The 47,441-nt window shown below is 74.1% G+C and carries 46 protein-coding genes; 39 read left to right on the forward strand and 7 right to left on the reverse strand.

Annotated features, from left to right (window positions below; genetic code table 11):
- On the forward strand, positions 1-1,398 hold a 1,398-nt coding region (locus ABZ809_RS30535), incomplete at its 5' end, for a transcription antitermination factor NusB (protein ID WP_357566094.1).
- A gap of 124 nt (positions 1,399-1,522) precedes the next feature.
- On the forward strand, positions 1,523-3,280 hold the full coding sequence (locus tag ABZ809_RS30540; protein WP_357566095.1) for a M28 family peptidase: 1,758 nt from the start codon (positions 1,523-1,525) through the stop codon (positions 3,278-3,280).
- Between the two features lie 81 nt (positions 3,281-3,361).
- Here the strand turns inward: ABZ809_RS30540 and ABZ809_RS30545 are convergent, their stop codons facing one another.
- Positions 3,362-4,249 (reverse strand): septum formation family protein, encoded by an 888-nt coding sequence (locus ABZ809_RS30545; protein WP_357566096.1) that lies wholly within the window; start codon positions 4,247-4,249, stop codon positions 3,362-3,364.
- Between the two features lie 243 nt (positions 4,250-4,492).
- Here ABZ809_RS30545 and rpe point away from each other — a divergent pair, with 243 nt between their 5' ends.
- The 28 genes from rpe (at position 4,493) to argH (ending at position 32,439) form a co-directional block, all read left to right on the forward strand.
- Positions 4,493-5,173, forward strand: coding sequence for a ribulose-phosphate 3-epimerase (gene rpe, locus ABZ809_RS30550; protein ID WP_357566097.1), 681 nt, complete (start codon positions 4,493-4,495; stop codon positions 5,171-5,173).
- A 1-nt stretch (position 5,174) separates the two neighbouring features.
- On the forward strand, positions 5,175-6,131 hold the full coding sequence (locus tag ABZ809_RS30555; protein WP_357566098.1) for a response regulator: 957 nt from the start codon (positions 5,175-5,177) through the stop codon (positions 6,129-6,131).
- Positions 6,132-6,546: 415 nt separating this feature from the next.
- Entirely contained in the window at positions 6,547-7,608 is a 1,062-nt protein-coding gene (gene ribD / locus ABZ809_RS30560) for a bifunctional diaminohydroxyphosphoribosylaminopyrimidine deaminase/5-amino-6-(5-phosphoribosylamino)uracil reductase RibD (RefSeq protein WP_357566099.1), read from the forward strand.
- A 1-nt stretch (position 7,609) separates the two neighbouring features.
- A complete protein-coding gene (locus ABZ809_RS30565) occupies positions 7,610-8,296 on the forward strand; it encodes a riboflavin synthase (protein WP_357566100.1) in 687 nt (228 codons plus the stop codon).
- Positions 8,296-8,994, forward strand: coding sequence for a nicotinamide riboside transporter PnuC (gene pnuC, locus ABZ809_RS30570; protein ID WP_357566101.1), 699 nt, complete (start codon positions 8,296-8,298; stop codon positions 8,992-8,994). The genes ABZ809_RS30565 and pnuC overlap by 1 nt, the downstream gene beginning before the upstream one ends.
- Positions 8,995-9,025: 31 nt before the next feature.
- Positions 9,026-10,291 (forward strand): bifunctional 3,4-dihydroxy-2-butanone-4-phosphate synthase/GTP cyclohydrolase II, encoded by a 1,266-nt coding sequence (locus tag ABZ809_RS30575; RefSeq protein ID WP_357566102.1) that lies wholly within the window; start codon positions 9,026-9,028, stop codon positions 10,289-10,291.
- A gap of 2 nt (positions 10,292-10,293) precedes the next feature.
- Positions 10,294-10,791 (forward strand): 6,7-dimethyl-8-ribityllumazine synthase, encoded by a 498-nt coding sequence (gene ribH, locus ABZ809_RS30580; RefSeq protein WP_357566103.1) that lies wholly within the window; start codon positions 10,294-10,296, stop codon positions 10,789-10,791.
- Between the two features lie 116 nt (positions 10,792-10,907).
- Positions 10,908-11,171 (forward strand): phosphoribosyl-ATP diphosphatase, encoded by a 264-nt coding sequence (locus ABZ809_RS30585; RefSeq protein ID WP_088947482.1) that lies wholly within the window; start codon positions 10,908-10,910, stop codon positions 11,169-11,171.
- Between the two features lie 45 nt (positions 11,172-11,216).
- Entirely contained in the window at positions 11,217-12,062 is an 846-nt protein-coding gene (gene hisG / locus ABZ809_RS30590; RefSeq protein ID WP_357566104.1) for an ATP phosphoribosyltransferase, read from the forward strand.
- Positions 12,059-13,159 carry a DMT family transporter gene (locus tag ABZ809_RS30595; RefSeq protein ID WP_357566105.1) on the forward strand — a complete coding sequence of 367 codons (1,101 nt, stop codon included), beginning with the start codon at positions 12,059-12,061 and terminating at the stop codon, positions 13,157-13,159. Before hisG ends, ABZ809_RS30595 begins: the two co-directional genes overlap by 4 nt.
- A complete protein-coding gene (locus tag ABZ809_RS30600; RefSeq protein ID WP_357566106.1) occupies positions 13,156-13,629 on the forward strand; it encodes a PH domain-containing protein in 474 nt (157 codons plus the stop codon). The genes ABZ809_RS30595 and ABZ809_RS30600 overlap by 4 nt, the downstream gene beginning before the upstream one ends.
- A gap of 333 nt (positions 13,630-13,962) precedes the next feature.
- Entirely contained in the window at positions 13,963-14,589 is a 627-nt protein-coding gene (gene infC / locus ABZ809_RS30605; RefSeq protein WP_357566107.1) for a translation initiation factor IF-3, read from the forward strand.
- A gap of 20 nt (positions 14,590-14,609) precedes the next feature.
- Complete coding sequence (gene rpmI, locus ABZ809_RS30610; RefSeq protein ID WP_007458415.1) at positions 14,610-14,804, forward strand: 50S ribosomal protein L35; 195 nt, start codon at positions 14,610-14,612, stop codon at positions 14,802-14,804.
- Between the two features lie 31 nt (positions 14,805-14,835).
- Entirely contained in the window at positions 14,836-15,228 is a 393-nt protein-coding gene (rplT, locus tag ABZ809_RS30615) for a 50S ribosomal protein L20 (RefSeq protein WP_130400362.1), read from the forward strand.
- Between the two features lie 32 nt (positions 15,229-15,260).
- Complete coding sequence (locus ABZ809_RS30620) at positions 15,261-16,106, forward strand: RNA methyltransferase (protein WP_357566108.1); 846 nt, start codon at positions 15,261-15,263, stop codon at positions 16,104-16,106.
- Between the two features lie 212 nt (positions 16,107-16,318).
- Positions 16,319-17,395: a phenylalanine--tRNA ligase subunit alpha gene (gene pheS / locus ABZ809_RS30625; protein WP_357566109.1), complete on the forward strand. Its 1,077-nt coding sequence runs from the start codon at positions 16,319-16,321 to the stop codon at positions 17,393-17,395.
- A 39-nt stretch (positions 17,396-17,434) separates the two neighbouring features.
- On the forward strand, positions 17,435-20,014 hold the full coding sequence (gene pheT / locus ABZ809_RS30630) for a phenylalanine--tRNA ligase subunit beta (RefSeq protein ID WP_357566110.1): 2,580 nt from the start codon (positions 17,435-17,437) through the stop codon (positions 20,012-20,014).
- 221 nt (positions 20,015-20,235) lie between these two features.
- Positions 20,236-21,441, forward strand: a complete 1,206-nt coding sequence (locus ABZ809_RS30635; protein ID WP_357566111.1) for a nucleotide sugar dehydrogenase — start codon at positions 20,236-20,238, stop codon at positions 21,439-21,441.
- On the forward strand, positions 21,438-22,232 hold the full coding sequence (locus tag ABZ809_RS30640; protein ID WP_357566112.1) for a glycosyltransferase family 2 protein: 795 nt from the start codon (positions 21,438-21,440) through the stop codon (positions 22,230-22,232). The genes ABZ809_RS30635 and ABZ809_RS30640 overlap by 4 nt, the downstream gene beginning before the upstream one ends.
- 8 nt (positions 22,233-22,240) lie before the next feature.
- Positions 22,241-23,266: an NAD(P)-dependent oxidoreductase gene (locus ABZ809_RS30645; protein ID WP_357566113.1), complete on the forward strand. Its 1,026-nt coding sequence runs from the start codon at positions 22,241-22,243 to the stop codon at positions 23,264-23,266.
- A gap of 342 nt (positions 23,267-23,608) precedes the next feature.
- Positions 23,609-24,610 carry an N-acetyl-gamma-glutamyl-phosphate reductase gene (gene argC / locus ABZ809_RS30650; protein ID WP_357566114.1) on the forward strand — a complete coding sequence of 334 codons (1,002 nt, stop codon included), beginning with the start codon at positions 23,609-23,611 and terminating at the stop codon, positions 24,608-24,610.
- Positions 24,611-24,774: 164 nt separating this feature from the next.
- Positions 24,775-25,947, forward strand: a complete 1,173-nt coding sequence (gene argJ / locus ABZ809_RS30655; protein ID WP_357566115.1) for a bifunctional glutamate N-acetyltransferase/amino-acid acetyltransferase ArgJ — start codon at positions 24,775-24,777, stop codon at positions 25,945-25,947.
- Positions 25,944-26,888 carry an acetylglutamate kinase gene (gene argB, locus ABZ809_RS30660; RefSeq protein ID WP_357566116.1) on the forward strand — a complete coding sequence of 315 codons (945 nt, stop codon included), beginning with the start codon at positions 25,944-25,946 and terminating at the stop codon, positions 26,886-26,888. Before argJ ends, argB begins: the two co-directional genes overlap by 4 nt.
- Positions 26,885-28,243, forward strand: coding sequence for an acetylornithine transaminase (locus ABZ809_RS30665; RefSeq protein WP_357566117.1), 1,359 nt, complete (start codon positions 26,885-26,887; stop codon positions 28,241-28,243). The genes argB and ABZ809_RS30665 overlap by 4 nt, the downstream gene beginning before the upstream one ends.
- Complete coding sequence (gene argF, locus ABZ809_RS30670; protein WP_357566118.1) at positions 28,240-29,247, forward strand: ornithine carbamoyltransferase; 1,008 nt, start codon at positions 28,240-28,242, stop codon at positions 29,245-29,247. The genes ABZ809_RS30665 and argF overlap by 4 nt, the downstream gene beginning before the upstream one ends.
- On the forward strand, positions 29,244-29,759 hold the full coding sequence (locus tag ABZ809_RS30675; protein ID WP_357566119.1) for an arginine repressor: 516 nt from the start codon (positions 29,244-29,246) through the stop codon (positions 29,757-29,759). Before argF ends, ABZ809_RS30675 begins: the two co-directional genes overlap by 4 nt.
- Positions 29,756-30,961, forward strand: coding sequence for an argininosuccinate synthase (locus tag ABZ809_RS30680; RefSeq protein WP_357566120.1), 1,206 nt, complete (start codon positions 29,756-29,758; stop codon positions 30,959-30,961). Before ABZ809_RS30675 ends, ABZ809_RS30680 begins: the two co-directional genes overlap by 4 nt.
- A 14-nt stretch (positions 30,962-30,975) precedes the next feature.
- Positions 30,976-32,439 (forward strand): argininosuccinate lyase, encoded by a 1,464-nt coding sequence (gene argH / locus ABZ809_RS30685; RefSeq protein WP_357566133.1) that lies wholly within the window; start codon positions 30,976-30,978, stop codon positions 32,437-32,439.
- A gap of 42 nt (positions 32,440-32,481) precedes the next feature.
- On the opposite strand, the gene ABZ809_RS30690 is transcribed toward argH, so the two are convergent.
- Both ABZ809_RS30690 and ABZ809_RS30695 read right to left on the reverse strand, forming a co-directional pair.
- Complete coding sequence (locus ABZ809_RS30690; RefSeq protein ID WP_357566121.1) at positions 32,482-32,838, reverse strand: MmcQ/YjbR family DNA-binding protein; 357 nt, start codon at positions 32,836-32,838, stop codon at positions 32,482-32,484.
- A gap of 47 nt (positions 32,839-32,885) precedes the next feature.
- Positions 32,886-33,302: a DNA-binding protein gene (locus ABZ809_RS30695; RefSeq protein WP_357566122.1), complete on the reverse strand. Its 417-nt coding sequence runs from the start codon at positions 33,300-33,302 to the stop codon at positions 32,886-32,888.
- A gap of 176 nt (positions 33,303-33,478) precedes the next feature.
- On the opposite strand from ABZ809_RS30695, the gene ABZ809_RS30700 reads away from it, so the two are divergent.
- The 4 genes from ABZ809_RS30700 (at position 33,479) to ABZ809_RS30715 (ending at position 37,092) form a co-directional block, all read left to right on the forward strand.
- The gene (locus tag ABZ809_RS30700; protein WP_357566123.1) at positions 33,479-34,459 is read left to right on the forward strand and encodes a phosphotransferase; all 981 of its coding nucleotides are present in this window, start codon (positions 33,479-33,481) and stop codon (positions 34,457-34,459) included.
- A 109-nt stretch (positions 34,460-34,568) separates the two neighbouring features.
- Complete coding sequence (locus tag ABZ809_RS30705; RefSeq protein WP_357566134.1) at positions 34,569-35,183, forward strand: DNA-3-methyladenine glycosylase; 615 nt, start codon at positions 34,569-34,571, stop codon at positions 35,181-35,183.
- A gap of 167 nt (positions 35,184-35,350) precedes the next feature.
- Complete coding sequence (locus tag ABZ809_RS30710; protein WP_357566124.1) at positions 35,351-36,472, forward strand: LLM class flavin-dependent oxidoreductase; 1,122 nt, start codon at positions 35,351-35,353, stop codon at positions 36,470-36,472.
- A complete protein-coding gene (locus ABZ809_RS30715) occupies positions 36,469-37,092 on the forward strand; it encodes an FMN reductase (protein ID WP_357566125.1) in 624 nt (207 codons plus the stop codon). The genes ABZ809_RS30710 and ABZ809_RS30715 overlap by 4 nt, the downstream gene beginning before the upstream one ends.
- A gap of 50 nt (positions 37,093-37,142) precedes the next feature.
- Here the strand turns inward: ABZ809_RS30715 and ABZ809_RS30720 are convergent, their stop codons facing one another.
- From ABZ809_RS30720 to ABZ809_RS30730, 3 genes are all read right to left on the reverse strand, one after another.
- A complete protein-coding gene (locus tag ABZ809_RS30720) occupies positions 37,143-38,024 on the reverse strand; it encodes a universal stress protein (protein ID WP_357566126.1) in 882 nt (293 codons plus the stop codon).
- Positions 38,025-38,174: 150 nt separating this feature from the next.
- Positions 38,175-39,065 carry a universal stress protein gene (locus ABZ809_RS30725; RefSeq protein WP_357566127.1) on the reverse strand — a complete coding sequence of 297 codons (891 nt, stop codon included), beginning with the start codon at positions 39,063-39,065 and terminating at the stop codon, positions 38,175-38,177.
- A 44-nt stretch (positions 39,066-39,109) separates the two neighbouring features.
- The gene (locus ABZ809_RS30730) at positions 39,110-41,734 is read right to left on the reverse strand and encodes a cation-transporting P-type ATPase (protein ID WP_357566128.1); all 2,625 of its coding nucleotides are present in this window, start codon (positions 41,732-41,734) and stop codon (positions 39,110-39,112) included.
- 250 nt (positions 41,735-41,984) lie between these two features.
- Here ABZ809_RS30730 and ABZ809_RS30735 point away from each other — a divergent pair, with 250 nt between their 5' ends.
- From ABZ809_RS30735 to ABZ809_RS30750, 4 genes are all read left to right on the forward strand, one after another.
- On the forward strand, positions 41,985-42,461 hold the full coding sequence (locus ABZ809_RS30735; protein ID WP_357566129.1) for a cyclic nucleotide-binding domain-containing protein: 477 nt from the start codon (positions 41,985-41,987) through the stop codon (positions 42,459-42,461).
- Positions 42,462-42,597: 136 nt separating this feature from the next.
- Complete coding sequence (locus ABZ809_RS30740; protein ID WP_357566130.1) at positions 42,598-43,101, forward strand: GNAT family N-acetyltransferase; 504 nt, start codon at positions 42,598-42,600, stop codon at positions 43,099-43,101.
- Between the two features lie 27 nt (positions 43,102-43,128).
- Positions 43,129-43,773: a hypothetical protein gene (locus ABZ809_RS30745; protein WP_357566131.1), complete on the forward strand. Its 645-nt coding sequence runs from the start codon at positions 43,129-43,131 to the stop codon at positions 43,771-43,773.
- 130 nt (positions 43,774-43,903) lie between these two features.
- Positions 43,904-45,223, forward strand: a complete 1,320-nt coding sequence (locus ABZ809_RS30750) for a hemolysin family protein (protein WP_357566132.1) — start codon at positions 43,904-43,906, stop codon at positions 45,221-45,223.
- An 11-nt stretch (positions 45,224-45,234) separates the two neighbouring features.
- On the opposite strand, the gene ABZ809_RS30755 is transcribed toward ABZ809_RS30750, so the two are convergent.
- Positions 45,235-45,639: a PaaI family thioesterase gene (locus ABZ809_RS30755; RefSeq protein ID WP_357566135.1), complete on the reverse strand. Its 405-nt coding sequence runs from the start codon at positions 45,637-45,639 to the stop codon at positions 45,235-45,237.
- An 83-nt stretch (positions 45,640-45,722) separates the two neighbouring features.
- Between ABZ809_RS30755 and tyrS the strand changes: the two genes are divergently transcribed.
- Positions 45,723-47,009 (forward strand): tyrosine--tRNA ligase, encoded by a 1,287-nt coding sequence (gene tyrS, locus ABZ809_RS30760; RefSeq protein WP_357566136.1) that lies wholly within the window; start codon positions 45,723-45,725, stop codon positions 47,007-47,009.
- The last annotated feature ends 432 nt before the right edge of the window (positions 47,010-47,441 follow it).

A 47,441-nucleotide genomic window follows, 5' to 3' on the forward strand; every position in this document is an offset into this window, starting at 1 on the left:
GGCGGCGATCGCCGCGACGGCGGCCGGCGGCCGGCCCGGCCCGCGGTCGACCTGCCCCGCCAGGCGGCGTACGAGGCGGTCGCGGCGGTGCACCGGGACGACGCGTACGCCAACCTGGTGCTCCCGTCGATCCTGCGCGACACCGGGCTGACCGGCCGGGACGCCGCCTTCGCCACCGAGCTGACCTACGGCACGCTGCGCCACCTCGGCACCCTCGACGCGATCCTCACCGACGCCGCCGGGCGGGACGTGCAGCGCATCGACCCGCCGGTGCGCGACGCGCTGCGGCTCGGGGCGTACCAGATCCTGCACACCCGGGTGCCGGCGCACGCCGCGGTCTCCTCGACCGTCGACCTGGTCCGCGCGGTCGGTCCCGGTGCCACGGGCTTCGCCAACGCGGTGCTGCGGGAGGTCGCCGGTCGGGACTCCGACGCCTGGGTGACCAAGCTCGCCCCGTCGATGGAGAGCGACCCGATCGGGCACCTCGCCCTGGCGTACAGCCACCCGCAGTGGATCGTGCGGGCCTTCGCCGAGGCGCTCGGCGGCGACCTCGGCGAGACCACCCGGCTGCTCATCGAGGACAACGAGCGTCCGCCGGTGCACCTGTGCGCCCGGCCGGGGCTGGCCGACCCGGGGGAGCTGGCCGACGAGGTCGGCGGCGCGCCGGGGGCCTTCTCCCCGTACGCCGTCTATCTCCCCGGCGGGGCGCCCGGCGACCTGCCGGCCCTCGCGCAGGGGCGCGCCCACGTGCAGGACGAGGGCTCCCAGCTGGTGGCCGACGCCCTGGCGGCGGCCCCGCTCGACGGCCCGGACGGGCGCTGGCTGGACCTGTGCGCCGGGCCGGGCGGCAAGTCCGGCCTGCTCGGCGCCCTCGCCGCCCAGCGCGGCGCGCGGCTGACCGCCGTCGAGGTCGCCGAGCACCGGGCCCGGCTGGTCGAGCAGGCCACCCGGGGCCTGCCGGTGAACGTGCTGAACATTGACGGCCGGACCGTCGGCGCGGACCCGAAGCTGCCGGAGGCGCACTTCGACCGGGTGCTGGTCGACGCGCCCTGCACCGGGCTGGGCTCGCTGCGCCGCCGGCCGGAGTCCCGCTGGCGGCGGCAGCCCTCGGACCTGCCGCCGCTGACCCGGCTCCAGCGCGAACTGCTCGCCGCGGCGCTGCGCGCGGCCCGCCCGGGCGGCCTGGTCGCCTACGTGACGTGCTCGCCGCACACCGTGGAGACGCACGTGACGGTGACCGAGGCGGCCCGCCGCTCCGGCGTGCCTGTCGACTTCGTCGACGCCCGGCCGCTGCTGCCGGCGGGGATGCCCGGCCTCGGCGACGGGCCGACGGTGCAGCTCTGGCCGCACCGGCACGGCACGGACGCGATGTTCCTCGCGGTGCTCCGCCGGACCTGACCGGCGCCACGCCCGCCGCGCCCGGCTGACCAGGGGCGCGGTGGGCGTGCCACTGCCCGAAAGTGCCTCACCATTTTGCGCTCCACAGTGGGATCATCAGGCGTCCCACTATCGAGGAGTGTCCATGTATCGAAGAGTCCTGACCGCTGGTGTCGCGCTCGCCGCCGTCGTCGGCGCGGCGGTGGCGTCGACCGTCGCACCGGCGTCGGCGGCCCCGGCGCCGCCCACGGCCGCACGGGTCTCGGCCGCGCCAGCGGCCCAGGCCCTGGCCGCGCCGAACGTCCCGGTGGCCGACGTGCAGGCCCACCTCACCCAGTTCCAGACCATCGCCACCCAGAACGGCGGCAACCGGCGGGCCGGCAGCGCCGGCTACACCGCCTCGGTGGCCTACGTGAAGGCGAAGCTCCAGGCCGTCGGTTACACGGTGACCGAGCAGGTCTGCACCGACTGCACGTACCGGTCGAACAACCTGATCGCCGAGTGGCCCGGCGGCCCCGCCGACCAGGTCGTCATGTTCGGCGCGCACCTCGACGGCGTCTCGGCCGGCCCCGGCATCAACGACAACGCCTCCGGCTCGTCGGCCCTGCTGGAGAACGCGCTGATCCTGGCCCGGCAGAACCCGACGATGACCAAGCGGGTCCGGTTCGGCTGGTGGACCGACGAGGAGCAGGGCCTCAACGGCTCGGACTTCTACGTCCGCTCGCTGACCGCCGCCCAGCGGGGCTACATCAAGGGCTACTACAACTTCGACATGGTGGGGTCGGTCAACGGCGGCTACTTCATCAACCGGATCACCTCCACGACCGCCGCGCCGCTCAAGGCGTACTGGGACTCGCTGAACATCCAGCCGGAGGAGAACGTCGAGGGCCAGGGCCGCTCCGACGACTACTCGTTCCAGCAGGCCGGCATCCCGACCTCCGGCTACGCGGCGGGCGCCAGCGCCCGCAAGACCTCGGCGCAGGCCACCAAGTGGGGCGGCACGTCCGGCTCGGCGTACGACCCGTGCTACCACCGGTCCTGCGACACCACCGCGAACGTCAGCGCCACGGTGCTCGACCGCAGCGCCGACGGGATCGCGTACGCCATCTGGCAGCTCGCCACGGGCTCGGCGACCAACGACTTCTCGGTCGCGGTCAGCCCGGCGTCGGGCACGGTGCAGCGGGGTGCGTCGACCACCGCCACGGTGTCGACGGCCACCACCAGCGGCGCCGCCCAGACGGTCGGCCTGACGGCGGCCGGCGCCCCGGCCGGCGTCACCGTGTCGTTCAGCCCGTCGTCGGTCACCTCCGGCGGCTCGGCCACCATGACGGTCAGCGCGTCGGCGTCGGCCGCGCCGGGCACCTACACCGTCACCGTCACCGGCGCGGGCTCCGGCGGGATCTCGCGCTCCGCCAGCTACGCCCTGACCATCCCCGGCAGCGGTGGTTGCACCGGCGGCCAGGTGATCGGCAACGGCGGCTTCGAGAGCGGGTCGGCGCCGTGGACGGCGACCTCGGGTGTGATCACCAACGACGCCGACCAGCCGGCCCGGACGGGCTCGTACAAGGCGTGGCTGGCCGGGTACGGCTCGACGCGTACGGACACGCTGTCGCAGTCGGTGTCGATCCCGGCCGGGTGCACCAGCTACACGCTGTCGTTCTGGCTGCACATCGACACGGCGGAGACGACGACCAGCACCGCGTACGACCGGCTGGTGGTGCAGGTCGGTTCGACGACGCTGGCGACGTACTCGAACCTGAACGCGGCGGCGGGCTACACGCAGCGCTCGTTCAACGTGGCGGCGTACGCGGGGCAGACGGTGACGATCAAGTTCACCGGCACCGAGGACGCCTCCCTGCAGACCAGCTTCGTCCTCGACGACGTGGCGTTGCAGGCCAGCTAGGCGCGACGGGCGGGGCGGCCGTCGCCGGTGGCCGCCCCGGCCCACGTCCACAGCGGGTCCGTCCGTCGGGCCAGGCGGTGCTCAGGTGACCGGCAGACCCTTCGTGCCAGCGCCCTTCATCGACCGGGTGAGGTTGCGGTCGACCCACAGGAAGCACTGCACGCCCCGGTTGCCGTTGCGCCACTCCCGCTCCTGGGGGTGGTAGTAGATCGAGCCGGCGCGGTACCTGAGGTCACCGTTGTCCGGCACCCTGACGTACTTCGCGATCAACGTCCGGCACGCCCGGTGCACCTTGTCGGTGTCCCGCATGAAGGCGTCGTAGCTGGTGTCCGGGGCGGGCCAGACGCCGACGAACTCGGCGCGGTGCTTGCGGGTACAGGCCACCGGCGTCATCTCGCGGACGTCGTCGGCCCGCACCTTCGGGCTGAAGCACCGGTGGGCGAGCGGAGCGGCGCCGGTCAACGCGCCCTTCAGGCTCCCCGTGCGGGACGTCGGGCTGGCCTCGTCGAGGCTGGCCTGTTCGCTCAGGTCGCAGCGGAACCAGCGGGCCCCGCCGCCCCACGCCTGCGGCGACGGCAGCACCACGCTCAGCCAGAGCCGGCCGGAACGCCAGTCCGCGCCGACCGCCTCGTTGACCTTCCGGTCGCACTCGGTCCGGGCGGCGCGCATGCCGACGGAGCCGGCCGGCGGGGGCGTGGCGCGGTCGGCGCCCGCCCCGGTGAGCGTGCCGACGTGCAGGGTCTCGGTGCGGTGGGACTGGGCGCAGTCGACGGGGTGATAGGCGGTGAGGTAGCCGACGTCCTGCGCGGCGACGTGGCAGACGCCGGCGGCGGGGACGAACGCCTGCGGCGCGGCGGGGGCCGGCCAGTCGTCGGTCAGGTCGCGGTCGGTGCCGGCCGGGGTGCCGCAGCCGGCGAGCGCCAGGGCCGCCACCGCGCTCGCCGCGGTCGCCGTCCACCACCGTCGCATCCCGACCTCCCGCCGTCCGTGGTCCACCGGGCGCGGGCGCGGCCGGCACGCCACGGTGCGGCAGCATACGGCACCACGGCCCGGATCGCGGGACCCCGGCGGGCCGGCGTCCGGGCCAGCGGCGGGACGGCGTCCGGCCGGCACGCACCGGCGTGTCGCACCATCGGTGACCGCCGGGTCGCCGGGTGTGCCGGTGGGTGGCGTGCCTCGGATGGTGGCGGGCCGCGTTCGTACACTGGCCCGGTGACTGTACCGCCGCCGATCATCGCGCCCAGCATCCTCGCCGCCGACTTCGCCCGCCTCGCCGAAGAGGTCCGCGCCGTCGAGAACGCCGCGGACTGGCTGCACGTGGACGTCATGGACAACCACTTCGTGCCCAACCTGACCATCGGGCTGCCCGTGGTGCAGAGCCTGCGGGCCGCCACCCGGCTGCCCTTCGACGTGCACCTGATGATCGAGGACCCGCGCCGGTGGGCCCCCGGGTACGCCGACGCCGGGGCGTACAACGTCACCTTCCACGCCGAGGCCTGCGACGACCCGGTGGCGTTGGCCAAGGACCTGCGTTCCGCGGGGGCGAAGGCCGGGCTGGCGATCGACCGGGACACCCCGATCGAGCCCTACCTGGAGCTGCTGCCGAGCTTCGACACCCTGCTGATCATGACGATCAAGGCCGGCTTCGGCGGGCAGCGCTTCATCCCGCAACTGCTGGACAAGGTGCGCGCGGCCCGCCGGCACGTCGACGCCGGCCACCTCGAACTGCGCATCGAGGTCGACGGCGGCATCGCCGCCGACACCATCGCCCAGGCGGCCGAGGCGGGGGCCGACGCGTTCGTCGCCGGCACCGCCGTCTACGGCGCCGACGATCCGGCCGAGGCCGTCCGCAAGCTGCGGGCGCTCGCGGAGCGCGCCGCCCCCGGGGCCTGACGTGGAGCCGGCCGGTGACCGCCCGGACGTCATCCTCGTCGTCGACGACGACGAGGACATCGCCCGGTTCGTCGAGTTCAACCTCCGGCTGCACGGCTTCGAGGTGATCCACGCCAGCGACGGGCAGGAGGCGCTCGAGGTGATCGAGCGTCAGCGTCCCGACCTGGCGGTGGTCGACCTGATGATGCCGCGCATCGACGGGCTGGAGCTGACCCGGCGGCTGCGCGCCGACCCGATGACCTCGGCCCTGCCGGTGATCATGCTGACCGCCAAGGGCATGACGGTGGACAAGGTGCACGGGCTCAGCGCCGGGGCCGACGACTACCTGGTCAAGCCCTTCGACACCGCGGAGCTGGTCGCCCGGGTCAGCTCGACGCTGCGGCGCAACAAGGAGTTCCGCGAGGTCTCCCCGCTGACCGGGCTGCCCGGCAACAGCCGGATCCGCCGCGAGATCTCCGACCGGGTCCGCAGCGGGTTCGACTACGCCGTCGGCTACATCGACATCGACCGGTTCAAGAGCGTCAACGACCGGTACGGCTTCGTCCGCGGCGACGACTTCATCTCGGCCCTGGCCCGCAGCCTGCACCGGGCGGTGGTCTCGGTGGGGCTGCCGCCGGCCTTCCTCGGTCACGTCGGCGGGGACGACTTCGTCATCGTCTGCGCTCCGGAGCAGGTCCGGCCGCTCACCTCCCGGGTCTCCGCCGACTTCGAGAAGGCCGCCGACTCGCTCTACGACCCGGTCGACGCCGCACGCGGCTACGTGGAGCTGAAGGACCGCCGGGGCAACATCCGGCGGGCCGCCCTGGTCACCCTCTCGATCGGCGTCTCCCTCTCCGACGCCGACAAGCGGTTCACCGACCCGCTGGAGGCGATCGCCGTCGCCTCCGAGATGAAGACGGTGGCCAAGAGCCAGCCCGGCTCGTACGTGGCGGTGGACCGGCGGCGCGGAGTTTCCTGATTCGTGCGCTGTCGCTGTGAAGTAGCCCGCCCGGGTGGCGCCACCCCCCGTCCGGCGTGTAACACTTCCCGTGTACCCACCACGCGCTGGCGGGACTCGGTGTAATTCCGAACCGGCGGTGATCCACGGTGTGACCGTGGTAAGCCCGCGACCCGGTCGGCCTCGTGCCGCCCGGTGGACCTGGTGAGAATCCGGGGCCGACGGTTGGGAGCGGGAGATCCCGCCCCCAGACAGTCCGGATGGGAGACAGCGCGCGGGACGGACGGGCCCTGCCCGGCCGCTGGCCTCAGCGTGCCGTGCACGCCCTCCCGGGGCGGCTCCGCCGTACCCGGAACTCCGCCGCCGCACGCCCGCGGCCCCTCGCCGTTGCCTCCCGTGACCGCCCGCGCGCCGACGGCGAGTGAGAGGGCAAGGCATGGCCGGCGTCTCCGTTGATGAGGCGATGCGTCGCGCGGTGGAACTCGCCGCGCGTGGTCTCGGCACGACCAGCCCCAACCCGGTGGTCGGCTGCGTGCTGCTCGACGCCGGGGGGCAGGTGGTCGGCGAGGGGTTCCACGCCTATGCCGGCGGGCCGCATGCCGAGATCGTCGCGCTGGCCCAGGCGGGCGAGCGGGCCCGCGGCGGCACCGCCGTGGTCACCCTGGAGCCCTGCGACCACACCGGTCGCACCGGCCCCTGCAGCACCGCGCTGGTGCAGGCCGGCGTCGCCCGGGTGGTCATCGCCGTGCCCGACCCCAACCCGGTCGCCAGCGGCGGCGCCGCCACGCTGCGCGCCGCCGGGGTCCAGGTGGACACGGGGATCCGCGCGTACGAGGCGGAGGCCGGCAACATCGCCTGGCTCACCTCGATGCGCCGGGGCTGGCCGTACGTGATCTGGAAGTTCGCCGCGACGCTGGACGGCCGGTCGGCGGCGGCCGACGGCACCAGCATGTGGATCACCTCCGAGGCCGCCCGGATGGACGTGCACGCGCTGCGCGGCACCGTCGACGCGGTGGTCGCCGGGGTCGGCACGGTGCTCGCCGACGATCCCCGGCTCACCGCCCGCAACCTGCGCGACGGCACGCTCGCCATCCGGCAGCCGCTGCGGGTGGTGGTGGACTCCGAGGGGCGTACGCCGGCAGACGCCCGGGTCCGCGACGGCGCGGCCCGCACGTGGATCGCCACCGTGGCGGAGGTCGGCGCCGGGCCCGACGGCCGGGTCGACCTGCACGCGCTGCTCGCCGCGCTGCACCGGCGGGGAATCCGCGCCGTGCTGCTGGAGGGCGGCCCGAAGCTGGCCGGCGCGTTCCTGGCCGCCGGCCTGGTCGACAAGATCGTCGGTTACGTCGCGCCCCGGCTGCTCGGCGCCGGCCCGACCGCCCTGGTCGACGCCGGTGTGACGACCATCGCCGAGGCCATCGACCTGGAGTTCGTGGACGTTACGCAGCTCGGACCGGACCTGCGGATCACCGCGCTGCCCCGGAAGAGGGAGGGCTGACATGTTCACCGGCATCGTCGAGGAGTTGGGTGAGGTCGTCCGGATCACCGAGACGGCGGGTGACTCCGCGCTGGTCGCGGTCCGTGGCCCGGTGGTCACCTCCGACGCCCGGCACGGCGACTCGATCGCGGTCAACGGCGTCTGCCTGACCGTGGTCGACGTCTCCGACGGGATCTTCACCGCCGACGTGATGGGCGAGACGCTGCGCCGCTCGGCCCTGGGCGGGCTGCGGGCCGGCGACCCGGTCAACCTGGAGCGGGCCGCCGCGCTGAACAGCCGCCTCGGCGGGCACCTGGTGCAGGGGCACGTCGACGGGGTCGGCGAGGTGGTGGCACGCGAGCCCGCCGCGCAGTGGGAGACCGTCCGGTTCCGGCTGCCCGCCGACCTGGCCCGGTACGTGGTGGAGAAGGGCTCGATCACCGTCGACGGCGTCTCGCTGACCGTCGCCGGGGTCGGCCCGGACTGGTTCTCCGTCGGGCTGATCCCGACCACCCTGAAGCTGACCACCCTCGGCGCCCGCCGGGTCGGCGACCCGGTCAACCTCGAGGTGGACGTGCTCGCCAAGTACGTCGAGCGGCTGCTCGGCGCCCGGCTGGCCGATTCCGCCCTCCCCGACGCCGGCCCGCCCGGCGGCGGGCTGCCGGTCGCGGGCCTGCCGGGCGCCGCCGCGACGGGTGGGCCGGCCTGATGGGCCCGCTCGGCTGGCTGCTCGACGCGCAGGTGAGCGTCGCCGGCTCGCCGGTGCTGGTCCGGGAGATCGTCGGCAACGGCTTCGGCCTGGCGTCGGCGGTGTTCGGGCTGCGCCGGCTGGTCTGGGCCTGGCCCGTCGGCATGATCGGCAACGCGTTGCTGTTCACCGTCTTCCTGGGCGGGGTCTTCGCCACCCCGCAGGCGCACGACCTCTACGGCCAGGCCGGCCGGCAGGTGTTCTTCTTCTCGGTCAGCGTCTACGGCTGGTGGCGCTGGTCGCGCAACCGCCGCCACGGCGGGGCCGGCGACGGGGCCGCGGTGGCGCCCCGCTGGGCCACCGGCCGCGAGCGGCTCGGCCTGCTGGCCGCGGCCGCGATCGGCACCGCCGCGGCGTACCCGGTGCTCGCCGCGCTCGGCTCGTGGGGGCCGCTGCCGGACGCCTGGATCCTCACCGGCAGCCTGCTCGCCACCTACGGCATGGCCCGGGGCTGGGTGGACTTCTGGCTGATCTGGATCGCCGTCGACGCCGTCGGCGTACCGCTGCTGCTGCGCGGCGGCTTCTACCCCTCGGCCGCCATGTACCTCGTCTACGGCGGCTTCTGCGCCTGGGGCCTCGTCGCCTGGTGGCGCACCTCGCGGGCCGCCCGGCCGGCGAACGCCCCGATCCCGTCGACCTACTCGGAGGCCCTGGCATGAGCGAGCGTAGCGAGCGAAGCGGAGGGCTGTCGTGACCACCTTCGCCAGTGTCGAGCAGGCGGTGGCGGACATCGCCGCCGGCCGGCCGGTCGTCGTGGTCGACGACGCCGACCGGGAGAACGAGGGCGACCTGATCTTCGCGGCCGAACTGGCCACGCCGGAGCTGCTCGCGTTCATGGTGCGCCACACGTCCGGCTACATCTGTGCGCCGCTGACCGAGAGCGAGTGCGACCGGCTGGACCTGCCGCCGCAGCACCACACCAACCAGGACCGGCGCGGCACCGCCTACACGGTGACCGTCGATGCCCGGGAGGGCGTCGGCACCGGCATCTCCGCCGCCGACCGGGCACACACCATCCGGCTGCTCGCCGACCCCGGCACCGGCCCGGCCGACCTGGCCCGGCCCGGGCACGTGGTGCCGCTGCGGGCCCGCGAGGGCGGCGTGCTGCGCCGGCCGGGGCACACCGAGGCCGCGATCGACCTGACCCGGCTGGCCGGGCTGCGCCCCGCCGGCGTGCTCTGCGAACTGGTCAACGACGACGGCACCATGATGCGGGTGCCCGACCTGGAGAAGTTCTGCGCCGAGCACTCCCTGACCCTGGTCACCATCGCCGACCTGGTCGCGTACCGGCGGCGGACCGAGAAGCAGGTCGAGCGGGTCGCCGAGGCGCGGATGCCCACCCGGCACGGCGTGTTCCGGGCCCTGGGCTACCGCAGCGAGCACGACTCGGCCGAGCACGTCGCCCTGGTCGCGGGCGAGATCGGCGACGGGCGGGACGTGCTGGTGCGGGTGCACTCCGAGTGCCTGACCGGGGACGTGTTCGGCTCGGTGCGCTGCGACTGCGGCCCGCAGCTCGACGCCGCGCTGGAGCGGGTCGCCCGGGAGGGGCGCGGCGTGGTGCTCTACGTGCGCGGCCACGAGGGGCGCGGGATCGGGCTGCTGCACAAGCTCCAGGCGTACCAGCTCCAGGACCAGGGCCGCGACACGGTGGATGCCAACCTCGACCTGGGCCTGCCGGCCGACGCCCGGGACTACGGCACCGGCGCGCAGATCCTCTACGACATCGGGGTGCGTTCGATGCGGCTGCTCACCAACAACCCGGCCAAGCGCGCCGGGCTGGAGGGCTACGGCCTGACCGTCACCGGCCGCGAGGGGCTGCCGGTGCGCCCGCATCCGGAGAACGTCCGCTACCTGCGCACGAAGCGGGACCGGATGGGGCACCTGCTGGACGAGCTGGACGAGGTGACCGAGGCCCCGATGGGCCGCCCGGTCCACGGCGACGAGATCGGAGCGTAGGCATGGCGGGGTTCGGTGAACCGGGTGTCACGGCGGTGGACGCCGCCGGGCTGACCGTCGGCGTGGTCGCCGCCCGGTGGCACGGCGAGCTGACCGACCACATGCTCGACCGGGCGGTCGCCGCCGCCCGGGCGTGCGGGGCCGGGGCGGTCACCGCGCGGGTGGCCGGCTCGGTCGAGCTGCCCGTGGTGGCCCAGGCCCTCGCGCGGCGCTGCGACGTGGTGGTCGCCCTGGGCGTGGTGGTCCGGGGCGCCACCGCCCACTTCGACTACGTCTGCCGCTCCGTCACCGACGGGCTGACCCGGGTCGCCCTCGACGAGGGCAAGCCCGTCGCGCACGGCGTCCTCACCGTGGACACCATCGAACAGGCCCGGGACCGGGCCGGACTGCCCGGCTCGGCGGAGGACAAGGGCTGGTCGGCCACCGTCGCCGCGCTCGACGCCGCCCTGGCCATCCGCGGCCTCGCCGGCACCGGCCAGCGGGTCGGCTTCGGCGGCTGAACCGGGGCCGCCGACAGCTCCGCCGCGCCGTGCCGGCCTTCCCGCGCGATCCCGGTCGGTGAGCGGCGGCTGACCCGGCGCGTCCGGGCCGGGACGGCGGCTGGAAGAATCGCGGCGTGAAGACGTTCGAGGAGTTGTTCGCCGAGCTGCAGGCCAAGGCCGCCGCGGGCACCCCCGGCTCGGGCACGGTCGCCGCGCTCGAGAAGGGCGTGCACTTCATCGGCAAGAAGGTCGTCGAGGAGGCGGCCGAGTCGTGGATGGCCGCCGAGCACGAGGGGCCGGAACGCACCGCCGAGGAGATCTCCCAGCTGCTCTACCAGGTGCAGGTGCTGATGCTCGCCAGCGGCCTCGACCTGAAGGACGTCTACCGACATCTGTGAGTGCGCCCCGTCGTTGATCAGAATCGATCGAAGGAGCACTCCGCCATGCTGCGTGTCGCCGTACCCAACAAGGGCGCCCTGGCCGAGAAGGCCGCCCAGATGCTGCGCGAGGCGGGCTACCGCCAGCGCACCGACCCCAAGGACCTCGTCTGCCGGGACGAGCCCAACGACATCGAGTTCTTCTACCTGCGCCCCAAGGACATCGCCACCTACGTCGGCTCCGGCGACCTCGACGTCGGGATCACCGGCCGCGACCTGTTGATCGACTCCGGCGCGCCGGCCGAGGAGGTGGTGGACCTCGACTTCGGTCGGGCCACCTTCCGCTTCGCGGCCCGCCCCGAGGACGTCGACGACGTGCGGGAGCTGGGCGGGCACCGGATCGCCACCGCGTACCCGGGCCTGGTCGAACGGCACCTGGGCGAGCTGGGCGTCAAGGCCGACGTGATCCGGCTGGACGGGGCGGTGGAGAACGCCATCCGGCTCGGCGTCGCCGACGTGGTCGCCGACGTGGTCGAGACCGGCACCACGCTGCGCCAGGCCGGCCTGGTGGTCTTCGGCGAGCCGCTGCTGCGCTCCTCGGCGGTGCTGGTCCGCCGCGCCGAGGCCCCGGCCCACCCGCAGGCCGCGCAGTTGCTGCGCCGGCTGCACGGGGTGCTGGTGGCCCGCCGCTACGTGATGCTCGCCTACGACGTGCCGGCGGGCCTGCTCGACCGGGCCAGCTCGTTGACCCCGGGCATCGAGTCGCCGACCGTCTCCCCGCTGCACCGGGAGGGCTGGGTGGCGGTGCAGGCGATGGTGCTCAGCGACGACGTGCACCGGATCATGGACGAGCTGTACGACCTCGGCGCCCGCGCGATCCTGGTCACCAACATCCACGCCTGCCGGCTGTGAGCAGTCCGCCCGCGGCGGGCTCCCCGGTGCCGCCCGCGGCCGAGGGGCTTCCGGCGTTGCCCGCAGCCGAGGGCCTGCCGGCACCGCCTGCGGTGGCGGACCCGCCGGCACCGGTGTCGCGTGGATTGCCGCCGTGGGCGGCGCTGACCGTGGTCACCGTCGCCGGGGTCGCCTCGGCGGCGCAGGGCGCGGTCAACGCCGAGTTGGGCGAGCGGGCCGGCAACGCGACCCTGGGCGCGGTGGTCAACAACCTCGGCGGGGCACTGCTGGTCGGCGTCGGGGCGTTGGTGCTGCCGTCGGCGCGGTCCGGCCTGCGCGCGCTACGGCGGGCCCGGCTGCCCTGGTGGTCGTACCTGGGCGGGCTCGGCGGGGCGGCCATCGTGCTGCTCGCCGCCTACCTCGTCCCGCTGCTCGGGGTGGCGGTCTTCACCATCGCCCAGGTCGCCGGGGGCAGCCTGGGCGGGCTGGCCGTCGACCGGGCCGGGCTGGCCCCGGCGGGCCGGCTGCCGCTCACCCGGGCCCGGGTGGCCGGGGCGCTGCTCGGCGTGTCGGCCGTGGCGCTGGCCCAGCTCGGCCAGCCCGTCGGCGATCTCGCCCTCGGCCTGGTCCTGCTCGCGGTGGCGGGTGGGCTGAGCGTCGCGCTCCAGTCCGCGCTGAACGCGCGGGTCTCCGCAGCCGGGTCGGCCGCCGCCGGGATGGTGGTCAACTTCGCCACGGCCACGCCTGTCGTGCTGCTGGTAGCGGCGCTGGCCGGCGCTCTGCGCGGGCCGGGCCCGACGTGGCCGGCGCAGTGGTACCTCTACACCGGCGGCCTGCTCGGCGTCGGCATCGTGGCCGCGCTGCTGGTCGGGGTCCCGGCGGTCGGCGTCCTGCGGACCGGGCTCGCCCTGGTCGCCGGGCAACTGGGCGGCGCCCTGCTGCTCGACGCGCTGTTGCCGGGCGGCCCGGGCGTGCGGCTGCCGGTGCTCGCCGGGGCGCTGCTCACCCTGTTGGCCGCGCTGATCGCCGGCTGGCGGGGTCGCAAGCCGGCGGTCGCGTCCCCGACCCGGGTGGCGGCGCGGGAACGGCCCGGTACGGATGGCAGACTGGTGGGGTGAGCGATACCGGGACCGTCCACCTCCGCCCGCGCCGCATCCGGGTGGTCTGCTGGACCTCGGCGGCCGTGCTGTTCGTGGTGTTCAGCCTGGTGGCCACCTCGTTGAGCGGCGCGACCGGCAACGGCTACGGCAGCTTCCAGCGGGGCGACCAGATCGCGATGGTCGGTCTCGGCGTCCTCGGCGCGCTCGCCTTCCTGATCTTCACCCGTCCGCGCGTCGACGCGGACGCGCGCGGCGTGCGCGTGCGCAACATCGTCGGCTCGTACGAGCTGCCGTGGGAGGTCGTCCGGGGGGTCCGCTTCGACCGGGGCGCGCCCTGGGCCAGCCTGGAGCTGCACGACGACGACCTGCTGCCCATGGTCGCCCTCCAGGCCGCCGACAAGGAGCGGGCGGTCGAGGGGGTGCGCGCCCTGCGCCGGCTGCACCAGGCGCACCAGGCCCGGCTCGCCGAGAGCGCCACGGGCCGCTGACCGGGTGCCCGGTTCGGGGGCGCTCGGGGCGAGGGTGTAGTGTGGTCGAGTCGACCAGGCTGCCCCCGCGTGTGCGCAGCGCACGCACGCAGCCATGAAAGAGGAGCGCCTGCTCCCACCCGAGTCGCCGCCACGGTGGCCGGGTCCCGGTCACCGGTTCCGGGCATGTCCCGGCGCCGGATGCGCGATCATGTGATCGTGCCGACCGGTCGAGCGGGCCCTGGCATGCGCCGGGGCCTTCTGCTTTCCGGGTCGGCTCCCGCCCGGGAGCCGCAGGGGTCGGCCACGCAGAGACTTTTGACTCGAGGAGGCCCCATCAGCGTCGAACCACGCGTGAACGAGCAGATCCGGGCACGTGAGGTCCGACTGGTCGGCCCCGAGGGTGAGCAGGTGGGCATCGTCCCGCTGGAGCGCGCCCTTCAGCTGGCCGCGGACGTAGACCTGGACCTGGTCGAGGTTGCGCCGATGGCGCGCCCGCCGGTGTGCAAGCTCATGGACTTCGGCAAGTTCAAGTACGAGAGCGCACTGAAGGCGCGCGAAGCGCGGCGTAACCAGCAGCAGACCGTCATCAAGGAGATGAAGCTCCGGCCCAAGATCGACCCGCACGACTACGAGACCAAGAAGGGTCACGTCGTGCGGTTCCTGAAGGCCGGCGACAAGGTCAAGGTGACGATCATGTTCCGCGGTCGCGAGCAGAGCCGCCCGGAGCTGGGTTACCGGCTCCTGCGCCGGCTCGAGTCGGAGATCTCGGAGCTGGGGTACGTCGAGGCCGCGCCGAAGCAGGACGGCCGAAACATGATCATGGTGCTCGCACCGCACCGCGCCACGAAGGCCGCCGCGGTCGCCGCGACGGCCACCCGGGGCGGGCCGAGGGAGCGGGACGCCGAGGGCGCCGCCCCGGCCGCCGAGCCCGCAGCGGCCGGTGACACCGGCACCGTCGCCGACAACAGCGGCGAGTAACAGGGGAGAAGACGTTCCACATGCCGAAGATGAAGAGCCACACGGGGATGGGCAAGCGGGTCAAGGTGACCGGCAAGGGCAAGATCGTTGCCCAGCAGGCCGGCCTCCGGCACAACCTGGAGAAGAAGCCCTCCACCCAGACCCGTCGGCTGACCGGCACCGTCGTGCTGGCCAAGGCCGATGTCAAGCGCATCAAGAAGCTGCTCGGCCGCTGACGCGCGCCACCCGACGTAAGAAGGAGTTGAGATGGCACGCGTCAAGCGGGCTGTGAACGCCCAGAAGAAGCGCCGTACCCTGCTGGAGACCGCGAGCGGCTACCGCGGTCAGCGCTCCCGCCTCTACCGCAAGGCCAAGGAGCAGGTGCTGCACTCGATGCAGTACTCCTACCGGGACCGTCGCGACCGCAAGGGCGACTTCCGGCAGCTGTGGATCCAGCGGATCAACGCGGGCGCCCGCGCCAACGGGATGACCTACAACCGTCTGATCCAGGGCCTGCGCCTGGCCGGCATCGAGGTCGACCGCAAGATCCTGGCCGACCTGGCCGTCAACGACGCCGCCGCCTTCGCGGCGATCGTCGAGCTGGCCCGGGCCGCCGTCGCGGCCGAGGGCACCGGCGGTGCGGCGGCCCAGGCCGCCTGATCCCCGCGCACCAGCAGATCGAGGCGTCTCCCATGCAGTCACCACCGCGCGGGAGACGCCTCGACGCCGTCTCCGGCCCCTTCACCCCGCGTACCCCCAGGGTGGTCGCCGCCCGCCGGTTGCAGCGCCGCCGCGACCGCGAGGCCGCCGGCCGCTTCCTGGCCGAGGGGCCGCAGGCGGTCCGCGAGGCGCTGGCCCGCCCGGGGGTGGTCACCGAACTCTTCGGTACGCCCGCCGCCCTGGACCGGCACGCCGCCCTGGCCGCCGACGCCGCCCGCGCCGACGTGCCCGTCTCCGAGGTGACCGACGAGGCGCTCGCCGCGCTGGCGGAGACCGTCGCCCCGCAGGGCGTCGTCGCCGTCTGCCGGCACCTCGACGTGCCCCTGGAGCAGGCCCTGGCCGGCGGCCCGCGGCTGGTCACCGTGCTCGCCGAGATCCGCGACCCGGGCAACGCGGGCACCGTGCTGCGCACCGCCGACGCCGCCGGCGCCGGCGCGGTGGTCTTCGCCGGCGAGGCCGTCGACCCGTACAACGGCAAGTGCGTGCGGGCGTCGGCCGGCAGCCTCTTCCACGTCGACGTGGTCCGCGCGCCCGACCCGGCGGACGTGGTGGCGGCGCTGCGCGGCGCCGGGCTCACCGTGCTCGCCACCACCGGCTACGGCGACGTCGACCTCGACGACCTCGCCGACGCCGGCCGGCTCGCCGCGCCCACCGCCTGGCTCTTCGGCTCGGAGGCGCACGGCCTGTCCGAGGCGCTCACCGCCGCCGCCGACGCCCGGGTCCGGGTGCCGCTGCACGGGCGTGCCGAGAGCCTGAACCTGGCTGCGGCTGCCGCCGTCTGCCTGTACGCTTCGGCGAGAGCACAGCGGCGACCGTGACCCGGTCGCCGAGACGGAACGTAGGGGAGACCGTCCGCCCATGAACGCGCCACGGCGTTCGTTTAGCCAGCCCGCCGGTGTCGGCGGGCGGCGGGCCTGACCTGCTCTCCGCACAACTCCCACCGGCGGGCCGCGGCACAGCCGCACGTCCGTAGACTCGCTTCGCCGCCTGAGTGAGGGCTGGCGCCGCCGTGAGGGAGTGCCCGTACGTCATGAGCTACCGCAACGATCCGTACGATCCGAAGCAGGTCGCCCTGCTCGACCCGGCCGCCCTGGCCGAGGCCGTCGCCGCCGCCGAGAAGGCGTTCGCCGGGGCCGGTGACCCGGACGCGCTGACCGCGCTGCGCCCGGCGCACCTCGGCGACCGGGCCCCGGTCTCGCTGGCCCGCCGCGAGATCGGCGCGCTGCCGCCGGCCGCGAAGTCGGACGCCGGCAAGCGGGTCAACGAGGCCCGCCGCGCCATCGACGCCGCGTACGCCGCCCGACAGGAGATCCTGGACCGGGAGCAGGCGCAGCGGGTGCTGGTGGAGGAGCGCGTCGACGTGACGCTGCCCCACGACCGGCGGCCCCGGGGGGCCCGGCACCCGATCAGCACCCTGATGGAGCAGATCAGCGACCTGTTCGTCGGCATGGGTTACGAGGTGGCCGAGGGGCCCGAGGTCGAGCTGGAGTGGACCAACTTCGACGCCCTCAACATCCCCGCCGACCATCCCGCCCGCGGCCTGATGGACACCTTCCACGTGGCGTCCGGCGACCCGGCGGGGTCGGGCCTCGTGCTGCGCACCCACACCTCGCCGGTGCAGGCGCGCACCATGCTGACCCGCAAGCCGCCGATCTACGTGATCGTGCCCGGCCGGGTCTACCGCACCGACGAGTTGGACGCCACCCACGCGCCCGTCTTCCACCAGGTGGAAGGCCTCGTGGTGGACCGGGGCATCACCATGGCGCACCTGCGCGGCACCCTGGACCACTTCGCCCGGGCGATGTTCGGCGAGGGTGCGAAGACCCGCTTCCGGCCGCACTACTTCCCGTTCACCGAGCCGTCCGCCGAGTTCGACGTCTGGTTCCCCGAGCACCGCGACGGCCCGCGCTGGGTCGAGTGGGGCGGCTGCGGCATGGTCAACCCGCGGGTGCTGCGTGCCTGCGGCATCGACCCCGAGGTCTACTCCGGATTCGCGTTCGGCATGGGCATCGACCGGACGGTGATGTTCCGGCACGGGGTCAGCGACATGCGGGACATGGCCGAGGGCGACGTGCGGTTCACCCGCGCGTTCGGGGCCGGGGCGTAGGCGATGCGGGTACGAGTCACGGAGACGGTGGTCTGAGTCATGCGAGTTTCTGTCAGTTGGCTGCGGGAGTACGTCGACCTCCCCGCCGAGCTGTCCGCCGGCGACCTGGAGCAGGCCCTGGTCGACCTCGGCATCGAGGTCGAGTCCCTGGTGGACCTGCGGGAGACCGTCACCGGTCAGCTGGTGGTCGGTGAGGTCCGCGAGATCGAGGAGCTGACCGGCTTCAAGAAGCCCATCCGGTTCTGCCGGGTCGACGTCGGCGCCGCCAACGGCACCGGCGAGCCGCAGGAGATCGTCTGCGGGGCGCGCAACTTCGCCCCCGGCGACCGGGTCGTGGTGATCCTCCCCGGCGGCGTGCTGCCCGGCGGCTTCGCCATCGGCGCCCGGAAGACCTACGGGCGCAACTCCCACGGCATGATCTGCTCCGCGCGGGAGCTGGGCCTCGGCGACGACCACGACGGCATCATCGTGCTGCCCGAGGACACCCCGGCCAAGCCGGGTGACGACGCACGGCCCGTCGTCGGCCTCGACGACGTCGTGGTCGACGTGGAGATCACCCCCGACCGGGGGTACGCGATGAGCGTCCGCGGCCTCGCCCGGGAGCTGTCGCACGCCCTCGGCGTGCCGTTCCGCGACCCGGGCCTGGCGCCCGCGCCCGGCGGCACCGCCGAGCCGGCCTACCCGGTCGAGGTGCGCGACACCGTCGGCTGCGACCGGTTCGCCGCCCGCCTCGTGCGCGGCGTCGACCCGACGGCGGCCAGCCCCGGCTGGATGCAGCAGCGGCTCACCGTGGCCGGCATCCGCAGCATCTCGCTGCCCGTCGACATCACCAACTACGTGATGCTCGAACTGGGCCAGCCGATGCACGCCTTCGACGCCGACCGGATCGCCGGGCCGCTGGTGGTCCGCCGCGCCGAGGCGGGGGAGAAGCTCACCACCCTCGACGGGGTGACCCGCGTCCTCGCCCCGGAAGACATGGTCATCTGCGACGCCGGGCTCCCGAACCCCCTCGCGGGCGAGGGTGCCGGCGCCCCGATCTCGCTGGCCGCCGTGATGGGTGGGGAGACCAGCGAGGTCGTCGCCGGGACGACGAACGTGCTCTTCGAGGCCGCCCACTGGGACCCGGTGATGGTGGGGCGCACCGCCCGCCGGCACAAGCTCTTCAGCGAGGCGGCGAAGCGGTGGGAGCGGGGCGTCGACCCGGCCCTGCCGCTGGTCGCCATCGCGCGGGCGGTCCGGCTGCTCACCGAGCACGCGGGCGGCGCGGCCGGTGACGAGATCCTCGACATCGACCACGTCCGGCCGCGTACCCCGGTCGTCCTGCCGGCCGACCTGCCGACCAGTCGGGTCGGCGTGAGCTACCCGCCCGCGCGGGTGGCCGCACTGCTGGAGCAGGTGGGCTGCACCGTCACGCAGGGCACCGACCGGCTGGCCGAGGACGCGGGCGAGGTCGGCGTGGCCGCCGGTGGTGGCGGCGTGCTCAGCGTCGTCCCGCCGACCTGGCGACCCGACCTGACCGACCCGGCCGACCTGGTCGAGGAGGTGGTCCGCCTCGACGGGTACGACCGGGTGCCGTCGGTGCTGCCGACCGCGCCGCCCGGGCGCGGCCTGACCTGGCAGCAGCGGCGCCGCCGGGCCGTGGCCCGGTCGCTCGCCGAGCGGGGGTACGTGGAGGTGCTCGCGCACCCGTTCGTGGCCCCCGGGTTGGCCGACCAGCTCGGCCTGGCCGCCGACGACCCGCGCCGGCCGGCGGTGCGGCTGGCCAACCCGCTGTCGGAGGAGGAGCCGCTGCTGCGCACGACGCTGCTCGGCCCGCTGCTCGGCATCGTGAAGCGCAACCTCGGCCGGGGCCAGCGTGACCTCGCCCTCTACGAGATCGGTGCGGTGTTCCATCCGCGTCCCGGCGCCGGCCACCCGCCGGCCATGGGCGTGGACCGGCGACCCACCGACGAGGAGTTCGCCGCCGCCGACGCGGTGGTGCCCGACCAGCCCCGGCACGTCGCCGTCGTGCTGACCGGCGACGTCGAGCCGGCCGGCTGGTGGGGCGCGGGCCGCCCGGCCGGCTGGGCCGACGCCGTGGAGGCCGGCCGGGACGTGCTCGCCGCCGCCGACATCCCCGCGCACCGCATCGAGGTCCGGGCCGCCGAGTACGCGCCCTGGCACCCCGGCCGCTGCGCCGAGCTGCTGGTCGACGGCACGGTGGTCGGGCACGCCGGCGAGCTGCACCCGGCGGTCGTGGCGGCGCTGGAGCTGCCGCGGCGCACCAGCGCCATGGAACTGGACCTGGACGCCCTGCCGGCCGCCCCGGTGGCGTCCGGGCCGGTCGTCTCCGGCTTCCCGCCGGCGCTGATCGACGTGGCGCTGGTGGTGGACTCCTCGGTCCCGGCGGCACAGGTGCAGCAGGCGCTCGTCGAGGGCGCCGGCGGGCTGCTGGAGCAGGTACGCCTGTTCGACGTGTACGCCTCCGAGCAGCTCGGGGCGGGCCGCAGGTCCCTGGCGTACAAGCTCACCTTCCGGGCTCCGGACCGGACGCTGACCGTGGAGGAGGCGGTGGCCGCCCGGGACGCGGCGGTTGCCCGCGCCGCGGAACGCTTCGGCGCCACCCTGCGCGGCGCCTGAGGGGTGCCGGGGGCCGGTGGCGGCCGACGTTCCCGCGTCGGCCGCCACCGGCCCTTCCATTGGCGCACGGTGATGTCGCCGTCACTCCCGGTGGCGGATCGGCTGAATGGTCAGCGGCCTTCGCATCTTTGGCTACCCGTGAGTCACATCCGAGCGGTTAACCTGCTTGGATTCCGAATGTAGCCGGAGTCACACCCCCGCCACCCCCACGGGAGTCAGTCATGTCCGAGCAACCGCCGGTTGCCACCGTCGATGTGTGTATCGTCGGCGGCTGCGGCCGGGTGGGCCTGCCGCTGGGCATCGCCTTCGCCTCGCGCGGCCTGTCCGTGGTGCTGTACGACATCAACGCCGACGCGGTCGCCACGGTCAACGCGGGCACCCTGCCCTTCGCCGAGCCCGGCGCGGCCGACGCGCTCACCGAGGCGGTCACCGCCGGCCGGCTGCGGGCCACCACCGATCCGGTGAGCGTCGGCGCATCCGAGCACCTGGTCGTGGTCGTCGGCACCCCGGTCGACGAGCATCTCAACCCGGATCTCGGGGCGGTGCCCCGGGCCCTCGAACGCTGTGCCGAGCACCTGCGCGACGGGCAGCTCGTCGTGCTGCGCAGCACCGTCTACCCCGGCGTCACCGCCCTGACCGAGAAGCTGCTCGCCGGCAAGGGAATCCGCGCCGACGTGGCGTTCTGCCCGGAGCGGATCGCGGAGGGGCGGGCGATGACGGAGCTGTTCGCGCTGCCGCAGATCGTCGCCGCCCGTACGCCGGGGGCGCTGGCGCGGGCCGAGAAGCTGTTCCGCCACCTCACCGAGCAGATCGTGCCGCTCGAACCGGAGGAGGCCGAGCTGGCGAAGCTGTTCACCAACACCTGGCGCTACATCAAGTTCGCCACCGCCAACCAGTTCTGGATGATGGCCAACGACTTCGGGCTGGACTTCGCCCGGATCCGGCACGCCGTGGCGTACGACTACCCGCGCGCGGCGGACCTGCCGATGCCCGGGTTCGCGGCCGGGCCGTGCCTGTTCAAGGACACCATGCAGCTGGCCGCGTTCAACCGGAACAACTTCGTGCTCGGCCACTCCGCGATGCTGATCAACGAAGGGCTGCCGCTCTACCTGGTGTCCCGCCTGGAGGCCCGGTTCGACCTGTCCGAGCTGACCGTGGGCATCCTCGGCATGGCGTTCAAGGGCGGCAGCGACGATCCCCGGGAGAGCCTGGCGTACAAGCTGCGCAAGATCCTGGCGCTGAAGACCCGCGAGACGCTCTGCACGGACCCCTACGTGGCCGACGAGCGGCTGGTCGACCTGCCGGAGGTGCTGCGCCGGGCCGACCTGCTGGTCATCGCCGCCCCGCACGAGCAGTACGCCCGGTTGGAGACCGACAAGCCGGTGATCGACATGTGGGGCCTGACCGGGCAGGGGGTGCTGGTGTGAGGGCCCGGGTCTCGGTGATCGTCCCGGTCTACAACGAGGGCGAGGCGATCGTGCGCTGCCTGGAGCGGATGCTCCGGGAGATGCTGCTCCCCGCCGAGGTGCTCATCGTGCACGACATGCCCGAGGACACCACCGTGCCGTACGTCCAGGAGATCGCCCGCACCGACCCGCGGGTGCGGGCGGTGCTCAACACCTACGGTCGCGGCCCCGCCAACGCGATCCGGTTCGGCATCGACGCGGCGCTCGCCCCGGTCGTGGTGGTCACGATGGCCGACGGCTGTGACGACCCCCGCCAGATCGACGAGCTGGCCCGGCTTGTCGACCGGGGCGTCGTCGTCGCCGCCGCCTCCCGCTACATGCCCGGTGGCCAGCAGGTCGGCGGGCCACGGCTGAAGCGGATGATGTCGCGCTGGGCGGGGCGCAGCCTCTACACCTTCGCCCGGGTCGGCACCCGCGACGCCACCAACAGCTTCAAGGCGTACGACACCGCGTTCGTCCGCGAGGTCGGGATCGAGTCGCGGACCGGCTTCGAGATCGGGCTGGAGTTGACCGCGAAGGCGACCCGGCTGCGGCTGCCGGTGGCCGAGATCCCCACCATCTGGCTGGACCGGCCGCTGGGCGAGTCCCACTTCGACCTGGGTCGCTTCCTGCCCGGCTACCTGCGCTGGTACTTCTTCGCCTACGGTCGACGGCTGAGCCGGGCGAAGCTGGCCCGACGGGCCACCCCGACCGGGGTGGTGCCCGCCCGGCGCGCCCCGCAGGACAGCACCGAGTTCGAGAAGACCGCATAGGAGCGTACGTGGCGAAGGTCCTGGTAACTGGTTCGGCCGGCTTCATCGGCGGCTACCTCGTCTCCGAGTTGCTTGAGCGGGGTCACGAGGTGGTCGGCGTCGACAACTTCTCCAAGTACGGCCCCGTCACCCACAGCTACGACGAGCACCCCCGCTTCCGGTTCGTCGAGGGCGACGCCCGGGACGTCGAACTGCTCACCGGGCTGCTGGACGGCTGCGACCACCTGGTCGCCGGCGCGGCGATGATCGGCGGCATCTCCTACTTCCACGCGTACGCCTACGACCTGCTCGCCACGAACGAGCGGATCATGGCGGCCACCTGCGACGCGGCGATCAGGGCCCACCGGAACGGCCCGCTGGCGAAGGTCACCTACCTCTCCTCCTCGATGGTCTTCGAGTCCACGGGCCACTGGCCCAGCAAGGAAGGCGACGAGCGCCGCATCCCGCCGCCGCTGTCGTCGTACGGCTTCCAGAAGCTGGCCGTGGAGTACTACGCCCGGGCGGCCTGGGAGCAGTACCAGGTGCCGTACACGATCGTGCGGCCGTTCAACTGCGTCGGCGTGGGGGAGGGGCGCGCGCTGGGGCAGGCCGAGGTGCTCTCCGGCAACGTCAAGCTGGCGATGTCGCACGTCGTGCCCGACCTGGTGCAGAAGATCGTCAAGGGGCAGGATCCGCTGCACATCCTCGGTGAGGGCAACCAGGTGCGGCACTACACCTACGGCGGCGACCTGGCCCGGGGCATCGCCACGGCGATGGAACACCCGGCGGCCCACAACGAGGACTTCAACCTCTCCACGGCCGAGTCGACCACCGTCCTGGAGCTGGCCGAGCTGATCTGGCACAAGATCAAGGGCCCGGACGTGCCGTTCCGGTACGTCTCCGACGAGCCCTTCCGGTACGACGTGCAGAAGCGGGTGCCGGACGTGACCAAGTCCCGTGACGTGCTGGGCTTCACGGCGACCACCTCGCTCGACGAGATGCTCGACGAGGTGATCCCCTGGGTGACCCAGGCGGTAGAGGAAAACCGCCTCTAACCCACCCCACCCCACCCCACCCCACCCTCCCTCGCCGCGCCCCCGCCCGCCATCGTGCGTCGATCTTGCACTTCTGGCCCTCGCGAAAGGGACAAAGGGTGGGATTTCGTGAACACAAAGTGCAAGATCGGCGCGCGCGGGGTGGTGGCGCGGGGCGGGCGGCGCGGGGTGGGCGGGGTGGGGTGCGCAGAGGGGGTGCGCGGGGGTGGGGTGGGCAGGGTGGGGGGTTGGGTGGGGTGGTGATCGGGGTCACTGATCTTATTCTCATGCGGTAGGCTGTATGAACTTGCAGGGGAGGATCATCGTTGTTAGCCTCCCCTGCATAGTCATGCGGAGGTGGGTATGGGAATCCGAGTCGCGGTTGCCGGGGCGAGCGGTTACGCCGGGGGCGAGCTGATCCGTCTGGTCGCCGGGCACCCGGAGTTCGACCTGGTGGCCGCCACCGCGCACAGCCAGGCCGGGCACCGGCTCGACGTCGTACACCCGCAGCTCGCCGGCCTGGACCTGGTCCTCGGTGAGACGGACGCGGCGACGCTGGCCGACGCGGACCTGGTCTTCCTGGCCCTGCCGCACGGGCAGTCGGCGGCCCTGGCGGCCCAGCTTCCGCCCAAGGTCCGCGTCGTCGACCTCGGCGCCGACCACCGGCTCGTCGACCCCTATGCCTGGGCCAACTACTACGGCGGCACGCACGCCGGGTCGTGGACCTACGGCCTGCCCGAGCTGCCCGGCCAGCGGGAGCTGATCGCCAGCGCCACCCGGGTCGCCAACACCGGCTGTTACGCGGCAGCGATCACCCTGGCCCTCGCCCCGCTGATCGCCGCCGGTGCCGCCTCCCCGGCCGACGTGGTGGTCGTCGCGGCCTCCGGCACCTCCGGCGCCGGTAAGGCGGCCAAGCCGCACCTGCTCGGCAGCGAGGTGATGGGGGACCTGTCGCCCTACCGCGTCGGCACCCACCAGCACGTCCCGGAGATCAAGCAGGCCACCGGCGCGACCGGCCTGTCGTTCACCCCGGTGCTCGCGCCGATGCCGCGGGGCATCCTCGCGACCGTCACCGCGGTGCCGGCCCGGGGCGTCGACCCGCAGGCGGTGCTCGCCGAGGCGTACGCGGATGCTCCCTTCGTGCACGTGCTACCGGAGGGGGCCTGGCCACACACCGCTGCCACGCTCGGCTCGAACTCGTGTCATCTGCAGGCCACGGTCGACGTCGACACCCGCCGGATGATCGTGCTCAGCGCGCTGGACAACCTCGGCAAGGGCGCCGCCGGCCAGGCCGTGCAGAACGCCAACATCATGTGCGGCCTGCCGGAGACGACGGGCCTGTCCGTCTGGGGTATCGCCCCGTGAACGCGGCGCGGCCGAGCCCCGCAGTCGTGAACGAAGGAGTAGCACTGTGAGCGCGAGGAGTGCAGCGCAGCGGAGCCCCGCAGTCGTGAACGAAGGAGTAGCACTGTGAGCGCGAGGAGTGCAGCGCAGCGGAGCCCCGCAGTCGTGAACGAAGGAGAAGCACTGTGAGTGTCACGACTCCGCGGGGGTTCCGGGCGGCCGGGGTGGCCGCCGGGCTCAAGGCCAGCGGCGCGAGTGACGTCGCGCTGGTCGTGAACGACGGGCCGGACGCCGGTGTCGCCGGCGTGTTCACCGCCAACCGGGTCAAGGCGGCACCGGTGCTCTGGACCCAGCAGGTGGTCCGGGGCGGCGTCGCCCGTGCCGTGGTGCTCAACTCCGGTGGCGCCAACGCCTGCACGGGCCCGGCCGGCTTCCAGGATACCCACTCCACCGCCGAGCACACCGCGGCGGCGCTCACCTCGGCGAGTTCGCGGCTGATGCTCGGTGCCGCCGACGTGGCGGTCTGCTCGACCGGCCTGATCGGCGAGCGGCTGCCGATGGAGAAGCTGCTTCCGGGCGTACGATCGGCGATCCGCCAGCTGTCCCGCGACGGCGGCCCGGCGGCCGCCGAGGCCATCATGACCACGGACACCCGACCCAAGACCACGGTGGCCCAGGGCAGCGGCTGGACCGTCGGCGGGATGGCCAAGGGCGCCGGCATGCTCGCCCCGGCGATGGCCACCATGCTCTGCGTGCTGACCACCGACGCGGTGGCCGGGCCGGATGCTCTCGACGCCGCGCTGCGCGAGGCGTGCCGGGTCACCTTCGACCGGATCGACTCCGACGGTTGCATGTCGACGAACGACACGGTGCTGCTGCTGGCCAGCGGCGCGAGCGGGATCGCGCCGACACCGGCCGAGCTGACCGCCGCGGTCACCGCCGCCGCCCACGACCTGGCGCAGCAGCTCATCGCCGACGCCGAGGGCGCCACCAAGCAGATCGCGATCGACGTGGTCGGCGCGGCGAGCGAGGACGACGCGGTCGAGGTGGGACGGTCGGTGGCCCGCAACAACCTGGTCAAGACCGCGCTGTTCGGCAACGACCCGAACTGGGGCCGGATCCTCGCCGCGGTCGGCACCACCGCCGCCGCCTTCGAGCCCGACGCGGTCGACGTCGCCGTCAACGGAGTCTGGGTGTGCCGCTCCGGCGCCGCCGCCGAGGACCGGTCGAAGGTCGACCTCACCGGGCGGGACGTCACCATCCGGATCGACCTGCGCGCCGGTGCCGCCGAGGCGACGATCTGGACCAACGACCTTTCCCACGCGTACGTGCACGAGAACTCGGCCTATTCGACATGAGCCTCTCCTCCGACCTCACCCACGCCCAGGCGAAGGCGGCCACGCTGATCGAGGCGCTGCCCTGGCTGGCCCGCTTCTCCGGCTCGACCGTCGTGGTCAAGTACGGCGGCAATGCCATGGTCGACCCCGAGTTGCAGCGGGCGTTCGCCGCCGACATGGTCTTCCTGCGCTACGCCGGCCTGCGGCCGGTCGTCGTGCACGGCGGCGGCCCCCAGATCTCCGCCATGCTCGGCCGGCTGGGCATCGCCAGCGAGTTCCGGGGCGGCCTGCGGGTCACCACCCCGGAGGCGATGGACGTGGTCCGGATGGTCCTGGTCGGCCAGGTGGGCCGGGAACTGGTCGGCCTGATCAACGCCCACGGCCCGTTCGCGGTGGGCCTCTCCGGCGAGGACGCCGGGCTGTTCACCGCGGTGCGGCGGCCCGCGTACGTGAACGGGGAACCGGTCGACGTCGGGCAGGTCGGCGACGTCGAGTCGGTCGACGTCTCGGCGGTGACCGACCTGATCGCGGCCGGCCGGATCCCGGTCGTCTCCACTGTGGCGCCCGACGCCGACGGGGTGCTGCACAACCTGAACGCCGACACCGCCGCCGCCGCGCTCGCCGTCGCCCTGGACGCCCGCAAGCTGGTCGTCCTCACCGACGTGCCGGGCCTGTACGCCAACTGGCCGGACACCAGCAGCCTGGTCAGCGAGATCACCGTCGACGAACTGGCGACGCTGCTGCCGTCGTTGGAGAGCGGCATGGTGCCCAAGATGGAGGCCTGCCTGCGGGCGGTGCGGCAGGGCGTGCCCGCCGCGCACGTCGTCGACGGCCGGGTCGCCCACTCCACGCTGCTGGAGGTCTTCACGTCGGAAGGGTTCGGCACCATGGTCGTTCCCGCGAGGAGTGCAGCGCAGCGGAGCCCCGCAGTCGTCAACCAGGAAGGCACGGTCGCCGGATGAGTACGCTCGTCGAGCGCTGGAACCAGTCCATGATGGACAATTACGGCACGCCGCCGCTCGCTCTCGTCTCCGGCTCCGGCTCCGTCGTGGTCGACGACGCCGGCCGGGAGTACGTCGACCTGGTCGGCGGCATCGCGGTCAACGCCCTCGGCCACGCCCACCCGGCCGTGGTGGCCGCCGTGTCGAAGCAGGTCGCCACCCTCGGGCACGTCTCCAACCTCTACGTCGCCGAACCCCCGGTGGCCCTGGCAGAGCTGCTGCTGGCCCTGGCCGGGCGGCCCGGACGGGTCTTCCTCGCCAACTCGGGGGCGGAGGCCAACGAGGCCGCGTTCAAGCTTTCCCGGCTCACCGGGCGCTCGCACGTGGTCGCCACCCGGGGTGGCTTCCACGGGCGGACCATGGGCGCGCTCGCCCTCACCGGTCAGCCGGCCAAGGCCGACCCGTTCCGCCCGCTGCCCGGCGACGTGACCCACGTCGACTACGGCGACGTGGCCGCGCTGGAGGCGGTCGTCACCGACGCCACCGCGATGGTGATCCTGGAGCCGGTCCAGGGCGAGAACGGGGTGGTGGTCCCACCGGCCGGCTACCTGGCCGCCGCCCGCCGGATCACCGCCCGGCACGGCGCCCTGCTGGTGCTCGACGAGGTGCAGACCGGCATCGGCCGTACCGGGCACTGGTTCGCGCACCAGGCCGAGGGTGTCGAGCCCGACGTGGTGACCCTGGCCAAGGGGCTCGGTGGCGGCCTGCCCATCGGCGCCTGCCTGGCCTTCGGGCGGGCCGCCGAGCTGCTCGCCCCGGGCTCGCACGGCACCACCTTCGGCGGCAACCCGGTGAGCTGCGCCGCCGCACTCGCGGTGGTGTCGACAATTGCCAGCGAGGGGCTGCTCGACCACGTCAAGCGGGTCGGCGAGCGGCTGCGCCGGGGGATCGAGGCGCTCGGCCACCCGCTGGTCGACGGCGTACGCGGTGCGGGCCTGCTGCTCGGCGTCGTGCTCACCGCGCCCGTCGCGAAGGTGCTCGCCGAGGCGCTGCGGGAGACCGGTTTCCTGGTCAACCCTGTGCAGCCCGGCGTGGTGCGGCTCGCCCCGCCGCTGATCCTGACCGCCGCCCAGGTCGACGCCTTCCTGGCCGCCCTCCCCGCGGCCCTCGACGCGGCGTCTCCGGCCGCTGCCGGCGCTGCCCCACCGGCTGCCGCCGTCCGTACCCCCGGCTCGGTTCCGGATCTTGGGGAGAAACGGCCCCCAGAGGGGCCGGAAGTCACCAAGATCTCGACGCCACCCACTGCGGACGCCGCACCCGCCGCCGGCGTCACAGAGGCGGCGGAGATGTCGAGCACGACGGAGGCGGGCGAATGATCCGGCACTTCCTGCGGGACGACGACCTGAGCCCCGGCGAGCAGTCGGCCGTGCTCGACCTCGCGGCGCGGATGAAGGCCGACCGGTTCGGCCACCGTCCGCTGGCCGGACCCCGGTCGGTGGCGGTGCTGTTCGACAAGCAGAGCCTGCGTACCCGGTTCTCGTTCGACGTCGGCATCGCCGAGCTGGGCGGGCACCCGCTCGTCGTGGACACCCAGGTCACCCACTTCGGGCGGGGCGAGACGCTGGCCGACGCCGGCCGGGTGCTCTCCCGCTACGTCGCGGCGATCGTGCTGCGTACCCACGGCGACGACCGGATCGCCGAGGTCGCCGACGGCGCCTCCGTGCCGGTGGTCAACGCGCTCACCGACGGCTTCCACCCCTGTCAGCTCCTGGCCGACCTGCTCACGATCCGCGAGCACTGCGGCGGTACCGCCGGCCGGACGCTGGCGTACGTCGGTGACGCCGCGAACAACCTGGCCCACTCGTACCTGCTCGCCGGGGCGACCGCCGGGATGCACGTCCGGGTTGCCGGGCCGGTCGGCTTCGGTCCCGACCCGGAGGTGGTCGACCGGGCCGCGAAGATCGCCGCCGGCACCGGGGGTTCGGTGCAGGCGCTGACCGACCCGGTCGCGGCGGTGACCGGTGCCGACGTGATCGCCACGGACACCTGGACCTCGATGGGCCAGGAGGACGACGGGCTGGACCGGATCACCCCGTTCCTGCCGTACCAGGTCAACGCCGCGCTGCTCGGGCACGCCGCGCCCGACGCCGTCGTGCTGCACTGCCTGCCCGCGCACCGGGGCGAGGAGATCACCGACGAGGTGCTCGACGGCCCGCAGAGTGTCGTGTTCGACCAGGCGGAGAACCGGCTGCACGCCCAGAAGGCGCTGCTGACGTTCCTCATCGGGGCCGCGCCCACGGAAGGGGCAGCGCCGGGCATCGCCGCGTCGGCCAGCACAGCGGCGACGCCGGGCATCGCCACGGCCGGGGAGGCGGCGTGAGCGCCCCGATGACCCGGACCGCCCGGCACGCCCGCATCGTCGAGCTGATCCGCGAGAAGGCGATCCACTCGCAGACCGAGCTGGCCGACCTGCTCTCCGGCGACGGCATCCAGGTCACCCAGGCCACCCTCTCCCGGGACCTGAAGGAACTGGGCGCGGTCACCGCCCGCGGCGGCGACGGACGGGCCGTCTACCTGATCCCGGAGGACGGTCACCGGCCGCTGCGCGACGCCGAGGCGGCGCCGGCCCGGCTGGTCCGGCTGCTGCGCGAGCTGCTCAACGGGGTCGACGCCAGCGGCAACATCGCCGTACTGCGCACCCCGCCGGGCGCAGCCCACTACCTGGCCAGCGCGTTGGACCGAGCGGGCCTGCCCGAGGTCGTCGGCACCATCGCCGGTGACGACACCATCCTCGTGGTGGCCCGCGAGGCGGTCGGCGGGGCCGCGCTCGGCGACAAGCTCGCCGGCTGGGCCCGTCGCGAAGAGAACGTCGAAGGGAGCACCACACCATGACCGAGCGGGTCGTCCTCGCGTACTCCGGAGGGCTCGACACCTCTGTCGCCATCCCGTACCTGGCCGAGCAGACCGGCGCCGAGGTGATCGCCGTTGCGGTCGACGTCGGCCAGGGCGGCGAGGACCTCGCCGCCATCCGGCAGCGCGCCCTGGACTGCGGCGCGGTGGAGTCGGAGGTCGTCGACGCGCGCGACGAGTTCGCCGCCGAATACTGCCTGCCGGCCATCCGGGCGAACGCGCTCTACATGGACCGCTACCCGCTGGTCTCCGCGCTGTCCCGGCCGCTGATCGCCAAGCACCTGGTGGCCGCCGCCCGCAGGCACGGCGGCACCATCGTGTCGCACGGCTGCACCGGCAAGGGCAACGACCAGGTCCGCTTCGAGGTCGGCCTGGGCGCGCTCGCGCCCGACCTGAAGATCATCGCGCCGGCCCGGGATTTCGCCTGGACCCGGGACAAGGCGATCGCCTTCGCCGAGGAGAAGGGCCTGCCGATCGACGTGTCGGCGAAGTCGCCGTACTCCGTCGACCAGAACCTGTTCGGGCGCGCCGTCGAGACGGGCTTCCTGGAGGACATCTGGAACGCACCCGTCGAAAGCCTCTACTCGTACACCTGCGACCCGGCGCAGGAACGCGACGCCGACGAGGTCACGATCACCTTCGACGCCGGTGTCCCGGTGGCGATCGACGGCGAGACCGTCACGCCGTACCAGGCGATCCTGGAGCTCAACCGGCGCGCGGGCGACCAGGGCGTCGGCCGGCTCGACATGGTCGAGGACCGCCTCGTCGGCATCAAGAGCCGCGAGGTGTACGAGGCTCCCGGCGCGATCACGCTGATCACCGCCCACCAGGAGCTGGAGGCGGTGACCGTCGAGCGGGACCTGGCCCGGTTCAAGCGCGGCGTCGACCAGCGCTGGGGCGAGCTGGTCTACGACGGCCTCTGGTTCTCCCCGCTGAAGCGCTCGCTGGACGCGTTCGTCGACGACGCGCAGCGGCACGTCTGCGGTGAGGTGCGGCTCACCCTGCACGGCGGCCGGGCCATCGTCACCGGCCGGCGCTCCGAGGCCAGCCTGTACGACTTCGGCATGGCCACCTACGACACCGGGGACACCTTCGACCAGTCCCTCGCCAAGGGCTTCGTGCAGTTGTGGGGCCTGCCGAGCAAGCTGGCCGCCGCCCGGGACGCCCGGTTGGGCGGCTGCTGACCGTGACCACCAGAATGGGCGCCGTGGACGACAAGAGCCTGACCGAGAACAGCGCCGCCACCAACCGCACCAGCCTGTGGGGCGGCCGGTTCGCCGGCGGTCCCGCCGAGGCCCTGGCCCGCCTGTCGGTGAGCGTGCAGTTCGACTGGCGGCTGGCCCCGTACGACATCGCGGCGTCCCGGGCGCACGCCCGGGTGCTCGCCGGAGCCGGCCTGCTCGACCCGGACGAACTGGGCCGGATCCTCGCCGCCCTGGACGACCTGGAGGCGGCCTGCGCCTCCGGGCAGTTCCGTCCCACCGTCGACGACGAGGACGTGCACACCGCCCTGGAGCGTGGCCTGCTGGAGCGGCTCGGCAGCCTCGGCGGCAAGCTGCGTGCCGGCCGGTCCCGCAACGACCAGGTCGCCACCGACCTGCGGCTCTACCTGCGCGACCACGCCCGGGGCGTGGCCGGTCGGCTGGTCGAGCTGGCAGAGGCGCTGGTGGAGCAGGCCGAGCGGCACGTGGAGACCGCCGCGCCCGGGATGACGCACCTCCAGCACGCCCAGCCGGTCACCTTCGGGCACTGGCTGCTGGCCCACGTGCAGCCGCTGCTGCGCGACCTGGAGCGGCTGCGCGACTGGGACCACCGGACTGCGGTCAGCCCGCTCGGCGCGGGCGCGCTGGCCGGCTCCGGCCTGCCGCTGGACCCGGTGGCCGTCTCGAAGGAGCTGGGCTTCCGCACGTCCTTCGCCAACTCGATGGACGCCGTGGCCGACCGGGACTTCGTCGCCGAGTTCCTGTTCGTCACCGCGATGGTCGGCGTGCACCTGTCCCGCCTCGGCGAGGAGGTGGTGCTCTGGACGTCGCAGGAGTTCGGCTGGGTGGAGCTGGACGACGCCTTCGCCACCGGCTCGTCGATCATGCCGCAGAAGAAGAACGCGGACATCGCCGAGCTGGCCCGGGGCAAGTCCGGCCGCCTCGTCGGCGGGCTGATGAGCGTGCTCACCATGCTCAAGGGCCTGCCGATGACCTACGACCGGGACATGCAGGAGGACAAGGAGCCGGCCTTCGACGCGGTCGACACCCTGGAGCTGCTGCTGCCGGCCCTCGCCGGAATGATCTCCACGATGACCGTACGCGCCGACCGGCTGGTCGCCGCCGCGCCGGTCGGCTTCTCCCTCGCCACCGAGGTCGCCGACTGGCTGGTCCGCCGGAACGTGCCGTTCCGCGACGCGCACGAGATCACCGGCAAGCTGGTGGCGCTCTGCGTGGCCCGGGACTGCGCTCTCGACGAGGTCAGCGACGCCGACCTCGCGGCGGTCAGCGAGCACCTCGACCCGTCGGTGCGCGACGTGCTCTCCGTCCGGTCTGCGCTCGCCGCCCGGACCACGCCGGGCTCCACCGGCCCGGGGCCGGTCGCCGACCAGCTCGCCGCCGCCGCCGACAAGCTCGCCGGATGGCGGGAGTGGTCGACCGAGGTGGTCGTACCCCGCTGAGGCCGTGAACCCCGCGCGGCGCCGCCGGTGCCGCGCGGGGGCTCAGCCCGTCGGGCGCTCCCGCCGGGGCAGCTTGGCCACCACCGCGTCGTACGACGCGTCGACCGCCTCGGTCAGCTCCTCGTCGTCGATCCCGCCGGCCAGGCGCAGCGTGTTCCACCCGGCCCGCCCGATGTACGGCGACGGCCGTGCGTCGTCCGGGTGCCGGTGCAGCCACTCGTCGGCCGCCTCCCGGCTGGGACCGCACTTCACCCCGACGGTCGGGTCGTCGCCCCCGGCGCAGCCGAGAAAGGCGAAGATCCGGCTGCCGACCTTGACCACCTCGTCGCCCTCCCACGGCTGGTCCAGTCGGGCCCCCGGCTTCGCCAGACAGTAGGCCAGCATCTGATCGCGCGTCATCGCGTCCTCCTCGCGGATACCCACGCCCAGTCTGGCCCACCCGGGCGTCAGTCGCTGGTCGCGGTGCGTGCGGAGATTCGTTCGAAGCGCTGCTTGGCGGCCTGCGCGCTGCCCAGCCCGAGCCCGAACGCGATCTGCTGCCAGGTCAGCCCGCGCCCCCGGGCCAGCGTCAGCAGCCCCGCCTCCATCGTGTCGACCTCGGCGCGCAGGTGCGGGACGAGGGTGAGGGCGGCGACCAGGTCCGCGTCGTCGACCGGATCCTCGCCGGGCTCGGCCTCGGCCCCGCCGGCCGCCAGGGCGGTGACCAGGGCGATCGCCTCGTAGGCGTCGGGCAGGTAGGGGTTGGTGTGCCGGCGGCGCAGGGTCTCGGTGCCGGCGTGCCGCTCGGCGATGCGGTGCAGCGCCTCGTAGGTGCGGTGGGCTCTCGCCCGGCTCGGATCGGGACTGGCGAAGGAGTCGGTCATGCTCCGATTACAGGTTATCAACGACTGATTGTCAACGTTCCGTTGAAATGGCGGCGGCGCGCCGCTCGCCGGGCGACCCCGATCCGGCTGGTTCTGGCACGATGAGCCGTTGCGCGACGCGGCCGGCCGGCGCCGCCCGTGACCCGTCCGGACCGAGCAGCGGGGGAGTGCGCCGAGTGACCGAGCCGACGACGAGCGCCACGGAACGGGCCCGGCCCGGCCACGGTCCCGACCGCGAGGTGTGCGCGCACTGGCGACTGACCCCGGGGCCGCTGCTGGGCGACCGCGTGACCGGGACGTGGCAGGCCACCCGCGACGGCGTGGCGTACGTGGTCAAGCACTTCGACCCGGGCTTTCCGGACTGGCGCTACCCGCTGCGGGTCGCGGCGGCGCTGCGCGCGCAGGGCTGGCCGACGCCGGAGCCGGTCGAGGAGCCGCTGGAACGGCCCGACGGCACCTGGGTGCTGTTCCGCCGGTTGCCGGGCCGGTCCACGCGGCCGACCGGTGCGGAGGTGGCCGCCGAGGGGCGGGCCCGTGGACGCCTGCTCGCCGAGCTCCACGCGGCCGCGGCCGCCACCGGCATCACCGACCAGCGGGGCGGGTTCACCGGCCCGGCCGAGCTGGTGGCCGACCCGGAGCTGGACCGCTGGCTCCGGGTGCACGAGCGGGTCCGCCCGGACGAGGGACGGATCCTGCGGGCCTGCCGCGACGCGGCGGTGGAGTGGTTCGCCGCCCTGCCCGCCGCCGACGTGCCCCGCAGCGTGATCCACGGCGACTTCACGCCCTGGAACCTCCTTTACGACCAGGGGCGGCTGACCGGCGTGCTCGACTTCGAGGCGACCCACCACACCTACCAGGTGGCCGACTTCGCGCTGTCCTGGCGCGGGTACCGCGACGACGTCCTGGCCGGCTACGACGAGGTGCGGCCCCTGTCCGACGTCGAGTGGCGACTGGTGCGGCCGGTCTTCTGGGCGTGGCTGTTCATCGGGCTCAGGGACCTGCTGGCGGCCCACCACGGCACCGCCGCCCCCACCCGCCCACCCCTGGACCTGGAGTGGGAAATCACCCACCTGCGCAAACACTCGCCGCTGTTGACGAGAAAGTCCGACGTGCCGCCACTCCCCTCGCCCGCTGCACCTCGTCGATCTTGCACTTGAGGCCCCCGTTATAGGTGTTATGCGTAATTCGTCGGGGCAGGAACTGCAAGATCGCGAGGGCGGCGGGGCGGCGGGGGTGGGCGCGGCGTTGGATAGGGTCGGGGGCGTGGTGGCGTACTCCGAACTCGCGGGGCTGGCCGACCTGCTCGGCGGGCCGGTGGTGCCGGCCGCCCGGGGGCTGCTGGGCTGCCGGATCGGCGCCGGCGGCGTCACCGTCCGGATCACCGAGGTCGAGGCGTACGCCGGGACGGCCGGCGACCCCGCGTCGCACGCGCACCGGGGGCGCACCCCGCGCAACACGGTGATGTTCGGGCCGGCCGGGCACGCCTACGTCTACTTCACCTACGGCATGCACTGGTGCGTGAACGTGGTCACCGGCTCCGACGGGGAGGCCTCGGCGGTGCTGCTGCGTGCCGGCGAGGTGGTCGACGGCGTCGAGACGGCCCGGGCGAGGCGCCCCGCCGTACGCCGGGACGTCGACCTGGCGCGCGGGCCCGCCCGGCTCTGCGCGGCGCTGGGTATCGACAAGAGCGCCTACGGCTGCTGGCTGCTCGGCGACGGACCGGTCCGGCTGCGCCCGGCGGACGTGCCGGTGCCCGAACAGGCGGTCGCCGCCGGGCCCCGGGTGGGGGTGACCGGGGCGCACGACGTGCCGTGGCGGTTCTGGATCGCCGGCGACCCGACGGTCAGCGCCTACCGCCGGCACGTCCCCCGCAGCCGCTGACCCGCCCGCGCCGGTCGCACCGGGAGGTCCGCCGCCGGCCCGGCGGACGGTGTGACGGCGGCCACCGGTGCCGGTTCCGGCCACGGAATAGTTGACTCGTCAAATATGTTGTGGCGTGCGTCCGGGAGCCGTACCGGCCCCGGCCGGGACAACGCGAGGAGCTGGTCATGCAGTTCGGAGTCTTCACCGTCGGCGACGTCACGGTCGACCCGACCACCGGTCGCGAGCCGACCGAGCATGAGCGGATCAAGGCGATGGTCACCATCGCGCTCAAGGCCGAGGAGGTCGGCCTCGACGTCTTCGCCACCGGCGAGCACCACAACCCGCCGTTCGTGCCGTCGTCGCCCACCACCATGCTGGGCTTCATCGCGGCCCGCACCGAGCGCCTGCTGCTCTCCACCTCCACCACGCTGATCACCACCAACGACCCGGTGAAGATCGCCGAGGACTACGCGATGCTCCAGCACCTCGCCGACGGCCGGGTGGACCTGATGATGGGGCGCGGCAACACCGGGCCGGTCTACCCGTGGTTCGGCCAGGACATCCGCAACGGCATCCCGCTCGCCGTCGAGAACTACGAGCTGCTGCACCGGCTCTGGCGCGAGGACGTGGTCGACTGGAAGGGCCGCTTCCGTACCCCGTTGCAGTCGTTCACGTCGACGCCGCGCCCGCTCGACGGAGTGCCGCCGTTCGTCTGGCACGGCTCGATCCGCAGCCCCGAGATCGCCGAGCAGGCCGCCTACTACGGCGACGGGTTCTTCGCCAACCACATCTTCTGGCCAAAGGAGCACACCCAGCGGATGGTCGGGCTCTACCGGCAGCGCTACGCCCACTACGGCCACGGCACCGCCGACCAGGCCATCGTCGGGCTCGGCGGGCAGGTGTTCATGCGCCGCAACTCGCAGGACGCGGTGCGCGAGTTCCGGCCGTACTTCGACAACGCGCCGGTCTACGGGCACGGGCCGTCGCTGGAGGAGTTCACCGCGCAGACCCCGCTGACCGTGGGCAGCCCGCAGCAGGTCATCGACCGTACGCTCGGCTTCCGCGACTACGTCGGCGACTACCAGCGGCAGCTGTTCCTGATGGACCACGCCGGCCTGCCGCTGAAGACCGTGCTGGAGCAGCTCGACCTGCTCGGCGAGGAGGTCGTGCCGGTGCTGCGCAAGGAGTTCGAGTCGCTGCGCCCCGCGCACGTGCCCGCCGCGCCGACCCACGCGTCCCTGCGGGCCGCCGCCGAGGCCGCCGCGGGCACTTCCGCCGACCGCGCCGGTACGGAGGCGGGCCGATGACCCGCCGCACCGTCGCCGTGGTGTCGGCGGGGCTGGGCCAGCCCTCGTCGACCCGGCTGCTCGCCGACCAGCTCGCCGCGGCCACCCGCGACGAACTGGTCCGGCGGGGCGACGACGTCGACGTACGCCCGGTCGAGCTGCGCGAGCACGCCCACGACATCGTCAACCACCTGCTGACCGGCTTCCCCTCGCCCGCCCTGCGGGAGGTGCTCGACACGGTCACCGGCGCGGACGGGCTGATCGCCGTCACGCCGATCTTCAACGCGTCGTACAACGGGCTGTTCAAGTCGTTCTTCGACCTGGTCGACGCCGGCGCGCTGGCGGACCGGCCGGTGCTGGCCGGCGCCACCGGCGGAACGGCCCGGCACTCGCTGGCCCTGGAGCACGCCGTCCGCCCGATGTTCGCCTACCTGCGGGCGGTGGTGGTGCCCACGGCGGTCTTCGCCGCACCGGAGGACTGGTCCGCCGGTGCCGCCGACGGCGCGCTGCGGGCGCGGATCGCCCGCGCCGGGGGCGAGCTGGCCGACCAGATCCACCGGCGGCCGCCCGCCGCCGGGCCCGCCGACCCGTTCGCCCTCACCACCAGCTTCGAGGAGCTGCTCGGCGGCCGGGACGCCTGACCGCCCACGCACCCCGCCGACCCCCCGTGGGCCGGCGGGGTGCCGGCACGTCAGCGGGCGTGACCGTACGGGTGGGCGACCAGCACCGGGCAGCGGGCGTGCTGCACGAGGGCCTGGCTGACCGAGCCGAGCAGCATCCCGGCGAACCCGCCCCGGCCCCGGGAACCGACCACCACCAGCGCGGCCTCCGCGCTGGCCTCGATCAGCGCCTGCTCGGCCTTCGCCGCCCGCACCACCCGCCCCTCGACGGCCAGCCCGGGATGGCTGCCGCCGACGGCAGCCGCCGCGGTGGCGAGCAACTCGGCGGACTCCGCGTGCGCGGCTGCCTGCGTCTCCGCCACCTCGTCCGGCATCCGCTGGCTCCCGTCCGACGGCGGAACGTGCACCAGTATCAGTTCGGCACTGCGGCGGGCCGCCTCGTCGGCGGCGTACCCGACCGCCAGCTCGGCGGCCTCCGAGCCGTCCACCCCGACCAGCACCGGCCCGGCGACCGGGATCGGCTCCTCGGCGGGGCGCACCACCAGCACCGGGCACTGCGCGTGCGCCGCCACCTGCGTGCCGACCGAGCCGAGCAGCAGCCCGGCAAACCCGCCAAGCCCACGGCTGCCCACCACCACGAGCTCGGCGCGCCGGGACTCCTCGACAAGCGTCGCGCCCGGCCCGCCGGCCACCTGACGCACCTCGACGGCCAGCCCCCGGTGCCGCCCGACGATCTCGGCGGCCGCGTCCTCCAACATCTTCTGCGCCTTCTCGGTCGGCGCCGGCACCCCCACGTCGTACGGGTTTATTGGCACGCCGAAACCGAGCGGGTGCAGGTAGCCGTGCACCAGGTGCAGGGGGCGGGACCGCAGCACGGCGGCCCGCGCGGCGTGCTCCGCCGCCACCAGGCTCGACGGCGAGCCGTCCACTCCCACCACGACGGGTCGGTTCATCAGCCCTCCCAGAGGTCGATCAGGTCATTGTCGACGTACCGACGCCGACCCACCTGCTTTTACCCCGAGCCGGACCGGAACCGGCGGCGCGGCGCCGTCGCACCGCCGGGGGAGCGGCCGGCGCGACGGCACCGCGGGGAAGGGCGACCGTCAGGCGGCCCGCTCGGGGTGCCGCACGATCACCAGCGGGCTGTGCGCGTGGTGCAGCACGGCGTGGCTGACCGAGCCGAGCAGCAGCCCGCTCAGCGGGCCCCGGCCACGCGCCCCGACGACCACGAGCTGGGCGGACTTCGACTCGTCGACCAGCACCCGGGCCGGGGAGCCACGGACCAGCCGGTGCTGCACCGGCACGTCCGGGTAGCGCTCGGCGAAGCCGGCGAGGGACTCGGCCAGCGACCGCTCCTCCTCGGCGGCGAACTCGTCCAGGTCGTACACCAGGGGCAGCACGTCGCCCGGGCCGACCGGTGACGGGAAGAGCCAGGCGCGCACCCCGAGCAGAGGGGCACCCCTGCGGGACGCCTCCGCGAAGGCGAACTCCACCGCCTCGGTGGAGCACTCGGACCCGTCCACGCCCACCACCACGGGACCGTCGGCCCGTGGCTCGCCGCGCACCACCAGGACCGGGCAGAGCGCGTGCGCGGAGACCTGGACGGTGACCGAGCCGATCAGCAGCCCGGCGAAGCCGCCCAGCCCGCGGTGCCCGAGCACCAGCAGCGCGGCCTGGCGGGACTCGTCGAGCATGATCGGGGTGGCCGCGCCGTCGATCACCGCACCGGTCACCAACACCTCCGGGGCGACCTTGGTGGCCTCGGTGATCGCCTCCGTGACGTACCGCTCGGCCTGGTTGCGGAGCCCGGCGCCGGCCGGCGCGCCCTCGGCGGCACCGAGCGGGGTGCCGGTCAGCGGCCAGATGAACGCGTGCACCACCCGCAGCGGGCGCCGCCGCGCCGCCGCCTCCCGCGCCGCCACCCGGACCGCGTCCAGCGCGGCGGCCGAACCGTCCACACCCACCACGACAGGGGCACCGGTGTTGATGGTCATCGTGGTTCCTCCTTCGTCCACCTTCATCCTGCTCAGCCCGCACGCTACCGGTCAGGGGCGGTCGTCCCGGCCGGGACGGGACCAAGGTCCCGTCCCGCGCCGGGGGTGCCGCCGCCGGCCGGGCGGCGGACCAACCGCAGCACCAGCGCGGGCAGCACGCTGACGGCGGCGCAGGCCAGCAGCTCCACCGCGCCGAGCGGCTCCGTGCCGAGCAGCTCCCGCAGCGGGGCCAGCAGCACCCCGGCGACCTGGAGCAGCGCGGAGACCGCCACCGCGACGGGCAGCGCCAGGTTGCCCCGCCGCGCCCCGGCCGGTCGCGGTGCGCGGACCGCGAGCGCCACCCCGAGCTGGGCCAGGCCGAGCGTCGCGAAGACCACCGACTGCCAGGGGCGGTCCCAGTGCGCGGCGAGTACGCCGGCCCCCAGCACCACGGCGGCGATCAGGGCGCCGGTGACCAGCACGTCCCGGCCCAGGCCGGCGCCGAGCACCGACTCGGACGGGGACCGGGGCGCCCGGCGCAGGGTGCCCGGCTCCGCCGGCTCCGCGCCCAGCGCCACCCCCGGCACCCCGTGGGTCAGCAGGTTGACCCAGAGGATCTGCGCCGGCAGCAGCGGCACGGCCAGCCCGAACAGCGGGCCGAGCAGCATCACCGCGATCTCGGCGACCCCACCGGCGAGCGCGTAGCGCAGGAACCGGCGGATGTTGTCGTAGATGCGGCGGCCCTCGCCGATCGCCGTGGCGACCGTGGACAGGTCGTCGTCGACAAGCACCAGGTCGGCCGCCTGCCGGGCGACCTCCGTGCCGCCGCCCATCGCCACCCCGATGTCGGCCCGACGCAACGCCGGGGCGTCGTTCACCCCGTCGCCGGTCATCGCCACGACGTGCCCCCGGGACTGCAACCCGGCGATGATGTCGAGCTTCTGTTCCGGCTGGGTCCGCGCGAACACCCGCGCCCGCGGGTGCGCCTGCGCCGGGTCGCCGTCGTCCCCGCGTACCACCGGGTCGCCCTCGCGCCAGAGCCCCAGCTGGCCGCCGATCGCCGCGGCGGTCGCGGGGTGGTCGCCCGTGATCAGCACCAGCCGGACCCCGGCGTCGTCGAAGCTGCCCGCGATGTCGGCCGCGCCGGCACGCAGCGGGTCGCCGACGGCGACCAGCCCGGCCGGCCGCAGCCCGGTCGGCCGGGCGAGGTCGTCCGGCGGCGAGTCCACCACGTCGGACGCGACCGCGAGCACCCGGAGCCCCTCGGCGGCCAGCCGGTGCGCGGCGGCGCTCAGCTCGGCGATCTCCTCGACGGACGCCTCGACCAGCGGCGCGGTCAGCACGTTCTCCGGCGCGCCCTTGCAGACCACCAGGTACCGCCGGTCGCAGGAGCGGTGCACCGTGGTCATCCGGCGCAGGTCCTGGTCGAAGGGGTGCTCGGCGACCCGCGGCCACGCGACGCGGGTGTGCTCCGGGTCCAGGCCGCAGCGGGCGGCGAAGGCCACCAGCGCGGCCTCCAGCGGGTCGCCGACGGCGGTCCACTCCGGCCGTTCGTCGGTGGGCGGCGCCAGCGTCGCGTCGTTGCAGAGCAGCCCGGCCCGCGCCAGGCGGCGCAGGTCGTCCGGTACGGCCACCGTGGCGCCCCCGTGCCGCACGGCGCCCTGCGGCGCGTAGCCGGTGCCCGTGACGCCGTAGCGGGAGCCGTCGGGGGTGACGGCGTGCTGCACCGCCATCCGCCCCTCGGTGAGCGTGCCGGTCTTGTCGGAGGCGATGACGGTGACGGAGCCGAGCGTCTCGACCGCGTGCAGCCGGCGGGGAATGGCCCGGGCCCCGGCCATCCGGCGCGCACCGAGGGCCAGGGCGAGGGTGACGACCGCCGGCAGCGACTCGGGCACCGCCGCCACCACGAGGCTCACCGCGGTGACGGCCATGTCGACCACCGGCCGCCCGCCGACCACGCCGATGACGAAGACCAGCCCGGAGAGCACCACCGCGGCGAAGCCGAGGATCCGGCCGAGCCCCGCCAGGCGGCGCTGCAACGGGGTGGCGGCCGGCCGGGTGGACGCCACCAGGGCGGTGATCCGGCCCAGCGCGCTCGCGTCGCCCGTCCGCACCACCGTGCCCGTGGCCCGCCCGGTGGTCACCACGGTCCCCGCGCTCGCCTCCTCCCCGGCGGCACGGGTCACCGGCACCGACTCGCCCGTCAGCGCCGACTCGTCGACGCTCAGCCGGGCGGACTCGGCGAGCACCAGGTCGGCGGGGACCACGTCGCCGGCCTCGACCCGCACCAGGTCGCCACGGACGAGCTCGGCGGCCGGCAGTACGACGTCCCGGCCGTCCCGGACGACCCGGGCGGTGGGCGCGGCCAGCTGGTCCAGCGCGGCGATCGCCCGGTCGGCGCGTAGCTCCTGCACCACGCCGATGGCGGTGTTCACCAGCACCACCAGCACGATCACCGCCGTGTCCGGGTAGTCACCCAGCACCGTGGTGACCACGGCGGCGGCCAGCAGCAGCGCCACCAGCGGGTCGGTGAGCTGGTGCAGGACCCGGCCGCCCAGGCGCCGGCGGGGCGGCGCGACCGCCGCGTTCGGTCCGTCGGCCCGCAGCCGGGCGGCGGCCTCCGCCGAGCTGAGGCCGCCCTCCGCCGGGTCGAGCCTGGCCACCGGCCTGGTCGAGGTGTCAGCGGGCACCGGTACGCCCCCACGCGCGCCGTCCTGCGGACCGTTCCACGTCGCTCTCCGCCCTGCCGTGGCGCCGTCGCGGCGCACCGTCCCGGATTCCACCCTCGTCCCGTCGGGGGCGTACCCGCCAGGGCAGTTCGCCCGGGCGACCCGGGACCAACGGCCCTGCCGGCGTCGGCCGCCACCCGGTGGGATGGGCCCGGGACGATCCGTCGCAGGCACCCGGTCATCCCGGAGCCGCCCGACGAAAGGCAACCGCATGACCACCCTGGACGTGCTCCGCGCGCACCCGTTCCTCGCCGGGCTGCCCGAGCCGTGGCTGCCCCGGTTGGCCGGCCACGCGCGGCCGGTGGTCTGGCATCCCGGGCACCGGCTGTTCCGGGCCGACCGGCCGGCCGAGCGCTTCTGGCTGGTCCGCACCGGTCGGGTGGCGCTCGACGTCGAAGTGCCCGGCCGGGGCGACGTGGAACTCGAGACCATCGGCCCGGGCGGGGTACTGGGCTGGTCGTGGTTGTTCCCGCCGTACCGCTGGCAGTTCGGGGCGGTGGCGGCGCAGCGCAGCACGGCGGTGGAGTTCACCGCGCAGGGGGTACGCCGGCTGATGGAGTCCGACGACGCACTCGGCCGGCAACTCACCACCCGCTTCATGAGCGTGGTGGTCGACCGGCTGCACGCGGCCCGGGGCCGGCTGTTCGACCTGTACGGCTACCCGGTGGGCGCGCAGCCCTTCGGCTGACCCGCTCGCGTACCGCTCGTCCCATCCGGTCACCGTCCGCCCGCGCCGGCCACCCCGGCCCCGGAACCGCCGCACCCGAGACGCGCCGGTGTCGCGGCGGCCCGGGATGTCGGTGCCCGGCCCTATCCTCGGGGCCGTGACCGCCGACCTGCGCCTGCGCCCCGTGCGCGACGCCGACCTGCCCTACTTCTTCGCCAACGAGCAGGACGCGGAGGCCAACTGGATGGCCGCCTTCGGCCCGGAGGACCCTGCCGACCGGGCACGGTTCGACGCCCACTGGCGTCGCGTCCGTGCCGACGAGCGGATCGTCGCCCGCACCGCGGTCGTCGACGACGAGGTCGTGGGCCACGTGGTCGCCTTCCCCGTCGGCGAGCGCACCGAGGTCAGCTACTGGATCGACCCGCGACGCTGGGGGCGGGGCCACGCCACCGCCGCGCTCGCCGCGCTGCTCCGCGAGCTGCCGCAGCGGCCCGTGCACGCCCGCGCCGCCAAGGACAACCGGGCCTCGCTCGCCGTGCTCCGCAAGTGCGGCTTCGTCGTCGTCGGGGAGGACAGGGGGTACGCCCACGGCCGCGGCGCCGAGGTGGAGGAGTGGGTCCTGGAGTTCGCCGACGCCGACGCCCGGCCGCCCGTCGGGTGAGCCGACCCGCGCGACTACTCTCGCGGGGTGAACTGGCTGGAACTGATCGGCTGGACCGGCTCCGCGCTGCTGGTCTGGTCGCTGCTGCAGACGCGCATCCTCCGGCTGCGCGCCCTGAACCTGATCGGCTGCCTGATCCTGATCGGCTACAACGCGGCCGTGCAGGTCTGGCCCATGGTCGGGCTGAACGTCGTGCTCGCCGTGATCAACGTCTGGTACCTGCGCGCGATGCTCGCCACCCGCCACGACGAGGCGACCTACCAGGTGGTCGAGGTCGGCGTCGACGACCAGTTCCTCGCCCACACGCTGCGCGTGCACGCCGCCGACATAGCCCGGTTCAATCCCGGCTTCCGCTGGCCGCCGGGCACCTCCGCCGAGCGGTCCGCGTTCCTGGTCGTCCGCGCCGACGAGGTGGTCGGCGTGGTGCTGTCGCACGCCGCGGCGGACGGCGTGGCGCAGGTCGACCTCGACTACGTCACCCGGCGGTTCCGGGACTTCACCCCGGGCGAGTTCGTCTACCGGCGCAGCAGCCTGTTCACCGACCGGGGCTTCCGCCGGGTGGTCACCCCGCCGGGCATGGTCGCCCCGTACTACCACCGGCTCGGCTTCCGCCCCGAGGGCCGCTCGTACGTCCTCGACCTGCCCACCCCGCCGGTGAGCGGGCGGGTCTGAGCACATCCCGCGCGGCGCGAGGATTCGCCGGGTGCCCCGGTGGGCACAGAGTGCCCTACGCCGGCCGGGCCTACGGCCGGCGGTGCCCGTCGTGGCGGCGGGCACCTGTCCCCCCTGAGGAGAGCCAGGCGTGCAGAGCATCTGGACCCAACTGGCCCTGGTCGGCGTCCTGGTCGTCCTCAACGCGATCTTCGCGGGCAGCGAGATGGCGTTGGTCTCGCTGCGGGACAGCCAGATCCAGCGGCTGGAACGCACCAGCCGCGCCGGCCGGGTGCTGGCCCGCCTCGCCAAGGACCCGAACCGCTTCCTGGCCACCATCCAGATCGGGATCACCCTCGCCGGGTTCCTGGCGTCGGCCGCGGCGGCGGTGTCGCTGGCCAAGCCCCTCGTACCGCTGCTCGGCGTGTTCGGCGGCGCCGCCGAGACCGTCGCCATCGTGGTGGTCACCCTGGCCCTGACCTTCGTCACCCTGGTCTTCGGCGAGCTGGCCCCGAAGCGGATCGCGATGCAGGCCGCCGAGCGGTGGGCGCTGGTGGTGGCCCGACCGCTCGACCTGCTGGCCTCCGTGACCCGGCCGGCCGTCTGGGCCCTCGGCGCCACCAGCGACCTGGTGGTACGCCTGGTCGGGCTGAACCCGAAGCACGAGCCCGACGAGATCGGCCCCGACGAGCTGCGGGAGATCGTCTCCGGCAACCACGGCTTCACCAAGGAGCAGCGGACCATCATCGCCGGCGCGGTGGAGATCGCCGACCGGCAGTTGCGGGCGGTCCTCGTACCCCGGTTGCAGGTCTTCACGCTCGACAGCGGCACCACGGCGGAGGCCGCGCGGCTGCTGCTGGCCGCCACCGGGCACTCCCGCGCGCCGGTGGTCCGGCACGGCGGCCTCGACGACGCGGTCGGGGTGATCCACCTGCGCGACCTGGTCGGCGTCCGCGACGACCGGCCCGTCGACGAGTGCGCCCGCCCGCCGATGCTGCTGCCGGAGTCGCTGCCGGTGGTGGACGCGTTGCGCCAGTTCAAGGCCGAGCGCCAGCACATCGCCCTGGTGGTCGACGAGCGGGGCGCGGTCGACGGGATCGTCACCCTGGAGGACATCCTGGAGGAGATCGTCGGGGAGATCTACGACGAGACCGACCGGGACGTGCGCTCCGTGCGCACCGAGCCGGACGGCGCCATGCTGCTGCCCGGCACCTTCCCCGTGCACGACCTCACCGACCTGGGCGTCGAGCTGCCCGGCCGCCCCGGCGGCGAGTACACCACCATCGCGGGCCTCGTGCTCGCCTGCCTCGGCCACATCCCCACCGTGGCGGGGGAGAGTGTCGTGGTGGACGGCTGGGAGCTGGAGGTGACCCGCATCGACCACCGCGCGATCGCCGGGGTCCGGCTGCGCCGACGGGCCACGCCGGTGCCCGACGACGCCGAGGCCGTGCTGGACCAGGCCCGGAGTTGAGCCCGGATCCGTCAGGGGTAGAGGTTCTGCAACCGCACCTGGCCCCGGGCCACGAGCCGGGCGTCCGCGTCGGTGATCTCCACCTGCCAGAGCTGCTGGCTGCGCCCCCGGTGCACGGGGGTGCCCACGGCGGTCAGCTCGCCGTCGCGCACCGCGCGGAGGAAGTCGGTCTGGTTCGACACGCCCACGACGCGCCCCTTCCCGCCCAGCCACAGCGACCCGCCGATGCTGGCGGCCGTCTCGACCACGGAGCAGTACACGCCGCCGTGCTGGATCCCGAACGGCTGGTGCAGCTCGGGACGGACCTGCCAGCGGATCACCACGCGGTCCTCGCCGACCTCGTCGAGCACGAGGCCGAGCAGGGCGACGAAGCCACCTGTCAGATCCGGCACGTCCACGGCGTTTTCCTCCTTGATCACGGCGTGGCCAGCCTACGCCGCCGTCCGGGCGGGCAAACCCGGTACGGTTCGCCCCGGGTCGTGGGGGAGAATCGGTGACCGTGACCGACAGCAGCCTCCCGCCGCCCGGGCGGGACTCCCTGACCGACGACCTGCGGTGGCGGGGCCTGATCCAGGACTCCACCGGCCTCGACGAGCTGCGTACGCTGCTCGACGGCGGTGCCGCCACCTACTATGTGGGCTTCGACCCGACCGCGCCGAGCCTGCACGTCGGCCACCTCGTGCAGGTCGCCACGGCCCGTCGGCTCCAGCTCGCCGGGCACCGGCCGCTGTTGCTCGTCGGCGGCGCCACCGGGCAGATCGGCGACCCGAAGGAGAGCGCCGAGCGGACCCTCAACCCACCCGAGGTGGTCGCCGGCTGGGTGGCCCGGATCCGCGACCAGCTCGCCCCCTTCGTATCCTACGAGGGCGAGAACGCCGCGCGGCTGGTCAACAACCTGGACTGGACCGGCGAGATGTCGGTGGTCGAGTTCCTCCGCGACGTCGGCAAGCACTTCCCGGTCAACAAGATGCTGGCCCGGGAGGTGGTCAGGGCGCGGCTGGAGACCGGCATCAGCTTCACCGAGTTCAGCTACCAGCTGCTCCAGGCCAACGACTTCTTCGAGCTGCACCGCCGGCACGGCTGCCAACTCCAGTTCGGCGGCTCGGACCAGTGGGGCAACATCACCGCCGGCGTCGACTACATCCGCCGCCGCGGCGCCGGCCCGGTGCAGGCGTTCACGACGCCGCTGGTGACGAAGGCCGACGGGACGAAGTTCGGCAAGACCGAGGGCGGGGCCATCTGGCTCGACCCCGAGATGACCAGCCCGTACGCGTTCTACCAGTTCTGGGTGAACGTGGACGACCGCGACGTGGGCCGCTACCTGCGGTTCTTCAGCTTCCGCTCCCGGGAGGAGCTGGAGGCGCTGGAGAAGGAGACCGCCGATCGGCCGGCGGCCCGGGCGGCGCAGCGGGCGCTCGCCGAGGAGTTGACCACGCTGGTGCACGGCGAGCGGGAGATGGCCCAGGTGGTCGCCGCGAGCCAGGCGCTGTTCGGGCGCGGCTCCCTGGACGAGCTCGCGCCGGCCACGCTGCGGGCCGCGCTGACCGAGGCCGGTCTCGTCCACGTCGACGAGTTGCCCGACGTCGCCGGGCTGCTGCGCGACTCCGGCCTGGTGCCGAGCCTCAAGGAGGCGCGCCGGGTGATCGCCGAGGGCGGCGCCTACGTGAACAACACCCGGATCACCGAGACCGACGCGACGGTGGACCCGGGGGCTCTGCTGCACGACCGGTACCTGGTGCTGCGCCGCGGCAAGCGGTCGTTCGCCGGGGTCGAGCTGCGCCGATAGCCGTACGGCACAAGGTGTGACCCGGGACGCCCCCGGCGGATTTGACGATCAATCCGTCGGGGGCGTAACTTTCTCTCTGCCAGCGCGGAACGGACGAACGGGGCGAAAGCACCGGAGGCCAGGCGCAGGATCGAGCTTCGAGGCCGAAGAGTTGCGTCTCTGCGGTGCTCGGACCGGGCGGTGCCCCGGATTCGCCGCGAGGCGGATTTGGCGAGGCGGAGCCGACCGGGTAAGGTTCACCGCCGGTAGGGAACCGGGCGAGCTTGCGGGAGGCCGCAGCGGCCGGCCTGCCGGAAGCCACGATCTTCAGACGGTGGAAGCCGCTGCGGGTCGGGGCGCCCGGAAATTGGTTGAAGTGGTGCGGATCGCTGTAGAGCGGTTTGACTCGGCGGATATCACCGGGTAACGTAGTAAAAGTGCTCGGCGCGGGAA

The organism is Micromonospora sp. NPDC047074 (assembly GCF_040643815.1).
In the GTDB taxonomy this organism is placed as follows: domain Bacteria; phylum Actinomycetota; class Actinomycetes; order Mycobacteriales; family Micromonosporaceae; genus Micromonospora.

Coding starts and splice junctions, on each gene's coding strand:
- ABZ809_RS30540 (WP_357566095.1), top strand. CDS start 1,523: ATGTATCGAAGAGTCCTGACCGCTGGTGTCGCGCTCGCCGCCGTCGTC.
- ABZ809_RS30545 (WP_357566096.1), bottom strand. CDS start 4,249: ATGCGACGGTGGTGGACGGCGACCGCGGCGAGCGCGGTGGCGGCCCTG.
- ribD (WP_357566099.1), top strand. CDS start 6,547: ATGGCCGGCGTCTCCGTTGATGAGGCGATGCGTCGCGCGGTGGAACTC.
- ABZ809_RS30565 (WP_357566100.1), top strand. CDS start 7,610: ATGTTCACCGGCATCGTCGAGGAGTTGGGTGAGGTCGTCCGGATCACC.
- pnuC (WP_357566101.1), top strand. CDS start 8,296: ATGGGCCCGCTCGGCTGGCTGCTCGACGCGCAGGTGAGCGTCGCCGGC.
- ribH (WP_357566103.1), top strand. CDS start 10,294: ATGGCGGGGTTCGGTGAACCGGGTGTCACGGCGGTGGACGCCGCCGGG.
- hisG (WP_357566104.1), top strand. CDS start 11,217: ATGCTGCGTGTCGCCGTACCCAACAAGGGCGCCCTGGCCGAGAAGGCC.
- rpmI (WP_007458415.1), top strand. CDS start 14,610: ATGCCGAAGATGAAGAGCCACACGGGGATGGGCAAGCGGGTCAAGGTG.
- rplT (WP_130400362.1), top strand. CDS start 14,836: ATGGCACGCGTCAAGCGGGCTGTGAACGCCCAGAAGAAGCGCCGTACC.
- ABZ809_RS30620 (WP_357566108.1), top strand. CDS start 15,261: ATGCAGTCACCACCGCGCGGGAGACGCCTCGACGCCGTCTCCGGCCCC.
- pheS (WP_357566109.1), top strand. CDS start 16,319: ATGAGCTACCGCAACGATCCGTACGATCCGAAGCAGGTCGCCCTGCTC.
- pheT (WP_357566110.1), top strand. CDS start 17,435: ATGCGAGTTTCTGTCAGTTGGCTGCGGGAGTACGTCGACCTCCCCGCC.
- ABZ809_RS30635 (WP_357566111.1), top strand. CDS start 20,236: ATGTCCGAGCAACCGCCGGTTGCCACCGTCGATGTGTGTATCGTCGGC.
- argC (WP_357566114.1), top strand. CDS start 23,609: ATGGGAATCCGAGTCGCGGTTGCCGGGGCGAGCGGTTACGCCGGGGGC.
- argB (WP_357566116.1), top strand. CDS start 25,944: ATGAGCCTCTCCTCCGACCTCACCCACGCCCAGGCGAAGGCGGCCACG.
- ABZ809_RS30665 (WP_357566117.1), top strand. CDS start 26,885: ATGAGTACGCTCGTCGAGCGCTGGAACCAGTCCATGATGGACAATTAC.
- argF (WP_357566118.1), top strand. CDS start 28,240: ATGATCCGGCACTTCCTGCGGGACGACGACCTGAGCCCCGGCGAGCAG.
- ABZ809_RS30680 (WP_357566120.1), top strand. CDS start 29,756: ATGACCGAGCGGGTCGTCCTCGCGTACTCCGGAGGGCTCGACACCTCT.
- argH (WP_357566133.1), top strand. CDS start 30,976: ATGGGCGCCGTGGACGACAAGAGCCTGACCGAGAACAGCGCCGCCACC.
- ABZ809_RS30690 (WP_357566121.1), bottom strand. CDS start 32,838: ATGACGCGCGATCAGATGCTGGCCTACTGTCTGGCGAAGCCGGGGGCC.
- ABZ809_RS30695 (WP_357566122.1), bottom strand. CDS start 33,302: ATGACCGACTCCTTCGCCAGTCCCGATCCGAGCCGGGCGAGAGCCCAC.
- ABZ809_RS30710 (WP_357566124.1), top strand. CDS start 35,351: ATGCAGTTCGGAGTCTTCACCGTCGGCGACGTCACGGTCGACCCGACC.
- ABZ809_RS30715 (WP_357566125.1), top strand. CDS start 36,469: ATGACCCGCCGCACCGTCGCCGTGGTGTCGGCGGGGCTGGGCCAGCCC.
- ABZ809_RS30720 (WP_357566126.1), bottom strand. CDS start 38,024: ATGAACCGACCCGTCGTGGTGGGAGTGGACGGCTCGCCGTCGAGCCTG.
- ABZ809_RS30725 (WP_357566127.1), bottom strand. CDS start 39,065: ATGACCATCAACACCGGTGCCCCTGTCGTGGTGGGTGTGGACGGTTCG.
- ABZ809_RS30735 (WP_357566129.1), top strand. CDS start 41,985: ATGACCACCCTGGACGTGCTCCGCGCGCACCCGTTCCTCGCCGGGCTG.